The organism is Parasphingorhabdus sp. JC815 (assembly GCF_040717415.1).
Taxonomy (GTDB): domain Bacteria; phylum Pseudomonadota; class Alphaproteobacteria; order Sphingomonadales; family Sphingomonadaceae; genus Parasphingorhabdus.
Genome location: NZ_JBFEFM010000001.1, coordinates 803022 through 860692, shown reverse-complemented (window position 1 = coordinate 860692; position 57671 = coordinate 803022). Strand labels below are relative to the sequence as shown.

General features: G+C 49.6%; 48 protein-coding genes, 1 tRNA gene and 1 pseudogene (2 of these 50 cut by a window edge). 18 read left to right on the top strand and 32 right to left on the bottom strand.

Annotation, left to right across the window (positions count from 1 at the left end):
• On the top strand, positions 1-712 hold the final stretch of the coding sequence (gene ettA, locus AB1K62_RS04115) for an energy-dependent translational throttle protein EttA (RefSeq protein WP_367001472.1). It extends 968 nt beyond the left edge of the window; the window shows 712 of its 1680 coding nt (coding positions 969-1680); the start codon falls outside the window, past its left edge; it ends in the stop codon at positions 710-712.
• Between the two features lie 5 nt (positions 713-717).
• Here the strand turns inward: ettA and AB1K62_RS04110 are convergent, their stop codons facing one another.
• Both AB1K62_RS04110 and AB1K62_RS04105 read right to left on the bottom strand, forming a co-directional pair.
• The gene (locus tag AB1K62_RS04110) at positions 718-1488 is read right to left on the bottom strand and encodes an NYN domain-containing protein (protein ID WP_367001469.1); all 771 of its coding nucleotides are present in this window, start codon (positions 1486-1488) and stop codon (positions 718-720) included.
• Between the two features lie 9 nt (positions 1489-1497).
• Positions 1498-2139, bottom strand: coding sequence for a carbonic anhydrase (locus AB1K62_RS04105; protein ID WP_367001467.1), 642 nt, complete (start codon positions 2137-2139; stop codon positions 1498-1500).
• 64 nt (positions 2140-2203) lie between these two features.
• Between AB1K62_RS04105 and lipA the strand changes: the two genes are divergently transcribed.
• Entirely contained in the window at positions 2204-3154 is a 951-nt protein-coding gene (gene lipA / locus AB1K62_RS04100) for a lipoyl synthase (RefSeq protein WP_367001464.1), read from the top strand.
• Positions 3141-3629 carry a type II toxin-antitoxin system RatA family toxin gene (locus tag AB1K62_RS04095; protein ID WP_367001462.1) on the top strand — a complete coding sequence of 163 codons (489 nt, stop codon included), beginning with the start codon at positions 3141-3143 and terminating at the stop codon, positions 3627-3629. Before lipA ends, AB1K62_RS04095 begins: the two co-directional genes overlap by 14 nt.
• On the opposite strand, the gene AB1K62_RS04090 is transcribed toward AB1K62_RS04095, so the two are convergent.
• Both AB1K62_RS04090 and AB1K62_RS04085 read right to left on the bottom strand, forming a co-directional pair.
• Positions 3578-4093: a CinA family protein gene (locus tag AB1K62_RS04090; RefSeq protein ID WP_367001461.1), complete on the bottom strand. Its 516-nt coding sequence runs from the start codon at positions 4091-4093 to the stop codon at positions 3578-3580. The genes AB1K62_RS04095 and AB1K62_RS04090 overlap by 52 nt on opposite strands.
• Before the next feature lie 211 nt (positions 4094-4304).
• Positions 4305-5450, bottom strand: a complete 1146-nt coding sequence (locus tag AB1K62_RS04085) for a bifunctional 2-C-methyl-D-erythritol 4-phosphate cytidylyltransferase/2-C-methyl-D-erythritol 2,4-cyclodiphosphate synthase (RefSeq protein WP_367001460.1) — start codon at positions 5448-5450, stop codon at positions 4305-4307.
• Positions 5451-5550: 100 nt separating this feature from the next.
• Between AB1K62_RS04085 and dusB the strand changes: the two genes are divergently transcribed.
• The 7 genes from dusB to hflX all read left to right on the top strand — a co-directional run bounded on the left by dusB (position 5551) and on the right by hflX (position 14790).
• Positions 5551-6546 (top strand): tRNA dihydrouridine synthase DusB, encoded by a 996-nt coding sequence (gene dusB, locus AB1K62_RS04080; RefSeq protein ID WP_367001458.1) that lies wholly within the window; start codon positions 5551-5553, stop codon positions 6544-6546.
• The gene (locus tag AB1K62_RS04075; protein ID WP_367001456.1) at positions 6546-7616 is read left to right on the top strand and encodes an ATP-binding protein; all 1071 of its coding nucleotides are present in this window, start codon (positions 6546-6548) and stop codon (positions 7614-7616) included. Before dusB ends, AB1K62_RS04075 begins: the two co-directional genes overlap by 1 nt.
• A gap of 3 nt (positions 7617-7619) precedes the next feature.
• The gene (gene ntrC, locus AB1K62_RS04070) at positions 7620-9038 is read left to right on the top strand and encodes a nitrogen regulation protein NR(I) (protein WP_367001454.1); all 1419 of its coding nucleotides are present in this window, start codon (positions 7620-7622) and stop codon (positions 9036-9038) included.
• 167 nt (positions 9039-9205) lie between these two features.
• Positions 9206-11416, top strand: coding sequence for an ATP-binding protein (locus tag AB1K62_RS04065; RefSeq protein WP_367002058.1), 2211 nt, complete (start codon positions 9206-9208; stop codon positions 11414-11416).
• 55 nt (positions 11417-11471) lie between these two features.
• Positions 11472-12854 (top strand): sigma-54 dependent transcriptional regulator, encoded by a 1383-nt coding sequence (locus tag AB1K62_RS04060; RefSeq protein WP_367001452.1) that lies wholly within the window; start codon positions 11472-11474, stop codon positions 12852-12854.
• A 107-nt stretch (positions 12855-12961) separates the two neighbouring features.
• A complete protein-coding gene (gene hfq, locus AB1K62_RS04055; RefSeq protein WP_367002056.1) occupies positions 12962-13486 on the top strand; it encodes an RNA chaperone Hfq in 525 nt (174 codons plus the stop codon).
• 2 nt (positions 13487-13488) lie between these two features.
• The gene (gene hflX / locus AB1K62_RS04050; RefSeq protein ID WP_367001450.1) at positions 13489-14790 is read left to right on the top strand and encodes a GTPase HflX; all 1302 of its coding nucleotides are present in this window, start codon (positions 13489-13491) and stop codon (positions 14788-14790) included.
• 25 nt (positions 14791-14815) lie between these two features.
• On the opposite strand, the gene mazG is transcribed toward hflX, so the two are convergent.
• The 9 genes from mazG to AB1K62_RS04005 all read right to left on the bottom strand — a co-directional run bounded on the left by mazG (position 14816) and on the right by AB1K62_RS04005 (position 23727).
• On the bottom strand, positions 14816-15547 hold the full coding sequence (gene mazG, locus AB1K62_RS04045) for a nucleoside triphosphate pyrophosphohydrolase (RefSeq protein ID WP_367001448.1): 732 nt from the start codon (positions 15545-15547) through the stop codon (positions 14816-14818).
• 50 nt (positions 15548-15597) lie between these two features.
• A complete protein-coding gene (locus AB1K62_RS04040) occupies positions 15598-16218 on the bottom strand; it encodes a TIGR02281 family clan AA aspartic protease (RefSeq protein WP_367001446.1) in 621 nt (206 codons plus the stop codon).
• Between the two features lie 2 nt (positions 16219-16220).
• A complete protein-coding gene (locus AB1K62_RS04035; RefSeq protein WP_367001444.1) occupies positions 16221-16991 on the bottom strand; it encodes an MBL fold metallo-hydrolase in 771 nt (256 codons plus the stop codon).
• A 1-nt stretch (position 16992) separates the two neighbouring features.
• Positions 16993-17769 (bottom strand): TatD family hydrolase, encoded by a 777-nt coding sequence (locus AB1K62_RS04030; RefSeq protein ID WP_367001443.1) that lies wholly within the window; start codon positions 17767-17769, stop codon positions 16993-16995.
• 6 nt (positions 17770-17775) lie between these two features.
• Positions 17776-19350, bottom strand: coding sequence for a methionine--tRNA ligase (gene metG, locus AB1K62_RS04025; protein ID WP_367001441.1), 1575 nt, complete (start codon positions 19348-19350; stop codon positions 17776-17778).
• Between the two features lie 47 nt (positions 19351-19397).
• Positions 19398-20447 carry an AAA family ATPase gene (locus AB1K62_RS04020; RefSeq protein WP_367001440.1) on the bottom strand — a complete coding sequence of 350 codons (1050 nt, stop codon included), beginning with the start codon at positions 20445-20447 and terminating at the stop codon, positions 19398-19400.
• Positions 20448-20451: 4 nt separating this feature from the next.
• Positions 20452-21078 (bottom strand): dTMP kinase, encoded by a 627-nt coding sequence (gene tmk, locus AB1K62_RS04015; protein WP_367001439.1) that lies wholly within the window; start codon positions 21076-21078, stop codon positions 20452-20454.
• Positions 21075-22235 (bottom strand): D-alanyl-D-alanine carboxypeptidase family protein, encoded by a 1161-nt coding sequence (locus AB1K62_RS04010; RefSeq protein ID WP_367001438.1) that lies wholly within the window; start codon positions 22233-22235, stop codon positions 21075-21077. Before AB1K62_RS04010 ends, tmk begins: the two co-directional genes overlap by 4 nt.
• A 451-nt stretch (positions 22236-22686) precedes the next feature.
• The gene (locus tag AB1K62_RS04005; RefSeq protein ID WP_367001436.1) at positions 22687-23727 is read right to left on the bottom strand and encodes a lytic murein transglycosylase; all 1041 of its coding nucleotides are present in this window, start codon (positions 23725-23727) and stop codon (positions 22687-22689) included.
• A gap of 189 nt (positions 23728-23916) precedes the next feature.
• Between AB1K62_RS04005 and AB1K62_RS04000 the strand changes: the two genes are divergently transcribed.
• The 7 genes from AB1K62_RS04000 (at position 23917) to AB1K62_RS03970 (ending at position 34180) form a co-directional block, all read left to right on the top strand.
• Positions 23917-24006: transfer RNA gene (locus AB1K62_RS04000), tRNA-Ser, on the top strand.
• A 276-nt stretch (positions 24007-24282) separates the two neighbouring features.
• Complete coding sequence (locus tag AB1K62_RS03995) at positions 24283-26424, top strand: BamA/TamA family outer membrane protein (protein ID WP_367001434.1); 2142 nt, start codon at positions 24283-24285, stop codon at positions 26422-26424.
• Position 26425: 1 nt separating this feature from the next.
• The gene (locus AB1K62_RS03990) at positions 26426-30652 is read left to right on the top strand and encodes a translocation/assembly module TamB domain-containing protein (RefSeq protein WP_367001432.1); all 4227 of its coding nucleotides are present in this window, start codon (positions 26426-26428) and stop codon (positions 30650-30652) included.
• The gene (locus tag AB1K62_RS03985) at positions 30652-30876 is read left to right on the top strand and encodes a hypothetical protein (protein WP_367001431.1); all 225 of its coding nucleotides are present in this window, start codon (positions 30652-30654) and stop codon (positions 30874-30876) included. Before AB1K62_RS03990 ends, AB1K62_RS03985 begins: the two co-directional genes overlap by 1 nt.
• A complete protein-coding gene (locus AB1K62_RS03980) occupies positions 30873-31925 on the top strand; it encodes a YhjD/YihY/BrkB family envelope integrity protein (protein ID WP_367001429.1) in 1053 nt (350 codons plus the stop codon). The genes AB1K62_RS03985 and AB1K62_RS03980 overlap by 4 nt, the downstream gene beginning before the upstream one ends.
• Positions 31926-32035: 110 nt before the next feature.
• Positions 32036-33487 carry a phospholipase D-like domain-containing protein gene (locus tag AB1K62_RS03975; RefSeq protein ID WP_367001427.1) on the top strand — a complete coding sequence of 484 codons (1452 nt, stop codon included), beginning with the start codon at positions 32036-32038 and terminating at the stop codon, positions 33485-33487.
• Positions 33488-33598: 111 nt separating this feature from the next.
• Positions 33599-34180 carry a hypothetical protein gene (locus tag AB1K62_RS03970; protein WP_367001426.1) on the top strand — a complete coding sequence of 194 codons (582 nt, stop codon included), beginning with the start codon at positions 33599-33601 and terminating at the stop codon, positions 34178-34180.
• An 18-nt stretch (positions 34181-34198) separates the two neighbouring features.
• Here AB1K62_RS03970 and AB1K62_RS03965 read toward each other — a convergent pair whose 3' ends face one another.
• From AB1K62_RS03965 to AB1K62_RS03945, 5 genes are all read right to left on the bottom strand, one after another.
• The gene (locus tag AB1K62_RS03965; RefSeq protein ID WP_367001423.1) at positions 34199-34477 is read right to left on the bottom strand and encodes a hypothetical protein; all 279 of its coding nucleotides are present in this window, start codon (positions 34475-34477) and stop codon (positions 34199-34201) included.
• Between the two features lie 127 nt (positions 34478-34604).
• The gene (locus AB1K62_RS03960) at positions 34605-34868 is read right to left on the bottom strand and encodes a hypothetical protein (RefSeq protein WP_367001421.1); all 264 of its coding nucleotides are present in this window, start codon (positions 34866-34868) and stop codon (positions 34605-34607) included.
• A gap of 227 nt (positions 34869-35095) precedes the next feature.
• The gene (locus AB1K62_RS03955) at positions 35096-35437 is read right to left on the bottom strand and encodes a hypothetical protein (RefSeq protein WP_367001419.1); all 342 of its coding nucleotides are present in this window, start codon (positions 35435-35437) and stop codon (positions 35096-35098) included.
• A gap of 95 nt (positions 35438-35532) precedes the next feature.
• Positions 35533-36945 carry a dihydrolipoyl dehydrogenase gene (gene lpdA / locus AB1K62_RS03950; protein ID WP_367001418.1) on the bottom strand — a complete coding sequence of 471 codons (1413 nt, stop codon included), beginning with the start codon at positions 36943-36945 and terminating at the stop codon, positions 35533-35535.
• 61 nt (positions 36946-37006) lie between these two features.
• Entirely contained in the window at positions 37007-38329 is a 1323-nt protein-coding gene (locus AB1K62_RS03945) for a pyruvate dehydrogenase complex dihydrolipoamide acetyltransferase (RefSeq protein WP_367001415.1), read from the bottom strand.
• Positions 38330-38478: 149 nt separating this feature from the next.
• Between AB1K62_RS03945 and AB1K62_RS03940 the strand changes: the two genes are divergently transcribed.
• The gene (locus tag AB1K62_RS03940; protein WP_367001413.1) at positions 38479-38934 is read left to right on the top strand and encodes a universal stress protein; all 456 of its coding nucleotides are present in this window, start codon (positions 38479-38481) and stop codon (positions 38932-38934) included.
• 19 nt (positions 38935-38953) lie between these two features.
• Here the strand turns inward: AB1K62_RS03940 and AB1K62_RS03935 are convergent, their stop codons facing one another.
• The 14 genes and pseudogenes from AB1K62_RS03935 to pgi form a co-directional block, all read right to left on the bottom strand.
• Positions 38954-41320 (bottom strand): VacB/RNase II family 3'-5' exoribonuclease, encoded by a 2367-nt coding sequence (locus AB1K62_RS03935; RefSeq protein ID WP_367001412.1) that lies wholly within the window; start codon positions 41318-41320, stop codon positions 38954-38956.
• Positions 41320-42855: a proline--tRNA ligase gene (gene proS, locus AB1K62_RS03930; protein ID WP_367001410.1), complete on the bottom strand. Its 1536-nt coding sequence runs from the start codon at positions 42853-42855 to the stop codon at positions 41320-41322. Before proS ends, AB1K62_RS03935 begins: the two co-directional genes overlap by 1 nt.
• A gap of 59 nt (positions 42856-42914) precedes the next feature.
• Positions 42915-43538 (bottom strand): polyhydroxyalkanoate synthesis repressor PhaR, encoded by a 624-nt coding sequence (phaR, locus tag AB1K62_RS03925; protein ID WP_367001409.1) that lies wholly within the window; start codon positions 43536-43538, stop codon positions 42915-42917.
• A 198-nt stretch (positions 43539-43736) separates the two neighbouring features.
• Entirely contained in the window at positions 43737-44780 is a 1044-nt protein-coding gene (gene alr / locus AB1K62_RS03920) for an alanine racemase (RefSeq protein ID WP_367001408.1), read from the bottom strand.
• A gap of 30 nt (positions 44781-44810) precedes the next feature.
• Positions 44811-46441 (bottom strand): annotated as a pseudogene (locus AB1K62_RS03915) (MFS transporter).
• Between the two features lie 72 nt (positions 46442-46513).
• Complete coding sequence (locus tag AB1K62_RS03910; protein ID WP_367001406.1) at positions 46514-48484, bottom strand: acetyl/propionyl/methylcrotonyl-CoA carboxylase subunit alpha; 1971 nt, start codon at positions 48482-48484, stop codon at positions 46514-46516.
• A 2-nt stretch (positions 48485-48486) separates the two neighbouring features.
• On the bottom strand, positions 48487-49551 hold the full coding sequence (bioB, locus tag AB1K62_RS03905) for a biotin synthase BioB (protein ID WP_367001403.1): 1065 nt from the start codon (positions 49549-49551) through the stop codon (positions 48487-48489).
• The gene (scpA, locus tag AB1K62_RS03900) at positions 49548-51698 is read right to left on the bottom strand and encodes a methylmalonyl-CoA mutase (RefSeq protein WP_367001402.1); all 2151 of its coding nucleotides are present in this window, start codon (positions 51696-51698) and stop codon (positions 49548-49550) included. Before scpA ends, bioB begins: the two co-directional genes overlap by 4 nt.
• Positions 51698-52483 (bottom strand): enoyl-CoA hydratase-related protein, encoded by a 786-nt coding sequence (locus AB1K62_RS03895; RefSeq protein ID WP_367001401.1) that lies wholly within the window; start codon positions 52481-52483, stop codon positions 51698-51700. The genes scpA and AB1K62_RS03895 overlap by 1 nt, the downstream gene beginning before the upstream one ends.
• 99 nt (positions 52484-52582) lie before the next feature.
• Positions 52583-53017 carry a methylmalonyl-CoA epimerase gene (gene mce / locus AB1K62_RS03890; protein WP_367001399.1) on the bottom strand — a complete coding sequence of 145 codons (435 nt, stop codon included), beginning with the start codon at positions 53015-53017 and terminating at the stop codon, positions 52583-52585.
• A 46-nt stretch (positions 53018-53063) separates the two neighbouring features.
• Positions 53064-54008, bottom strand: coding sequence for a DUF808 domain-containing protein (locus AB1K62_RS03885; RefSeq protein ID WP_367001398.1), 945 nt, complete (start codon positions 54006-54008; stop codon positions 53064-53066).
• A gap of 10 nt (positions 54009-54018) precedes the next feature.
• Positions 54019-55545, bottom strand: coding sequence for an acyl-CoA carboxylase subunit beta (locus AB1K62_RS03880; RefSeq protein WP_367001397.1), 1527 nt, complete (start codon positions 55543-55545; stop codon positions 54019-54021).
• Between the two features lie 208 nt (positions 55546-55753).
• Positions 55754-57100, bottom strand: coding sequence for a glutathione-disulfide reductase (gor, locus tag AB1K62_RS03875; protein WP_367001396.1), 1347 nt, complete (start codon positions 57098-57100; stop codon positions 55754-55756).
• A 17-nt stretch (positions 57101-57117) separates the two neighbouring features.
• On the bottom strand, positions 57118-57671 hold the 3' end of the coding sequence (gene pgi / locus AB1K62_RS03870; RefSeq protein WP_367001395.1) for a glucose-6-phosphate isomerase. The gene runs 940 nt beyond the window's last position; the window shows 554 of its 1494 coding nt (coding positions 941-1494); its start codon lies off the right edge, out of view; its stop codon occupies positions 57118-57120.

Below are 57671 nucleotides of genomic sequence, written 5' to 3'. Positions count from 1 at the left end.
CGGTTCTAAAGTGATTGAGGCCAAGGGACTGACCAAAGCCTATGGCGATAAACTATTGTTCGAAAATCTTGATTTCTCACTTCCGCCCGGCGGCATCGTCGGGATAATCGGTGCCAACGGCGCGGGTAAAACGACGCTTTTCCGGATTATCACTGGGCAGGAAACGCCGGATAGTGGTACGCTGGAATTGGGTGATACCGTGCAACTGGGGTATGTCGACCAGAGTCGCGATACGCTTGACCCTAATAAGAACATCTGGGAAGAAATTTCCGGCGGCCATGACTTTTTTACCTTCGGGAAAAATGAAGTTCAAACACGCGCCTACGTCGGCGCGTTTAACTTCAAAGGCGTCGATCAGCAAAAGAAAGTCGGGCAGCTATCGGGCGGTGAACGCAACCGGGTTCACATGGCGAAAATGCTCAAAGAAGGCGGCAACGTGCTTCTACTCGACGAACCGACGAACGACCTTGATGTAGAAACCCTTCGCGCGCTTGAAGATGCGCTGGAAAGCTTTGCTGGCTGTGCTGTGGTTATTTCGCATGACCGTTTCTTTCTTGACCGTCTGGCGACGCATATTCTGGCGTTTGAGGGCGATAGCCACGTGGAATGGTTTGAAGGCAACTTTGAAGCCTATGAAGAGGACAAACGCCGGAGACTGGGCGATGCCGCAGACCGGCCTACACGCGTAGCCTATAAAAAACTGACGCGGTAATATGTTTACCGCAACCTTTTAACGTATAACTGGCCTTTATCATCACGTTTTGTCTGAAAGTTCGGAACTTCTTCGAACATATCAGACAAACGTGAAAAGCCATAGTTGCGGACATCAAAGCTGGATCGGTTACCGGCAATTTTGCCGACTTCGGAGAGGCTGGCATAACCCTCGGCATCGCGTTTGCTGGCCTGATAAGCGTCGATCAATAATTTGAGCAGTTCTTCTTCGACTGCGGGGTTATGATCGTCATTCTTGCTTGCGCTATTGTCGTTATTTTTATCCGACTTTTGACTTGCCTGAGAACCATTTTTGCCCTGTCCCCGTTTATCGGCTTTGATCAGCGCATCGACGTCGATAAACCGGCTGCATGCCTGTTTGAAACCGTCTGGTGTTTTGGCACTGCCAAAACCGTAAACAGGAATACCTTCCTGACGGATACGCATGGCGAGCGGCATGAAATCGCTATCGCTCGACATGATACCAAAGCCGGTAACATTTCCGCGAAACACCAGATCCATCGCATCGATCGTCATTTTCATGTCGGTGGCATTTTTGCCTTTGGTAATGTCAAATTGCTGCTGTGGCTCAATCCCGTATTTGTGCAGAATATCGACCCAGCCTTTTAGCGCTTGCTTGCGCCAATTGCCGTAGGCACGGCGGATATTGACTATGCCAAGTTCGGCCAGTGCCGTAAGGACCGGATCAATTCCGGCATGGCTGGCATTGTCGGCATCAATTAAAAGCGCGATATTGTCATTATAGGCTTTGGGCATAGTCGGCAATTATTCTACCACACAGAATGTATCGCTTTTTTCATCCAGAACATGCAATGTGCCCTCGGCAATAGCAAACCAGGTTCCGATCAGCCTCAGCGATTTCTGGGCCTCTTTTTCCTTGATACAGGGGAAGGTACGCAAATTGGCGAGACTGGTTCTGACACCTTCATGCTCCATCGCCAGTCGGGCAGCCGGGGTGTTCAAATCGCTGTGATTAGCAGCGACCTTTTCCCGGGCGTCATCAAGCATGGTGATCCATTCTGCGATAAAACCACCTTTACCGGGGGGCATGCCTTTCATTCCTTCCGAAAGAGCAGCCGCACAACCTCCGCAGCTACCATGCCCCATAATCACAATTTCATCTACATTGAGAACCTGAACTGCAAATTCCAATGCTGACGATACACCATGCTGGCCGGGGGTAGTTTCAAATGGCGGAACCAAGGCCGCAACATTACGGACAACAAAAGTCTCGCCCGGGTTAGTATCAAAAATACGAGTCGGATCCACACGGCTGTCGCTACAGGCAATAATCATTACCTTGGGATCTTGACCTTCTTTTAGCTCTTTCCAGCGCTCTCTCTGTATTTCCCAATGTTTTTTGCGAAAACGGTGATAGCCATAAATTAAGTCTGGAAAATTTGTCATATTTCGCTCCATACCATCAACTTAAAGGGTGGCAAGAGTGGATTTCATGTCCTATCTGTGAGGGATGAATGAAATTACTAAAATCTCACCTCCTGCTGATCAGCCCTCTCAAAAGCCTGTCCGTCAACGCAAACCCGATTGGATTCGCGTAAAAGCACCTATGGGAAAAGGGTTTGAGGAAACCCGCAAATTAATGCGCGAGCATAAGCTCAACACCGTGTGTGAAGAGGCTGCATGCCCGAATATTGGTGAATGTTGGACAAAGAAACACGCCACCGTGATGATTTTGGGCGATGTTTGCACACGTGCCTGTGCTTTTTGTAACGTAAAAACCGGCATGCCGATGCCGGTTGACGCTTTGGAGCCACAGCATACGGCCGATGCTGCTGCCAAGCTGGGCCTGGAGCATATTGTTATTACCTCGGTGGACCGCGATGATTTGCCCGACGGTGGTGCAAGCCAATTTGTTAAAGTTATAGAAGCATTGCGCCGGACAACTCCCGATACGACAATTGAAATTTTGACTCCGGACTTCCGTAACAAGTCGGAAGCGGCGGTTGAAGCCATTGTCACCGCACGGCCAGATGTCTACAACCACAATCTGGAAACCGTTCCCCGGCTATATCCCAACATCCGGCCCGGTGCGCGCTATTATGCATCTCTCCGGATGCTTGAGCAGGTGAAACGGTTAGATCCTTCCATTTTCACTAAATCCGGCATTATGCTGGGCCTCAGCGAACAGCGGCTTGAGGTGCATCAGGTCATGGACGACATGCGCTCTGCCGATATAGATTTTCTGACTATGGGCCAATATTTGCAGCCTACGCCCAAGCATGTGAAAGTGGACGAATTCATCAAGCCACAGGCGTTTGATGCTTATGCTTCCATTGCGCGGGCCAAGGGTTTTCTGATGGTCGCGTCTAGCCCGCTTACGCGGTCCAGCTATCACGCTGGCGATGATTTTGCCAAAATGCGCCAAGCTCGTGAGGAAAAAATAGCACGTGCCGGCGCATAGGGAAACACGCGAATTACCTCATAGTGCTGACCAGATGTATGCGCTGGTGGCGGATGTCGGGCGCTATGAAGAATTTTTACCGTGGGTCGCGGGCACGCGCATCCGCTCTGACAGCGATACCGAAATGGTTGCCGACATGATTGTCGGGTTCAAGGGCTTACGCGAACAATTTACCTCTCGCGTAATCAAAAACCCTGAAAAACGAACGATCATGGTGGATTATCTGGATGGGCCGTTGAAGCAGCTCCATAACGAATGGATATTCCGCGAACGTGAGGGCGGTGGCAGCTATGTTGATTTTTATGTCGAATTTACATTTAAAAACCGGGTGTTTGAAAAAATCGCTGGACAGATGTTTGCAAAAGCTTTGCATAAAATGACCAGTGCTTTTGTTGATCGCGCGGATGATATTTACGGCACAAATTATTCAGACGTATCGGGGAGCAAAAGCTCTAAAGCGACGAACGCAGCTTGAAGCCGGATTTCTGCGCGGCTTTTGTCAGCACCAAAATTATAGCTATCTGCCACGACATCATCGGCACTTTTGCCTTGTTCAGCTTTGGCAAAAACAACGGTTCCTACCGGCTTATTTTCTGATCCGCCCCCCGGACCTGCTATGCCGGTAATTGCCACAGCCACATCACAGCCCGATTTTTCAAGCGCCCCTTGTGCCATGTCCCAGGCGACAGCGATTGATACTGCGCCAAATGTGTCGAGTATATCTTCACTGACATTGAGCAGATTATGCTTGGCTTCATCGGAATAGGTATTAAATCCGCAATCGAAAACGTCGCTGCTTCCGGGTATCTCCGTTAATGCCGCAGCGACCAGACCACCTGTGCAGCTCTCTGCAATGGCTATACGGCGACCGGCTTTGCGATTTGCATCAATGACTTTTTGGGCCAGCTTGACGATTTTTTCGGGCAATATGTTTTGCATATCGCTGCGCTAGCCTATTCCACAGGGGCTTTGCAAATATTGAAGGGACTATTGTTGTTTTCTTTTTTCCATTCTGGGCCAATTGCGCGAGCATAACGGTCAGCGCTGTCTAATTTGAGGCTGCCATCGCAACTATCAAGAGGAAAATGCGGCCATTTTTATATAGGCAGGCACTTCTATTTTGGCAGGAAAACCTTGCCAACTATTGTTTTTACCGCATTGAAATTGTCGCAATAGCCTGAGCCGCAATGCCTTCCTCACGGCCAGTAAAGCCCAGACGCTCGGTGGTCGTAGCCTTGATATTGACCTGATCAACCGAGATGTTCAGCATTTCTGCGATATTATGTCGTATCGCTGCGCGATGGGGTTTGATTTTCGGGACTTCGCAGATCACGGTCATATCGACATTATGTATATGACCACCTTTCTGATTGATGATTGAGGAGGCAAAGGAGACGAATTTATCGGAGGCAGCCCCGCGCCACCGGGGGTCCGAGGGCGGAAAGTGATCACCGATGTCGCCTGCGCCTGCCGCGCCCAACAAGGCGTCAGTCAAAGCATGAAGCAGCACGTCGGCATCACTGTGTCCGGCAAGGCCCTTTTCATGATCTATTTTTATGCCGCCGAGCCAAAGCTCTTCACCGGTAGAGAATCGATGGACATCAAAGCCAATTCCGGTCCGGGTCTGTTTCATCATATTGTCCGTTGTTTGGGCAAAATCCGTTGCCATTGTGTATTTTTTCAGAGCCTCATCGCCTTCCACAACCGCGACCTGATGCCCGGCAGCCTTAACAATCTGGGCATCATCGCTTGCATCATTGCCCGATCCCCATAGCGCGTGGGCTTGGACTAGTGAGTCAAAATCGAACGCCTGCGGTGTTTGCACACGCCACAAACTGTCGCGATCAATTGTCTCACCAGCATATCCGTTTGCTAGATTTATTGTTGTATCAATTGTTGGCAATACCGGAATAGCAGCGACGCTATGCGAGAGGGCAGAGATTAGTTTGTCGATCATGGCATGCGATAAAAATGGCCGGGCTGCATCGTGGATAAGTATATTTTTTGCGCCGCTTGCCGCGATAGCGGACAGGCCGTTTCTGACACTATCACGCCGCGTCGGGCCACCGATCACAATTTCATATCCGGACAAGCCTGCCAGCGCATGCTCTAAAAGTTGTTCTTGACCGGATCCGATTACAATCCACAATTTCTCAATATCGGGATGCTCTAGGAAGCTGGTGGCACTACGTCGCACCATTGGCTGTCCTTTGACCGGCGCAAATTGTTTTGGTATCGCCAGCCCCGATCTTTCGCCCTGACCTGCAGCGACGATAAGGGCATGGTTGCCTGACATAGATGAAGCAGAATCATTCATTCCCGCTGATCTAGACCAGTCCTTTCTTGCCTGCCAGCCGCTTTGACGATAAAGGCTGCTTAAATTTTAGGCATATATTATGACATTGAACCCCATCTCGATTGATAAAATCACAATTAACAGCCCGGTTCTGCTGGCGCCAATGACTGGTGTTACCGACCTGCCGTTTCGCAAACTGGTGCGCCGCTTTGGTTCCGGTCTGAATGTGACTGAAATGATTGCCAGTCAGGCGATGATACGGGAAACACGCCAGTCGTTACAGAAATGTGCGTGGGATCCTATCGAAGAACCGGTTTCGATGCAGCTTGCAGGATGTTGCCCGGATGCCATGGCAGAAGCGGCAAAACTCAATGAAGATCGCGGCGCACAGATCATTGACATTAATATGGGCTGTCCGGTTAAAAAGGTTGTAAATGGTGATGCAGGCTCTGCGTTGATGCGCGATTTGCCACTGGCCGCGTCATTGATTGAAGCGACCGTAAAAGCCGTAGATGTACCCGTGACTGTAAAAATGCGGATGGGTTGGGATCATAACAGTTTGAATGCACCGGAACTGGCACATATTGCAGAAGATCTTGGAGCCAAGATGATCACTGTGCACGGCCGGACGCGTTGCCAGATGTACAAAGGAAGTGCCGATTGGTCATATGTGAAACAGGTTAAGGAGGCCGTCTCGGTTCCGGTCATCGTTAACGGGGATATTTGCACCATCGACGACTGTGAGCAAGCCTTGGCGCAAAGCGGTGCGGATGGCCTGATGATTGGTCGCGGCGCTTATGGCAAGCCATGGCTGCTGGGGCAGGTCATGCACTGGTTTGAACATGGAAAAATATTGCCTGACCCGGATATTCAGGAACAATATGCGGTTCTGGAAGAGCATTATCGTGCGATGCTGGATCTATATGGTGAAGATATTGGCGTTAAAGTCGCGCGCAAACATATTGGTTGGTATACCAAAGGATTGCCCGGATCAGCAGATTTCCGCAATCAGGCTAATAAAGAAATGAACGCGACAAAAGTATTGGCAATGTTGCAGGATTTTTATGCGCCGTGGCTAGATAAAGCCGCTGCCTGATGACCGTCTTGCCGACGGCAGAACAGATATTTTCCGGCCTTCCGGATGCTTTGTTGATAATTGATGCAGATCATAAAATTGTCAAGGTAAACCCGGTCGCCGAGGACTTTTTCGGGCGAAGTGCAAAAAACCTTATCGACGAAAAAGTTACCAGCCAAATCCAGTTTGCTGATCAGCGTTTGGAAAGCGCACTGGTTGATAAACATGCTAATATCGCTGCCCGCTGGGTTCCGGTTTTTTTAAGAGGCCGTGCCGCAGGGCTAGTAAATGTTGATATCCGGGGCTTAGCTGCCGACCATCGCTGGCGGATTGTTTCAATAGCGCCGCTACCGGCGGATGGGCCGATCATTGAACACAGGCAATTGGAACAAGATCAGTTTTCGGTTCGCGCTCCGGAAGTATTGGGACATGAAATAAAAAACCCGTTAGCTGCTATTAGTGGGGCGGCGCAGCTGCTTGAGCGATCATTGGATGAGGCGCAAAAACTATTGACTCACATGATTAAGGGAGAGGTTGAGCGTATCGCCAAATTGCTGGACCGGATGCAAAGCCTTTCAACCAAACAGCCAAGCAAAGTCGAAGCAGCTAACGTCCATTCGCTGATAGACCATGCCAGAGAATCCATTGAAGCTGCACAACATGCGGATTTGAAAATTCATGGCCAATTTGATCCGTCATTACCCGACGTTTTGGTAGATCCTGATGCTATGATGCAGATTTTGACCAATTTACTATCCAATGCGGTAGACGCTACGAAGCATTTGGAGCATCCGGAAATCCAGGTCATTACACGCTATAGTTTTGGTGCAGCTATATCTGTCCATCACTCTGATCAGATGGTGCGTTTGCCGGTTGAAATCATTATCAGAGATAACGGGCCGGGCATTCCTACAGAGCTTGAACAGGATATTTTTTCTCCTTTTGTCTCGACAAAACCGGATGGGCAGGGGCTTGGTCTGGCGCTGGTCCGGAAACTGATCGGTGATATGAACGGGCGAATAAAATATGAGCGCTCTGACGATGATCACACGCAATTCATTTTATATTTACCGATAGCGGCACGAGGATAGTCAATGGCGAAGCAAACCATATTATTGGTAGAAGATGACCTCTCCGTTAGCCATATTATAGTAACCGCCCTGAAAGCGGATGGCATGGCGGTGGATAGCTGTAAAACCGTTGCGGACCGCGATTCCCTGCTTGCCAGCGGCAAATATGATTTGTTGATAACCGATGTTGGGCTGGGCGAAGAAGATGGCCTTGCGACATTGAAAGCAGTCAAGGCCCATGATCCTGATCTCCCAATCATAGTAATCTCAGCGCAAAATACCTTGAACACAGCGGTTCGCGCTTCGGAAACCGGAGCATTTGAATATTTCCCCAAACCTTTCGATCTGGATGAACTGATGGAGGCTGTGCGGCAGGCGATTAAGCCGCGCGGCGAGGGGGTGGCGGACTTCGACGCGGAAGAAGATAACCTTCCGCTGGTTGGCCGCAGTCCGGCGATGCAGGAAGTTTACCGGATGATTGCGCGGTTACTGCGTAATGATCTGTCTGTCCTGATTTTGGGAGAATCCGGCACAGGTAAAGAGCTGGTTGCCGAAGCAATCCACAATCTGGGTCATCGCAAATCCGGTCCGTTTATCGCCGTCAATATGGCAGCCATACCAACAGAGCTTATTGAAGCGGAGCTTTTCGGTCATGAAAAAGGGGCTTTTACAGGTGCAGTGAGTAGCGCTGCGGGTAAGTTTGAGCAAGCACAGGGCGGAACCTTGTTCCTTGACGAAATTGGCGACATGCCGATGCATGCACAAACTCGGTTATTGCGCGCTTTGCAATCGGGTGAAATTAACCGTGTCGGGGGCAGGGAGACAATCAAATTGGACCTGCGGATTGTAGCGGCTACCAATCAGAATATCGCCCGCCTGATCGAACAGGGTAAGTTTCGCGAGGATCTTTATTACCGGATAAATGTTGTTCCCATTGAATTGCCGCCACTACGCGATCGGGCCAGTGACATTCCGGCATTGGCAAATCATTTTCTTAATTTGGCAGCTACGGAAGGATTGCCAAAAAAGGTGCTGACAGAGGAGGGATTGGAAATGCTTTCCCGTCATGGTTGGCGCGGGAATATCAGGGAGCTTAAAAACCTGATCTATCGCCTTGTTGTGACGGCGCGTGAAGAAACTTTGTCGGAAACGGCAATAAAACAGATTCTACAGAACCCGCACGATGACGTGATTGATCAAAATGGTGAGACAGATTTTGCGACCCACGTAAAGTCCATGGTCGGGAAGCTGCTAATCAATGCAAAAGATGATAATAGGCTTTATATCAGGGCATTGGAGGAATTCGAACGCCCCATGCTGGAAGAGGTGCTCCGTCGAGCGAGTGGTAACCAGATAAGGGCCGCTACGATGCTGGGGATAAACCGAAATACCTTGCGAAAAAAGCTAACAGAATATGCCATAGATCCTGCTCATTCACGATAAATTGAACGAGACTTACGCTATATCGTGACATAATTGTGTCATTAGTGCTTTTACTACAACGAAACCGTTGTATGAAGGGCACAATGAGTGCGCCTCAGCCTTCTTCAGAAAAACGGAAACCTGCGTGGTTGCGCCGGTTATCTTTGCTCGCCGAAGACGAGAAGGTAATGAAGCGGGTCGAGTGGGCTACGATTGCACTATTCCTGGCGACAGCAAGCGGCAGTTATTTTCTGTTAAGTTCCCAGTCCAGTCGGACCGATTTTATCTCGCCCCCGCTTACGGCAGCATTACTGGTTATCAATCTTATACCGGCAATCGCCCTGCTCGTATTGCTAGGTCGCCGTATTGCCAAAGGCAGGGCGGAAAAAAGTGCGGTCGGAACCAGTGGACGGTTGCATGTCAGGCTGGTCGCCCTGTTTTCCTTGGTTGCAAGTATTCCGATGCTGCTTGTGGTAATTGTTGCTTCGCTGCTTTTTCAATATGGCGTGGAATTCTGGTTCTCTGATCGCGCGAGAGGGATGCTGGAAAATGCGAATAGTCTGGCGCGTGGATATTATGACCAGAACCGCCGGGATGTTGGCGAAGAAACAATCACCATGGCCAGCGACCTCAGAAGCTTTCTAAGTCAAAAGGGGATCGATCATCCCGAATTTGCTGAAAATTATTCCTTTCAGGTGCTTACACGCAAACTGAATGAATCAGCTATCATACAATATGGTGAAGACGGCGTTGCCCGCACCGCTGCGGCAGTAAATCCGGGTAACAGTGACCAGGACCAGAAAATTACCAAAGAAGTGCTAAATGCACTCATGGACGGGCAGGGCTATGTGGTTATCGCAAAGCCGAACAAGATTGAAGCGGTCACAGCGCTTGATCTGGATTCCCGTGTTTTTCTCTATACTGCACGCGATTCTGACATGTTGGCGCTCAGCCAATGGGAGCGGGCGCAGTCGGTTCTAGAAGATTATGACGATCTGTTTACCCGGTCACGCAGCTTGCAATTGCAATTTAATATTGCGCTATTTGTTGTTTCTCTCTTGATCGTCGGTCTTGCCCTATGGATTGCGCTGGCTGTCGCTGACAGGATGGTCAGACCAGTCAGCGAGTTGGTCGATGCAGCAAAACGGATTACAGAAGGGGATCTGGCAACGCGTGTTCCTACGCCATTTGAAAAGGACGAAATTGGTACTTTGGGCAGAGCGTTTAATCGCATGACGGAACGTCTGGAAACCCAGACAACCGCTTTGCTTACCGCCAACGAGCAACTGGGTAACAGGCGCGCATTTATTGAAACGGTTCTGGAATCGGTAACTGCCGGGATAGTCAGCCTGAATGAGGCAGGGCAAGTGAGCTTGATAAACTCCCGTGCACAGGCGTTGCTCGCGAAGGAAAGCCAGGATCTACTCGACAAACACATATCCGATATTGCGCCAGAATTTTCTACGTTAATCGCAGATGGCACCGAAAATGCCATTATCCAGTTTTCATCCGGCAATGAACTTCGCACGCTTGAGGTGCAGATCGTTGGCGGCAAGTCGGGCCATGTCATAACTTTTGAAGACATTACGCAGCAGCTTCTGGATCAACGCCGAGCCGCATGGTCCGATGTAGCGCGCAGAATTGCTCATGAAATAAAAAACCCCCTGACACCCATTCAGTTAGCGGCTGAACGCCTTCAGCGCCGTTTCGGCAAGAATATCGACGAGGGCGCGTCAATTTTTGCCCAGCTAACGGACACGATAGTCCGGCAAGTTGGGGATCTACGTAATATTGTTGATGAGTTTTCCTCTTTTGCGCGCATGCCAAAGCCGGTTTTCCGTGAGGAAAACCTGATAGATATTGTGAAGCAGGCTGTGTTTCTTCAGGAAGTGGCCCATCCGGGAATAACATTCCGTTTTGATACGGATGATCCAGAGGTTTCTCTGGTCTGTGACCGCCGTCAATTGGGTCAGGCGCTTACCAATATCGTAAAAAATGCTATTGAAGCTATTGAGCAGAAAGCTTCCGAGAACGAAAATTTCACGATTGAAAATGGTGAAATACACATGCGCGTGTGCAGGACGGGGGACGAGATTGAGATACAATTAGAAGATAATGGCATTGGACTGCCTGCTGATCGGGAACGGATTGTCGAACCTTATATGACAACCAGAGAAAAGGGCACGGGCCTGGGCCTCGCGATTGTGAAGAAAATTGTTGAGGAGCATTTTGGCGCTATCGTGTTTTCTGACCGTTCTGCTGACAACAGGGGAGAGGGAACACGCGTAACCATATGTTTAAACCCGACAAAACTCACTAGGCTGGGGGACAGCTATCAAGTCCAGAATATAGAGTCCGAAACACGCGATGCGGGTGCCAATCCGCGGTTACAGGCATAAGTTATGACGATCGTTCACAAACTGATAAATCATCCCGGATGTAAAGGTTGAAAAAATGGCGCTAGATATTCTGATTGTTGATGATGAACCCGATATTCGGGAGCTTATTTCCGGTGTTCTGGAAGATGATGGTTATGAAACCAGAATGGCAGGCGATAGTGATGCAGCGCTGGCAGCGGTTAAGGAACGCAAGCCCTCGTTGGTATTGCTGGATGTGTGGTTGAGAGGCTCTCGTCTCGATGGCTTGGAACTGTTGACTGAAATCAAGAATATTGATCCCAAATTGCCGGTTATCGTGATTTCCGGTCATGGCAATATTGACACCGCTGTCGCAGCTATTTCCCAAGGCGCGATTGATTTTATCGAAAAACCGTTCGAGGCGGAGCATCTTATGCATCTCGTAGAACGAGCGACCGAGACAGAAAGCCTGCGCCGGGAGAACGAGATTTTAAAGGCCCGGGTCGGCATAGCCGATGAACTGATCGGAAATAGCTCCGCGATAAATATGGTCCGGGCGACGTTAAAGCGGGTTGCCGGTACCGGCAGCCGCTTGCTGATTTCCGGTCCTGCAGGGGTCGGCAAAGAAGTCGCCGCGCGTTTGATGCATAGCTGGAGTACGCGGGCGAAAGCGCCGTTTGTTACAATAAGTGCGGCCCGATTATCACCCGAAAGCGTCGAAGAAGAACTGTTCGGAACAGAGATTAACGGCGCTGTTGGAAAAATTGGCTTGCTGGAGGAAGCCCATGGCGGGACTCTATTCATTGATGAAGTGGCAGATATGCCGCTTGATACCCAAGGGAAAATTCTGCGCGTGCTGACCGAGCAGAGCTTTGTCCGCTTGGGCGGTACCCAGCGCGTAAAGGTGGATGTTCGGGTTGTCTCTGCAACCTCCCGGAATCTTGATGAGGAAATTGCGGAAAAACGTTTTCGTGAAGACCTGTTTTACCGGCTGAATGTTGTGCCGGTGGAGTTGCCGCCATTGCATCAACGTCGCGAAGATATTCCCGTCCTGGTCGAGCATTATTCTGCTCGTTTTGCGGCTGATCAACGATTAAACGCGCCGGAAATCTCGGCTGAAGCCATGGCTGCGTTACAGGCCTGTGATTGGCCGGGTAATGTTCGCCAATTGCGTAATGTTATCGAGAGAACAATCATTTTAGCGCCAAAGGATGGTTTCTCCAAAATAGAAATGGATATGCTTCCTCCCGAAATATTGGGTAATGATGACGATCTGGATCAAGGAGTAGCGTCGTTGATGGGATCGCCATTACGCGAAGCTCGCGAAAGTTTTGAAAGGGAATATCTGAGGGTTCAGATACGCAGATTTTCTGGAAATATATCAAAAACGGCTAATTTTATCGGTATGGAGCGTTCCGCTTTGCATCGAAAACTTAAAATATTGGGTCTTGCTGCCAAGAAAAAGCCAAACGACGAATAGTATCGTTTCTGTTTGAGGTTGTAGCTTTCGCATCAAATCCATATATGCAAAAGGCGGCTCCCCCATTATATTAATGGCCGCCCATTAAACAGTAAGGCAGATCTAATCTGCGGCTTTTACGCCGCCAAAAACGGAAGTCAAAAATGACCGATAAATCAAATAACTTACAAGACCTCTTCTTAAACTCTCTCCGCAAATCCAAAACCCCCGTGACCGTGTTTCTTGTCAAAGGTGTTAAGTTACAAGGCATTGTGACTTGGTTTGACAATTTCTCGATATTATTGCGCCGTGATGGTCAGTCACAGCTTGTCTACAAACATAGTATTTCTACTATCATGCCGTCCCAAAGCCTTGAAATGGAACCATTTCATAGTTTGATGGACCGGGTTAAACTGAAAAAAGGCATCTTGCAGGAAGTGTTCCTGATGGCTGTGCGGGATGGCAATGAGCCGGTGACGATGTTTTTGGTTAATGGTGTGATGCTACAGGGCGAGGTTGCAGCCTATGACCTGTTCTGTATCTTGTTGGAACGGGAAGGGCTGACGCAATTGGTGTACAAACATGCCATTTCGACCATCCAACCCAATGAAGCAATTAATCTGGCCGACTATAGTGATGTGGACGAAGACTAGCATTGATCCCATTTGAGAAAATAGAGCTGGATGGCACTGATGATAAGGCGGTAATTATTCACCCCGACATGGGGGGGCTTAGCCAAAATGCTCTGGAGTATCGTCTGGAAGAAGCGGTTGGTCTTGCTTTGGCTATCGGGCTGAAGACGACCTCTGCACGCTATTTTACTGTTCGAGTGCCCAAAGCTGGCACATTATTTGGTTCAGGACAGGTCGATCAGATTAAAACGATATTGGCGCAGGATGACGCCAATATTTTGATCGTTGATGGCACATTGACCGCTATCCAGCAACGCAATCTGGAAGAAACATTAGAGGTCAAAGTCATTGACCGAACCGGCCTGATACTTGAGATTTTTGGCGCTAGAGCAGCAACCGCCGAAGGACGGTTGCAGGTAGAACTTGCTCATCTGGATTATCAAGCTGGCCGATTGGTGCGTAGCTGGACCCACCTGGAACGCCAGCGTGGCGGTTTTGGTTTCCTTGGCGGGCCGGGTGAAACACAGATTGAATCCGACCGTCGGATGATCCGTGACCGTATGGCAAAGTTGCGTAAGGACCTTAGCCACCTTCGCAAAACCAGAACGCTGCATCGCGCACGGCGTCAAAAAGCTCCATGGCCTGTTATTGCTTTGGTTGGCTATACAAATGCTGGAAAATCTACGCTTTTCAACCGTTTGACCGGTGCCGATGTTTTTGCAGAAGACCTTTTGTTCGCAACGCTTGATCCCACTATGCGGCAATTTCCCTTACCGGGATATGATAAAGCCATAATTTCGGACACGGTTGGTTTCGTATCCGATCTGCCGACCCAATTGGTTGCAGCGTTTCGCGCCACTCTGGAAGAAGTGACAGCCGCTGATGTTATCATCCATGTCAGGGATATAGCGCACCCGTCCAGTGATGGACAAGCGCGTGATGTCGAACAGATTCTAATGGAATTAGGCGTGGATGTGGAAGCCGAAGATGGAGAAGGAGCTCTTATCATCGAAGCGTGGAACAAGATTGATCTGGTCAACCCCGATGACCCGGACAGCACCATATTATCACAACATATACCCGCCAATGTTTGTCTGATCTCCGCAGCAACCGGGCAGGGGCTTGATGCACTGGCAGAGATGATTACTGAAAGCCTGTCACGACATCATGAAATCGAGACGGTTACGCTGTCGGTATCGGATGGTAAGCGACTGGCATGGCTACATGAAAACGGGCGTATTCTGGAATCAAAGCAAACGAACAATGATATAATAATGGACGTGCAAATGTCTCATCGCAATTGGGGCCGGTTTCACGCGTTATAAGCCGCTAAGCCGTTTGACGCGGCGATCAACCGGCAAGTTTGGCTTTTTGCCATTCCGCTTCCAGTTCATCAAGTGTCATTTCTTTCATATTACTCGTAAGATTATCTTCTATCTTATTGAATCGATTTGTGAACTTATGCGTTGCATCGGCCAATGCCTTTTCTGCATCAACGCCGTAGTGACGCGACAGATTGACGGCTGAAAACAAAAGATCGCCTATTTCTTCATGAATATGTTCAGGGGTATCCGCCCGTTCCACTTCCTCTAATTCTTCGAGTAATTTCGCTTTAACCGGCGCTTTATCGGGCCAGTCAAACCCGACCCGCGCTGCGCGCTTTTGTATCTTTTGCGCGCGGAGTAGCGCGGGAAGGGCCAGTGCCACTCCATCCAAAGCGCTGGATTTACCTGTTTCGGCTCGCTCCTGTGCTTTTATCTGTTCCCAATCAGGGGAATCTCCATCGCCAAAGATATGCGGATGCCGCCGCATCATCTTGTCGCATATCGCTTCAACTACGTCGCCAAATCGAAATTGTCCCTGATCGGCAGCAATCTGGCTGTGAAAAACAACCTGTAGCAAAAGATCGCCAAGTTCGTCTTTTAGCGCATCAATATCCTCACGCTGGATGGCATCGGCAACTTCATAGGCTTCCTCAATTGTGTAAGGGGCGATGGTTTCAAAGCTTTGAGCTGTATCCCATTCACAGCCTGTCTCTGGATCGCGCAGTCGTCGCATGATTTCTAGTAGGGGCTCTATCATAAGATAAATACACTCATACAGATAAGGTTGATAATATATATTATGTTAAATTATTGAGCATTGGCCGAATTGGGTGGCTCAAGGATCATCTCCATTCCCTCCACTCGCCAGCTTTTCATGCCCGACAAAAAGTTCATCCCCAAAACATTCGATCCACCAAAAGCTTCTGCTACAACAACTGGAAAGTCCAGAGCCTTCATCGGGCCAACCTGTAATGACTGAATGGTCCCACGCTGAGCTTCTACCGTTCCGTTAGCCGTATTCAGATAAACCGGAAAACCGCCTGTATCTATCTCGACATTTGTGGCTTGGGCTGTTTTTAAAGTCATTGCTGTAGTTGTCGCACCGCTATCAATCAGGAACCGGACCGGTGTTCCATTGACCATCGCATCAGCCCAAAAATGACCATCCAATGACTGGCGTAATCGTAGGGTTTGTCCAACAATTTGCTGATTATTGCTGCCGGTCAATTCACCAGTGACCTTATTCCAAACACCGGTCAGTTCTTTCTGATAAGAAAAGATAACGATAAAAATCGCAAATATAGCAACCCAGCTCAACGCGGTTCGGACAAGCTGTCCGAAACCGATGCGATATGAAAACAGCGCGCTGATGACCAGGACCAAAGCGCCAATCGCAAAAACAAGATTTAGATTCTGATCCTCGGTCACATTTAGATGTCTATCACAAATCCATCATAAGCGGGTCGGATATTTTCTGGCAGGATCGAGCAAAGCTGCTCATAATCCATGGACTTGTCCATATGCGTAAGTAGGCTATGATCGGGATTAACCGTCTCGATTAAATCCAGTGTCATTTTTAAATGTGCATGAGTGGGATGTGGATCTTCTCGCAATGCATCCACCACAAATATGTTACAGTTCTGGTAGTTAAGAAGCATTGCCTCTGTCACCTCACCGAAATCGGTTGCATAGCATATCGACTTTCCAGCGTGTTCAAAACGCAAGCCAGCTGACGTAATGACGCCATGGGGTTGATCAACGGTCTTGACCAGAATATCACCGATTAACTGCTCGTCCTCCAAGGTGCGAGCCTCACAGATTGAGGGATAATATCTATTTCCTTCAAACGCATAAGAAAAACGCCGCTTCAGGCTTTCTAATGCAAAAGGCCGAGCATAAGACGGTATAGTTTCACCCTTTTTGTGAAAAACCTGCCGCAAGTCATCGATACCGTGACAATGGTCCGCATGGTCATGTGTCCAGATAACATTATCAATCATATCAATATTACAAGCCAGAAACTGGGCCCGTAAATCCGGAGACGTATCAACCAAGATAGACGTTGTTGCGCTTTCTACGATGATAGACACCCTGCTCCGCCGGTTTTTTGGCTCATTAGGGTCGCAATCACCCCAGTCATTGCCAATCCGCGGTACTCCGGATGATGTACCGCAACCAAGAATGGTAAGTTTTAGTGCCAAATCAGATACGAGCTTTATTGAATAGATGATAAAAGTTCTGTGCGGTTGTCTCGCTAAGTTCAGTATAGCTCTCGCCGCGCAACTCAGCAAGAAATCTAGCTGTATCCGCTACAAAGGCCGGCTCCCCTGTCTTTCCGCGATGCGGGACGGGGGCTAAAAACGGAGCATCGGTTTCGATCAATAATCGATCCAAAGGCAGTTTTGCCGCTGTTGCTTGCAAGTCTTTCGCATTTTTAAATGTAACAATGCCAGAAATAGAAATATAAAGACCTAAATCCAGTGCTTTACGAGCGAAATCTTCGCTTGCAGTGAAACAGTGAATAACACCGGTAAAAGCGCCCTTCTCCATTTCTTCCATCATAATAGCTGCGGTATCTTCTTCCGCATCACGTGTATGCACAATGATAGGTAGACCGGTTTCCCGCGCTGCGTGTATATGGGTACGAAAGCTTTGCTTTTGGCGTTCCCGGTCACTGTGATCATAATAATAATCAAGACCAGTTTCCCCAATCGCAATCACCCGCTCATGCTGTGCTTCATCAACCAGTTTTGCAAGATCAATATCCGGATGTGCATCGGCTTCATGGGGATGAATGCCGATACTCGACCAGACATCGCTTTCACGCTCTGCGGTTGCGACAATATCGCGCCATTCGCTCTCACGGGTTGAAATATTGAGCATCGCGGTGACACCGCTTTTGCGTGCGCGGTCAAGAACTGCGCCCTGCTCTTCGACCAGACCCTTATAATTGAGATGGCAGTGACTATCGACAAGCATGGTTATTCATTCTGCTCCTTCGTCCTGTGGCATATCCAGACGCGGGAATATACCGCTTGGTGCCGGAAGAGACAAACCGGAGATAATCGCATGATCAAGATGTTCAAAATCACGTTTGTCATGATCCTGCGCTAACAGGTCGAGCATTTTATCGCAGCTTTCCGGAATGACCCACCTAAGCATAATCGCCAATTGGCGGATAGATTCAGCAGTATAATAAAGCACCCTATCTGCGCGCGCGGGATCGGTTTTCCGCAACGCCCACGGTGCCTGATCGGCAAAATACTGGTTGGTCGCGCTAAGACGCTCGCGTAGCATATCAATTGCAGTATGAATGGGATACTCACCATTTGCCATGGCTGATGACACATTTGTGAAACAGTCTTTTAAATCACTCATAAGCTGTTCCTCTGCTTCGGTTTTTAATCCTGCTTCGGGGACTTTGCCGTCGCAGTTCTTGGCTATCATTGATAGGCTCCGCTGCGCCAGATTACCAAAATTATTGGCTAGATCCGCATTGGTTTTAGTTACAATCATTTCTGCTGAATAGCTGCCGTCTTTGCCGAAGATGACCTCTGACAACAGAAAATAGCGTAGTTGATCCACGCCAAAGGCCTCAGCCAAGGCGATAGGATCGACGACATTGCCAAGTGATTTTGACATTTTCAATCCGCGGTTGAGCAGAAATCCGTGGCCGAACACCTGTTTGGGAAGCGGTAAATTTGCGCTCATCAAAAAAGCGGGCCAATAGACGGTATGGAATCGCACAATATCTTTTCCGATAATGTGCGTTACATTACTATCATTACTCCAGTACTTTGGGTAACATTCTGTATTTCTTGGATAACCTAGGCCAGTTAGATAGTTTGTTAACGCATCGATCCAAACATACATGACATGATTTTCATTGCCCGGTACTTTTACGCCCCAGTCAAAACTGGTGCGGGATATGGACAGATCCTTAAGTCCGCCTTCAACGAACTTTATCATCTCGTTCCGGCGGCTATCCGGCTTCAGGAACTCCGGATTTTCTCTATAGAGTTTCAGCAACGCATCCTGATATTTCGATAGGCGAAAAAACCAGCTCTCTTCGACAGTCCACTCAACCGGGGTTCCTTGCGGAGAGAGCTTTTCCTTAGCGCCGCCTTCACCTTCGGCTTCGATCAATTCGCTTTCGTCATAATAGGCTTCATCGCGAACAGAATACCAGCCCTCATATTTGTCGAGATAGAGATCATCATTGTCTGCCATCGCCTGCCAGATAGCTTGGCTTGCAATATGATGCTCGGCTTCAGTGGTACGTATAAAACGATCATAAGATATATTAAGTTTATCACACATCACAATGAATTGATTTGCCATTTCATCAGCAAGCTCTTGTGGTGTAATTCCTTTGGCGCTTGCAGTTTGCGCCATTTTCAAGCCATGTTCGTCGGTCCCGGTCTGAAACCGCACATCGTCACCTGATAGCCGATGAAATCGTGCGATTGCATCTGTTGCTATTGCTTCATAAGCATGGCCGATGTGTGGTGGGCCGTTAGGATAGCTGATTGCTGTAGTGATATAAAATGGTTTGGACATGAATAGCTTTCTTGATTCCAGGCTGAACCGCCGTTTACCGCTTCTCTTTATGCGTGCTCATCCGGTTGGGCAAGTGATGCCATCAGACTGCCAAGACGAAATATAACTGCCTGACTATCAAGCGCCTTGGGTAATGCCATGGCGGCAAGCTCGCTGGCTTCATGCCAGTGGCTTATGGAATCCATATGTTGTTTGCCGCTGGAGTTGCGAGCAAGCATTTTGATGTGCTGGGCCATCAGACTGGGGGCCCGGGCCAAAAATGCCTGATAGCTCGGCATTGCTGCCTTCAAAGAGAGTTTGCGCGCAAGCTCGCTTTTGATTTTATTATTTCTGTCACCGGTTCGCATAATATCCTGGGCAAGTTTTTCCAGTTCAGCCAGCCCGGCATCAACATATTGCAAAGCCCGGCCAGGAGACCCCTCCCCCGCCGCAATGAGAGCCTGAAGATTATCTTCATCAAGTGTAGGCGCAGCGTGAGAAATTATTTCCCGCATCTGATCAACATTCAAAGGATCAAACCGTAAAATCTGGCATCGGGAGCGTATTGTAGGTAATAATCGTTCCGGTGCATGGCTGACCAGCAGAAAGACCGTGTTCCTTGGTGGTTCTTCAAGGTTTTTCAGTAACGCATTCGCACCGCTGCGCTCAAGATCGTCAATAGAATCGATCACCACCACGCGGTAGTTGGAAATGGATGGTTGCGAAGAAAAAAGTGGCTGCAAGCTACGAATTTGCGAAATGGTTATATTTCGCTTCAATTCATGTTCTTCAAGCGTATCTACGCCCTCTTCCTGCGCCTTTTTTTCTTCCTTGTCCGTTTTTCCTCCGCGTTGCACAAGTCTGTAATCAGGATGGGAACGCGCAGCCAGTAGTTTTGCGGTTTGACTTTGCTCATTCAATTCGAAACTGGTGTGAATAGAAGGTCCGGCATTTATACTGTTATGTACATCCAATAGAAAATGCGCTGCCTGCTTAGCAAAGCCTGCCTTACCAATACCTTTTGGTCCAGCTAAAAGCCAAGCATGATGAAGCGTATTTTTATCAAAGGATCGTTTAAAAATACGCAGTGCTTTTTCATGTCCCAAAAATGACGTCATGATGTCAGTCTATCAAATCGGTTAAGTTTTGAAGCAATTTTGCTGTAACATCTGCGGGTGATTGTGAAGCATCAATTAACTTGACCCGATCCGGTTCTTCATTCGCATATTGCCGGAATTTAGCCATAACCGCGCGATGGTAGCTACTGTCACGTCCACCTATCCTGTCGCTATTCCCGCAATCCCGCATAGCAGCCCGGCGTGATGCGAATTCTTCCGGAAGATCCAGAACGAAGGTGCGCCGTGGCATAAGGTTTCCACTACCCACATGATGTAGTGCCATTATATCCTTATCGCTCAGACTCCCGCTAACAGTTTGATAGGCGCGGCTGCTGTCGATAAAACGGTCACTGATGACCCATTTGCCGCTCTTGAGCGCGGGCTTGATAAGAGTTTCACAATGCTCGGAGCGCGCTGCTGCAAATAATAGCGCCTCTGTGCGTATGTTTAATTTTTCTTCATGCCCGCTAAGCAGCAGGTCACGGATAACTTCAGCAGTGGGAGTGCCGCCCGGTTCACGGGTCAGACAAACATCTATTCCCTTGGCTTGCAAAGCTACGGACAAAGCCTTTGCTTGAGTCGATTTTCCGGCCCCTTCCCCGCCTTCAAGGCTGATGAAATATCCGGTCACGCCATACCAAGCAATGATTTCAGTGCTGCCCAGATACGGTTAAAGAATCCTGCTTCCTCCACGGTCTCTCCGGCAATCAAGGGCATGACCTGTGAGCCTGCATCTCCGGTCGTAACAATCAATGTCGCTACTTGCTGTCCTTGCTTGATCGGGGCCTTGATCGGGCCATTATAGCGCACCTTCATGGTGATGTTTCCGTCAGACCCTTTTGGCAAGGTGGCAGAGAGATTTTTTGGTGCGACAAGATCAACCGATGAGGAATCTCCCAATTGGACTTCTGCGGTTTGAACTTTAGCGCCTTTGTCAAATAAAGGTTTTGCTTCCCAAGCATTGAACCCCCAGTTCATAAATTTCACTGCTTCATTGCTTCGCGCACCATAGCTGTTTAATCCGGCAATCACGGAAACAATTCGGCGTCCTTTTTGTTCTGCGGAACCTGTAAAGCCATAGCCAGCTTCTTCAGTATGACCGGTTTTCAGACCATCTGCACCTTGAATTTTGCCAATAAGCGGGTTGCGATTAGGCTGGGTAATGGGCTCACCGCTATTGGTTTTTCCCCAAGTGAATTCGGGTAACCCAAAGTAATCGTCATAAAGCTTTGGGAAGTCAGCTGCCAGACGTGCACCTAAGATCCCAAGATCACGTGCAGTGACCATGGTTATGCCTTCATCCGGCCAACCCGTGCTATTACCAAAACGGCTGTTTTTCATTCCGATCCGCTTGGCCGTTTTAGTCATTAATGTGGCAAAATTTTCTTCTGTTCCAGCTATGGCTTCGGCCAAAACCACGCTGGCATCATTGCCGGATAGTGTAATAATACCATGAAGTAGCTCACTCACTGTAGGCTCATCATTGACGCCAAGAAACATCGTCGAACCTTGATTAGTCCATTTTTGCCACGTCGCTCTTTGGATTTTGACCTTCTGATCGAGCTTGAGTTTGCCTTTTTGGATTTGGTCAAAGGCAACATACGCCGTCATCATTTTGGCCATGGAAGCCGGTGGAATGGGCTTGTCAGCATTTTTTTCAAACAATATCGCACCGGATGATACGTCAGTCATATAAGCGATAGGCGCTTCGGTTTCATATTTGGGCGCCGCTAAGACGGCAGTAGAAATGGCGATAAGTGGCAATGAAGCCAAAAAAATCTTGTTCATTAAATTCCCGGTTCCAAATCAAAAATATAAATAGCGCCCTTATCTTTGACATCTATGTGCCAGCGCAGGAGTCTCCGCTCACTATAGCGCTGCTTTATCGCCTGTGCCAGTCCGGCTTAGGTATCAATTTACCAAATTTTATGATTAATGCCGACACGAACTGCCGCTATAGCTTACCGAATAACAATAAGCTGCTTTACCGCTCCATAGTATAGATCAATTAAGTGATTATGTGAAAACGGACCATGATCATTAATCCCGGACCAATTTTGTCAAAAGGTGACATATCGTGGTGTATAGGTTTGCCACGAAAAGCATAAGGTTCACCGATTTTTACCGGATGTTCAGAAACAGAATCGGGTGTTGCCGTTGCGGCAGTGGATTTACGGGAATAATATCAATAGTATCACAACCACTTAATGGTTCAGCAATCGCTCCTAAGCCAAATAACCTAGCGACGAATTTCATCAGCCAATAATCCTACGGACAACCCATAGAAATTGGAACAGTTATAATCGAGTATCACGCGGTAATTGCCAGTTAATAAGTAAGCGGTCTGGCCCGGACCGTCAGGTTCCAGCAATGTAGCTAAAGTGTCGTCTTTCAAACGACGACCTGTAATAGGGGCAATGCCCAGTGCGCGCCACTCGGCCATGCTTTTCCACTGGCTATGGCGTTCGTGGACTCTAGGGCATCGGACGGCCACGGTCTTGTTCTTGATGGCCTCTCGGTTCAGCGATGCCGGAACGCGAACGGCAATGCCCCATGGATCGCCTCGTCGCCAGCCGGCATTCACAAAATAATTAGCGATTGAGGCGACTGCATCTGCTTCACTATTCCAGATATCGGCATAGCCATCACCGCTACCATCTTTGGCCAAACGAAGATAAACAGAAGGCAAAAATTGCGGCCTACCCATTGCTCCGGCCCAGCTGCCTTTCATGGCAGATTGCGGTACACCATTATCGATCATTTTAAGGACCGCTATAAATTCCGCTTCAAACAACGACCGTCGGCGGCCTTCGTATGCCAGCGTTGCTAAAGCTCTAGGAATGTCAAAATTGCCGGTAAATGTGCCATAGTTGGTTTCGTGACCGTAGATGGCCATGATTATATGTCCCGGAACGCCGGTTTCGCGCTCAACATTTACCAATGTCGAGATAAGCTGACGATATTTTGCCTGGCCGCCCTGTATTCGGGCAGCATCGACATGCCGGCGTTTATATGGAGCGAATGGAGGGATAGCGCTATTGGGAGATCCGCCGGGCTGGGACTGGTCAAGTTCAATGACGCGTGGATTGTAGGTCAGGCTAGGCAATACACGGTCCAGTGTTCGCTGGCTGACCCCCTGCTGCAAAGCCTTTTGCCCAACATCCCGGAGGTAATTATCAAAAGTTTTCGTGGACTGGGCAACAGCGATGCTGCTGCTTTGCGAGTATGGCAGGCAGAAAAAAGCAAGAGCGCTAATGGCAATGGCGGTAATGGCACGCATGGAAAACTTCCTTTCTTCAATATCTTGTCGCATAAACTGGTGCATAGGGGAAACCCAAATTATCGCATGGAAACACCATTTGGCCGGATAAGCCTCTATTTACCCATTTTTTTGGAACGAGCAGCGCTATTAGAATAATTATTCTTTGCTCTTTTAAATCGAGGACGCTAGGAGGCTTTCGGCTAGAGCGGACAGGTGGCAGAGTGGTCGAATGCACCGGTCTTGAAAACCGGCGAGGGTGCAAGCTCTCCGTGGGTTCGAATCCCACCCTGTCCGCCAGCCAGATCATCCCTAACATAGTGTCTTTCTTTGTAGAGATTTCCGTGCAATGCCGTATAGTTGCAGCGGTACTTAGCTAAGGAACCTTTTCCATTTTCGCGCATTATCTCATAGTTATCCTGGGAGGTTTATCTTGTCTGCGTGTGTTAAATGGAAAACATAATTAAGTTCAAAACGGTTTGTATAAATCGTTCCCGTCCCGATTCCATTAGTGTTTTGCCGGTAAATGGTCTTAAGTTTATCTCCCTCGCTGTTGCTTTAGCAGCTAATTCTGCCGTGTGCGCTAATACGCAGAAGGCGCCGGAAGAAGTGCAAGCCGATCAGGCCGAAGACGCGCCGATCATAGATGATGAAGAGTTTGACAGGACAATACCCCCTATTGATCCTGCGCTGGACAGCGATGTGCCAATGGGTAGTGTTAAGGAATGGGAAGCAGAGCAGGAGCGTCTTGAGGAGGCGGCGAGGAAAAGGGATGTCAAGGAGGGCGTAGCCTCTCTTCCGGCGCTGCAGGATCGCGATTCTTCTGAATTGCTTGCCGATCCGCCCGTTGAGGACCCGGAGATCGATGACCCGCTGACACCGATTGACCGTTTTGATGTCGAACCATTTGATGAAAGTCGCTATACCGAAGAAGCGGCATCTGGTGATGTAAGCAGCTTGCGATATACCTACACGATTGAGGGACTGGACGCACTTAACGGTGATAGCGATATTATGCCGGTTGATCGTGGGTATATTCGGGCTCGATTTAAGGAGTTATCTGTACTTGAAGATGGCAACGGCAAAGCAACAAACGGTGCAATGGTCTCCGCGCGCTTGCAAGAAGACCAATTGCTATTGGTCAACATTCTTCATGGTCAGGGATATTTTGATGCAACTGTAGATGGTACAGTTGATTTACCGGAGTCAGAAGACGCGCGAGTCAAAGTTATATTAGCCGTCAATCCCGGCCCTCGTTATCAATTCGGCTCAATCCAGTTCGATGCACCATCGGTAATCCCCGCAGGTCTCATTGCAAATAGTTTCGCGCCGAAAACCGGTGAGCCAATCGTGGCAGAACGGGTGTTGGCGGCAGAAGCAAATATTGCGGTGCAATTACCACAGGAAGGCTATCCTTTCGCCGAGACCGGGCAACGTGACATCTTGCTTGATCCGGAATTGCGGAGCGGCGACTATACATTGCCGGTTACTCCCGGCCCGCGGAGCAGCTTTGGAGATATATTGACTTCAGGCACCACCGCCTTTGATGCGGAGCATATTGCTGTTCTGGCGCGTTTTGAAAAAGGGGATTTATACGATAGCCGGAAAGTCGATGATCTTCGCAAGGCGCTGGTGGCAACCGGGTTATTTTCTCTAGTTTCCGTTAAGCCGAAGCAGACGGGTGAAACCGCGCCGGATGCTACCGAATATGCGTCTATCATGGTCAATCAAGAGGCTGGTCCCCCTCGCACGATTGCTGGTGAAGCCGGATATGGAACCGGTCAGGGTATAAGAGTTGAGGGCAAATGGATACATCGTAATCTGTTCCCGCCTGAGGGGGCGCTTATTGCTAGCGGGTTAGCGGGTACACGGGAACAAGGTGCATCCTTAACCTTTCGTAGATCAAACGCCGGCCGCCGCGACCGCACTGTCGAATTAGGATTATCCGCCTTGCACAGTAATTTCGAAGCGTTTGAAGCATTTACCGGCGGCCTGGGTGGGCGCATTTCTTATCAAAGCACTCCGATCTGGCAGAAAAAGCTGAGTTATAGCTATGGTTTTGAAATATTTGGAACCAACGAAAGAGATTTTAATTTTGACACGGGAACCCGTCAGCGCAGGACATATTATGTTGCTGCCCTGCCCGGCCAAGTGACTTTCGATCAGTCTAACGATCTGCTTAACCCGACCGAGGGGTATCGTATTACTGCCAAACTGTCACCAGAAGCCTCTTTGGGTAGCGGAACACAGGTTTATGGGCGCGGATTGCTGGAAGCGACCGGCTATTATCCGGCTGGGGATAGCCTTGTTCTGGCCGGAAGGGCGCGGATTGGTTCAATATTTGGCGCAGAGCGTAAACGTATCGCTCCGTCACGGCGTTATTACGCCGGAGGCGGTGGTTCTGTGCGGGGATTTGGCTATCAGGAGCTTGGACCCAAGGATCCGGAAGACCGGCCAATTGGCGGGCGCAGTCTGGTGGAGGCATCGGCAGAAGTGCGATACCGGTTTGGCGACTATGGCATAGTGGGATTTGTCGATGCAGGACAGGTTTATACCAGTTCCACACCAAAATTCGATGACTGGCGTTTTGGTGTAGGTATTGGCGGACGGTTTTATACCAATTTCGGCCCGTTGAGGCTTGATGTTGCGACGCCGATAAATCGCCAACCGGGAGAATCGCGCATATCGGTCTATGTGTCGATTGGACAGGCATTCTGATATGGCTGAAGAAGAGAAAATTGATGTTGCCCAAAATGATCGGCTCTCATGGAGTTGGCCTAAACGCATAAGTGCAGCAATTGGCGGGCTGTTTGTTTTCGCGTTTCTGCTGCTTGCAGGCGTATATTTTTGGGCAGATTCTCAAAGCGGTAAACGGTTTATCATCGACCAGATTGAGGCAACGGAATTTGAAAATGGCTTGAAGATTAACGTCGGCGCGATTGAAGGTTCGATCCATGACGAGATGCAATTACATAATCTTGTCATAGGCGATCCCGAAGGCGTGTTCCTATCGGCAAAACAAGTTGATGTAGATTGGCGGCCATTGGCTTTCATCGGTAGCCATATAGATATTCGCGCTCTGAATATTCCTGAGGCACGCTTGCATAGACTACCGGAATTTAGAGAGACTCCGCCGTCGAATGAACCTCTACTTCCAGATCTTGATATTGATATAGGCAAGTTTGATCTAGGTCGTCTGATCATTGATCCGCCGGTAACGGGGCAAAGACATATTGTCGCCTTTGGCGGGGATGTCCATATAGCTGATCGCCGGGCGGTTGTGAATGCAAATGGCCGTGCGCTAACGGCTGAGAATGTCGCTGGCGGGGATAGGTTTGCGCTTGATCTGGATGCAACACCCGAACAAAACCGGCTGAATATTGCGTTAGAGCTTAATGCGCCGGAAAACGGGTTGGTTGCAGCGCTTAGCGGTATCGCAAAACCTATCCAATTGTCGATAAAAGGCAAAGGCGACTGGAATAAATGGGATGGTTCATTAAGCGGAACGAGCGGAAACGAAAAACTATCAGATGTCGCACTCACCGCTCGTAATGGGACTTTTACGGCTAATGGAATGATGCGGCCCGGCTTATTATTAGCCGGAGCTTCGCAAAATCTGCTTGAGCCGGTCACAAATATTGACGTCAAGGCGGCTGCTGAAGAACGCCGTTTCCAGATTGACGGCAACATTTCCAATGATAATTTTGTGTTGAGAGCGGACGGATTAGTCGATTTAGGTGAAAGCCGCATACGTGATCTGGTTATGGAATTTCGTTTGCTTCAACCCGGCACTCTTGCGGAAAATCTGAACGGTGCAGGAATTGTAGCGAGTGCAACGCTTAATGGGGAATTTGTCGCACCGGAATTGGCTTATGTCGTAAATGCTGCGCGAATTGGTTTTGATGAAACCACAGTGATTGGTTTGCGAGCCAACGGTAGTGCACAAATGGATGATGAGGGCTGGATCATTCCGCTAGAAGCGCGTGCTCAACGTATTGGCGGTCTAAACGCTGCGGCAGGAGAATTGCTTACGAATGTCCGGCTGAACGGTGATCTGGCATTTGCCAATGGACGGTTATTGTCGGATAATATGAAAATCCGTTCCGACCGAATTGATGCGACGGCTATTTTGCTCGCGGACATGAATAGCGGCCTTTACTCAGGCGCATTGAAAGGCCGTGTAAATGGTTATCGGGTTGACAGTGTCGGTGTTTTCAATCTTCAGACCGATGTAGATCTGGAAACTGCTCAAAATGGCGGATTTCGTCTTGCCGGGCGAGTTCAGGCGCGATCCAGTAGAATTTTTAACGATGGCGTCCGTGACTTTCTGGGTGGTAATTCGCTAATCGTTGCGAATGTAAGTTACGGAAGCGATGGAGTGGCACGGGTTGATAGCTTGAATGTTGCGGCACCTGCGTTCCGGCTGACCAGCGGGAGTGGGCGCTATACAGCAGATGGCGGCATTGATTTTACTGCCCGCGGTGTTTCCAACCAATATGGGCCACTGGGCGTGGATATATCAGGTAGCCTTGCCCGACCTGTGGCAAAAATTGCCGCGTCGCGACCGGGACTTGGTGTCGGATTGCGCGATGTTGTCGCAACGGTGCGTGGTAACGGCAATGATTATGCAGTTATCGCAGATGGTGAAAGCGACTATGGCAGCTTTGACGCCAATGTCGATATACTCATGGGACGCGGGCCGCTCACTATTGCGGTGAATGACGGCACCAGCTTTGCCGGGATAGGACTGACCGGTCGTATCCGTCAAACTACTGCTGGCCCATTTTCTGGGCAACTAGCCGCCAATGGGTCCGGAATTAATGGCAATGTTGCGCTGTCATCAACCGATGGTAAGCAACGCGCGCTGATAGATGCGACTGCACAGGATGCCGCCCTGCCCGGCCCTGCCAATCTGACCATTGGCCGAGCCATTATTGATGCCGATATTATTTTATATGACCGCCCGCAACTTGTCGCGGATATACAGCTCGCCAATACATATGTGAATGAGCTTCAGATCGCTTCGGCACGGGCAAAGATCGACTATCGCGGCAGTAAAGGATCGGCCAAGATCATGGCAGAAGGGCGTAGCGGCTTTCCGTTCCGCTTTGCCGCCAATTCCGTGTTGCAGCCCGACCTGTGGCGCGTGGCGATTGATGGCAGGGCAAATGGCATAGATTTCAAAACCGAAAAGCCCGCGCGGATCATTCCCGGAAAAAATGGCTATATGTTGCGTCCGACTACAATTAATCTTTCGAACGGTAGCATACAGCTGGCCGGGGATTATGGCGAAGTGATAAATATTCAAAGCCGCCTTAAAAACGTCGACCTGGCTCTGATAAATCCAATGGTGCCAGGCCTTGGGCTAGGCGGTCGCGCGACTGGCAGCCTTGATTTCGAACAAAGTTCGCCCAGCGCCTTCCCGCATGCTGATGCCCGGCTGCGGATTGATGATTTTACACGAACCAGCCTGGCGGCCCGCTCGCAGCCGGTGGATATTTATACGGTCGGTCGGCTGCTACCTGACGGCGGGAATGCTCGTGTTATTATCCGCAGGCGCGGCGCGGCCATTGGCCGGATGCACGTCAATCTTAGACCGCTTGCTCCGGGTGCAGGATCATGGACAACCCGCCTGCTAGCGGCGCCGCTTAGCGGAGGATTGCGTTATAATGGGCCGGCGGAAACATTATTCTCGCTGGCAGCTTTACCGGACCAGAATCTGAAAGGAGCTATTGGCGTCGCGGCTGATTTTTCTGGCAGGGTCAAGCATCCTGAGCTTAGCGGAGTAGTGCGCGCGAACAAACTGACTTATGTGAACCAGCAATATGGAACGCGGCTGACCAACATGCAGCTCCGTGGACGGTTTACCAACGACAGGCTGGAGGTTGAAAAACTTACCGCAACAGCAGGCGATGGCACAGTCAGTGGAAGCGGATTTGTTTCTTTAAGTTCGAAACAAGGCTTCCCGGTACAGCTTGCTCTTGATCTTGATAATGCACAGCTTGCCAAAGGCTCTGATCTCGCCGCAGCTGCTACGGGACAATTGCAGGTAGTAAATAGTCCCAATCAACCAGGCACTATTTCTGGGACATTACGTTTGCCGGAAACACGCTATAAAATTGTGCGCCAAGGAGCTGCGGAAGTTGCAACTTTAACGGGTATAAGGCGCAAACCAGCGCGGGGTCGTGAACGGATAACTGGTGATGCAGAGCCAATTTCCGGCGTTCCACAGAATTGGCGTCTGGATATTGATATTGCTGCCGATAATCAGATTTTTGTTAGCGGCATGGGACTGGATTCTGAATGGGCCGCCAATATTCATGTTGGCGGCACAACCGGCAATCCTCGAATAGAGGGTGGTATCAATCTGGTACGTGGTAATCTTGGCTTTGCGGGACGCTCTTTTGAATTGCAGGAAGGCCGGATTCGTTTCGATGGCGGCGCTATGACTAATCCGGCGGTCAGGTTGATCGCATCGGGTGAGGCAGATGATGTGAATATCAATATCACGGTCAGCGGTACGGGAGAAAATCCCGACATCGTTTTCTCATCCACGCCCAGCTTGCCGCAAGATGAAATTATGTCGCGCATCCTGTTTGGAAATTCCATCGGCCAGCTATCAGCGGTGCAAGCAGTCCAGCTTGCCGCCTCACTAAATAGTTTAAGCGGCAGCGGTGGCGGACTGAACCCGCTTGGTGTCCTTCAACAATCGGCTGGTATTGACCGATTGCGTATATTGGGCGCAGATGAAGAAACAGGACGCGGGACATCGCTTGCTGCCGGTCAGTATATTTCCAATGATGTCTATGTGGAAATAATCACCGATGCGCGCGGCCATACCGCTACACAGATTGAGATCAGCCTTACTAAAGCGCTTTCGGTGCTAAGCCAGGTTGGCAGCTTTGGTGGTTCCAATGTTAACGTGCAATATCGCAAGGATTACTAATGCGCGCTGGATTAATCTTACTTTCTCTATCTATGCTGACTGCCGGTTGTCAGAGGGAACCGGACTTTAATGAGCGCTTTGAAGAACATAGCCGAGCGATTGAACAACAGGCGCGGTCGATAGAAATAACCGTAGATAAACGGATAAAATCTGCTGAAGAAGCCGAGGCTGTGCTGGATAATGTCGGTGAATTTGAAGCATTGACGGGTAATCCAGCCCAATGAGTGACGAGTTTATTCCAGAAAAAACACCGAAAGATGTTCCCGGGTCATCAGCTCACACGCCTCTTCATATTCCGATGCAAGGATGGTGGGCGATTATCAAGCGCGTATATGTGATGAATGATTTTCATAACTTGCCCCTGCTCGCCGCAGGTGTTGCATTTTTTGCGTTTCTTGCATTCGTGCCACTAATTGCCGTTACCGTGCTGTTATATGGTCTTATCGGCGATACACAGGCGGTCACGGAAAGTCTTAATCTGCTTTCGGGCTTTACGCCTCCTGAGGTTTTGGCAATTTTGCGAGCGCAGTTGCTTCAGATCGTAAATACGAACAAGACAGCGCAAGGTGTCGGCCTGGTCGTTGCACTTCTTCTGTCGACTTTTGGTGCGATGCGGGCGGCCAGCGCGATAATGAAAGCATTGAACATCATTTATGAAGAACATGAATCACGCAATATATTCGTAACAACTGCCGTGGCTGCGGGCATAACCCTTGGTATGGTTGGCGTGGCATTGATCGGTGTGAGTGCTATTTCCGTTTTCAGCTATATCCGCAATTTTCTATCGACCTATTTGGGCGATTCGACGTTGATGCTGATACAGATATTAACCTGGCTCGTTGCTGGCGTCCTCGTAAGTTTTACTTTCGCGATATTTTACCGCTTTGCTCCGGACCGGCGTGCGGCAAAGTGGCGTTGGTTGTCTTTAGGATCTGTTGTATCTACATTTTTATGGGTCGCGGTCACACTCGGCTTCGGATATTATGTATCGAACGTTGGCAATTATAACGCCACTTATGGTTCATTAACGGCCGTGGTTATTTTCCTCATGTGGTTGTTTTTATCCTCTTATGCGGTTCTAATCGGTGCAGAAATTAACGCAGAGACAGAACGGCAAACATTTCAGGATTCAACTATTGGTATGGATCGTCCATTAGGTAAACGGGGAGCCGTGATGGCTGATGCGGTTGTTCTTGATACAGCAAGCAAAAAGGTCCTTGAAAAACGCCAGCGCCGGCGTGCGGATCGTTTGGCCCGCAAATTATCTGGCTGAGTTTATGTTATTTTTGGCTGCTGGCGTAAAAAGATAGAAACCGGAATATAGGTTAAGCGTTATATTTATGGGATATTTGCAGAACTATTAATCACCGAAGTGGAATGGCCGTGGTAGGTAGCACAGATATATTTGACAATAACCGCAATTGCTGGGCTATCGAAAAGGCGGATAAGGCTTCTGTCATCATTGATGCGGAGCATTATTTTCGCCACCTGCGACAGGCGATGAAGAACGCACAGCGCAGGATTATTTTGATCGGTTGGGATTTTGATTCGCGCGTTGAAATGCATGATACGGAGCAAACCGTAGAGGGACCCCTTGAAATCGGACATTATGTCGATTGGCTTGTCAAACGAAACCCTGAGCTACAAATATTCATTCTGCGATGGGATACCGGCGCGATAAAATCACTATTTCGTGGAAGAACGCTTTTGACGCTGGCTCGCTGGCGTTTTCATCCGCGCATTCATTTGAAGCTGGACAGTAAGCATCCGGTTGGTGCTGCCCAGCACCAAAAGCTGGCTATTATTGATGAGGATACAGCTTTTTGCGGTGGAATTGATATCACTGATAATCGTTGGGACACACGGGCGCACAATGAAGTACAGCCCCTTCGTGCGCCGCCTAGTAATACAGATGCCGGCCCATGGCATGATTTAACAATGGCGGTACAAGGGCCGGCTGCGAAAAAGCTGGCGGAATTTGCGGTTAATCGTTGGAAGGTAGCTGGCGGTACCAAGATGATTGAAACGATATCCGCTGATTGTTGGCCAGCCAAGTTGAAGCCTGCATTCCAAAATGTCGATATCGCAATTGCCCGAACACAGCCCGAGACTGATAATCAACCTGCAATCACGGAGATTGAGCAGCTTTATATCGACTTGATCGCCAGTGCAGAGAAATTTGTCTACGCCGAAAGCCAATATTTCGCCTCGCAAAAAATTGCCGCTGCGATAGCCGAGCGTTTGAGAGAGAAAAATGGACCGGAAATTGTTATCCTGAACCCCGTTAGATCGGAGGGCTGGCTTGAACCGGAAGTAATGGACACAAAACGCGCCCGCTTGGTCAAGGCGCTAATGGATATAGATCATGAAGGACGTTTCCGTATATTTCATGTACTGAATGAAGCGGGAAGCGGAATTTATATCCACGCGAAAATTTTAATTGTTGATGACCGGGTCATCCGGGTGGGATCGTCTAATATTAACAACCGGTCGCTGGGTTTTGATACGGAAGTCGATCTGGCAATTGATGCAGGAAATACAAAAAAAACCGCAGTGCATGAGCAAATAGCAAGGATACGTAATGACTTGCTAGCGGAACATCTGAGAGTGGATATTAGCGAAATTGAGGCAATGTTCTTGAAAACAGGTTCATTGATCGAAACAATCGAGCAATGCCGATCAGAGGGCACGACAATGCGTGATTATCAGTTGCCTGATCTTGGAGATGTTGAAGAATGGCTAGCCGATCATAGCGTGCTGGACCCCACCGACGCGGATGATAATTTTGCCGGATTTCGACATCGGCGCCTACGCTGGAAATTTCTGGGCCAGTGAGTTTTGCAAATAGTGGAACCAACGGCGGGCTAAATCGTTCCTTATTATAGAAGTAATTATAGGCGGACCCTTATCTTCGACAGGGATATAATTCCGGTAAGGAGAAATATTATGACCACTCAACGATTATCGATCATAAAAAATATCGGTTTGCTGACCGGTGGCGCACTTATGACGGCAGCTTTGGTGGGCTGTGCCACTCCCACTCCATATCAACCAGCCAGCTCCAGCAGCAGATCAGCGACAGGCTATTCAAATCAGCAAATTACTGCGGATCGTTTTCGCGTAAGTTTTTCCGGAAACAGCCTGACCTCAAGGGAAACAGTCGAGGATTATCTGCTTTACCGCGCTGCTGAACTTACGCGGGAGCAAGGCTATGACGGATTTATACTGATGCAGCGTGACACCGAACGCCGTGTCAATACCCGTGTGGATCGGTTTGGACCCTCGCCTTATTCTTATTGGGGCCCATCATGGCGCTATTATCGCGGTGGACGCGGTTGGAGTTATTGGGATCCTTATTTTGCGGACCCCTTTTGGGACCGTTCTGTCGATGTGCGGACGGTGCAACGTTATGAAGCGTTCGCAGAAATTAAAATGTTCCGAGGCACGCGCCCGAATGACGACAAGGCATTTGATGCACAAGATGTTTTAAGAACTTTGGGTTCAAGGATAGAGCGCCCTCAAACATAGGGATATGAACTGAAGGGATTATCCCTTCAGTTCATGTAAGGCCTTATCCAACAGCCGTGTTTCATTAGCTAGATCGGCTTCTTCTTCCGCAGACAACGGATCGGCCTGTCCCATTCCTTCGGCTTGAGCCTCCAAGCGGGAATCAACGTCGCCTTTCCAGGATTTCAACAGCTTGACCTTTTGTTCTTTGTCCAGATTCTGGTCATTGAGAACATTCGCCGGGGTCTTATATGTTTGCCGCGGATTATCTGCTTCACGATCAAGTGGCTGATCGGCATTGGGAGAATTGTCAGTCATAGATTTATCCTTCATCTTATCCTTCATCTTATCCTTCATCTTATCCTTAAGGATATTACGCTGTGCGCCTGATATCGTTCCTTAAGAACTCAGGATTCCGGATTTTCTTTTCATCAGGATAATTTGGTCAATCGGGTTTGGACCGGCGGTCCGGTATGCGCCACAGATAACGGTATATTCCAAAAATATTGATGATCAACAACACGACATTTTGAACCGCAAGCGGATTATTTCCATCGGCCACGGATGCCGTGATCCATATCAGCGAAGATATCGTGAAAATTATAAAGCCGATTCCGGTTACTTTTGCACCAGCATTTAAGGCCACCAATATTGCCGCGACCATGCCAGAAATACTCGCGGCCCATCGCAATATTTCAATTACTGCCATATTGGTTACCGCCTGTAACAATATTGTGACATAATTTCTGCTCAAATAAAGAAATATGGGGAACGATTTTTGTTAATGGGGGTTATTGAAGTGTGGCGGCGGTTCAACTTTGCCCCCCTCCCGATGAAGTTGATCGCCGTCGCAACCCAAATTAGGATATTATGCTGATATTATCTCAGTAATATTATAGCGATTTTCGGTGCCAGTTGTCGAATAATGGCAGCTTATCATTGCTTAACCGGCCTAGTGTTGGAACTTAGGTATCCTGCGTAAGCATCTGTAAAAGAAGTTAATACACCATCCGCTTCTTCCGTGGCGTAGTCTGTTGCTTCTTGTTCGGTACTGCCAAACTCCAGCTCGTCTTTTTTAATCGCTGCTATCATTGCATTGCGTTTATCCATACAGGTTGTCTGAGCGGCTTTTATATATGTACCGCGTGCGGTTTTCTGATCTAGATGGTTAGTTGTAAAATCAATCAGACAATTGGAATAATCCACTCGGCTCGTTTCCGTATCGGCTATACCGGCGGTAGCGGCACTTAAGAGGGCGACACTATATATTAGAAACATAATTACCTCCTAACAACTATGTTGTAATATAACATGTCTTTATGATTTATACTATAAATTATGAATCAGCCGTTTGCATTTAGACACCCTGCCCTTCACATATGCAAAACCCGCTCATAGGCGTCGAGCACGCTTTCGTGCATCATTTCGCTCAATGTCGGATGCGGGAACACGGTGTTCATTAACTCTGTCTCGGTGGTTTCCAGTGTTTTCCCAACGGTATAGCCCTGGATCAACTCGGTCACTTCAGCTCCGATCATATGAGCGCCCAGTAATTCTCCGGTCTTCGCATCAAACACTGTTTTAACAAAACCTTCGGTTTCGCCCAGTGCAATTGCTTTGCCATTGCCGATAAACGGGAAATTACCAGTTTTGACATCATGACCTGCCTCTTTCGCTTTCGCTTCGGTCAGACCGACACTGGCAATCTGTGGATGGCAATAGGTGCAACCGGGAATATTGTTCGGGTCCATTGCATGGGGACGATCACCTTTACCCATATCAGCGGCAATGGCTTCTACTGCGATCACGCCTTCGTGACTGGCTTTGTGCGCCAGCCATGGTCCGCCGGTGACATCCCCGATGGCATAAATGCCTTCGACATTGGTGCGGCACATATCGTCTGTTTTGATATGAAATCGGTCATCGGGTTCGATACCAAGTTCGTCCAGACCGATTGTCTCGACATTGGGTTGAATACCCACGGCAACTATCACATGGCTGAAATCATGGCTTTGGGCCTTGCCATTGCTATCCTCAATCTCTGCCTTAACGCCTTTGTCTGATGTTTCGATGTTTTTCACACCGGCTCCGGTCATGATAGTCATTCCCTGTTTTTTCAGGGACTTCTCAAGGAACTTTGAGATTTCTTCATCTTCGACGGGCACAATCCGGTCCATCATCTCAACCACAGTAACATCTGCGCCCATGTCATTATAAAAGCTCGCAAATTCAATGCCGATAGCACCGGAACCGATAACCAGCAGCTTCTTTGGCATTTCCGGCGGAGTCATAGCGTGGCGGTAAGTCCAGATGCGTTTCCCGTCAGCTTTGGCAAAGGGCAAGTCCCGCGCCCGTGCGCCAGTAGCAATGATTATATTCTTGGCTGAAATTTCTTCTTCACCCTTCTCACCCTTTACCGCGACTTTGCCCTTTTCGACAATCTTGCCGTCGCCCATGATGACGTCGATCTTGTTCTTTTTCATCAGATGGGTGACACCCTGATTAAGCTGTTTCGCAACCCCGCGAGAGCGTTTGACGACGGCATCAATGTCGGCGCTGATATTCTCCGCAGCCAGTCCATAATCGGCTGCCCGTTTCATATTGTGAAACACTTCGGCAGAACGAAGTAAAGCCTTGGTAGGGATACAACCCCAGTTGAGACAGATACCGCCTAGATTTTCGCGCTCCACAATTGCGGTCTTAAGGCCAAGCTGCGACGCGCGAATGGCTGCTACATAGCCGCCGGGGCCGGAACCGAGAACAATGAGATCGTAAGTATTTGCCATGTTATTCCTTTGTATTTCCTCTTCTCCCTCCAGTGAGAGAGTAGGATCAGTTCGTTATATATTAAGCCAGCATCCCTAGCGGGTTCTCTACGGTTTCCTTGAACGCTTTCATAAATGCCGCTCCGGTAGCACCGTCAATCGCGCGGTGGTCAAAACTTCCCGTGGCGGTCATAATTGTGGCAATCTGAACGCTGTCGTCGATGACTACAGGTTTCTTGATACCCGCGCTGATTGCCAGAATCATTCCATGAGGCGGATTGATAACCGCGTCAAAGCTGGTCACGCCGAACATGCCCATGTTGGACAGGCTTGCCGTGCCGCCCTGATATTCGTGCATTTTGAGTTTGCCGGATTTTGCCCGCTCGGCAAGATCCTGCATCTCGGTGGCAATAGTGCTGAGTGATTTTGTGTCGGCACCTGTAATGATCGGTGTGATCAGACCGCCGGGTATGCTTACGGCAACGGCGATGTCAGCGCGCTCATAGCGGATCATGGCATCGTCAGTATAGCTGACGTTGCTGTCTGGAGCCTGCATCAATGCGACCGCTTGCGCCTTGATCATCATATCATTGACCGACAGTTTGATCCCGCGTGCCTCAAGTGAGGCGTTAAGTTCGCTGCGTAGTTTCAAGAGCTTGTCGATATTGACATCAATGCTGACCCGGTAATGCGGAATGGATTGTTTGGCTTCGGTCAGGCGGCGCGCGATTGTTTTACGCATGCCGGACAATTTTTCGGACTTGTGCGGTACGGTGAATTCATCGGTTGTTGGCTTCGCGGCGGCTTTTTCTGATGGGGCGGGAGTAGCAGATTCGCTTTTGACTGGCGCAGTTCCGGCTTTTGCTGAATCAATATCTGCCTTGATAATCCGACCGCCAGGGCCAGAACCTTTGAGGGCGGATAGGTCCACGCCCTTTTGCTCGGCAAGACGGCGAGCCAGTGGACTTGCTTTTATACGTTCTCCATCTTTGCTTGCTGACGCAGGCTCGGGAGCATCTTCCTGCTTTAATTCAGGTTTGTCTTTGGACTCCGGTTCCGCTTTTGCTTCTTTGGCTGGTTGCTTTTTGGATGTGCTGCCTTCGTTTTCTTTGGTCCCGCTATCCGTGGCCACACTATCCTTGGCTGCGGTATCTACATCTTCGCCTTCTTCGGCAATAATCGCGATCACGTCACCAACTTTAACATTGTCGGTTCCTTCGGCCACGACGATCTTGGCGATCGTGCCTTCATCAATGGCTTCAAATTCCATTGTCGCTTTGTCAGTCTCTATCTCTGCGAGTAAATCACCGGAGGATATTTTATCCCCCTCTTTTACAAGCCATTTGGCCAGCGTCCCTTCTTCCATCGTGGGTGATAAAGCGGGCATTTGAAGGTTGATCGACATGGAGAGAAAACCCTTATTCTATATGATTATTGCAGGCGCTTATGCGAAAATGGCAATAAAGCGCAAGCTGTGTAAATCTTGCATATCACAAGCTTTTGCCGCAAGCATGATTTTAATAGTACATATCGGTGATCGGTTGGGGATTTTTCATGCGTACTTATCTGGTAGTCATTGACGAGACCGAGGAGGCTAGCATCGCGCTGCGCTTTGCGTCACGTCGCGCTATGAAAACCAATGGTGCCCTGCACATATTGGCGCTGGTCAAAAGAGAAGAATTCGTCGCATGGGGCGGTGTACAGGCCACATTGGACGAAGAAGCAAAAAACCGCGCAGAGGCTCTGGTATCCAGCGCTGCGGGTACTTTGTTTGAAGAAACCGGTATCAGGCCATCTATCACCGTCAGAGAAGGCAAAGGACCAAAAGAAGTCCGTAAATTAATGGATCAGGTTGATGGCCTGGCCGCGCTTGTGCTTGCTGCTTCAGCCACCGGAGCACCCGGCCCTTTGGTCACCCAGTTTGCGGCCACAGAAGTCGGTAGGCTTCCCTGTCCGGTAATGGTTGTGCCAGGTTCTCTCAGCAAAGAAGAAATCGACCGGCTAAGTTAGAGGGTACCAGCCGAATCAGTCATTTGCTGCGATGGGGAATGTTTGCGGGGCGTCCCCGTTTTCCCTTGCGATGGGATTTTTTCTTCGACTTTGTTTCTGTGCCAACCGATTTTTTCCCGGATGATTTTTTATTATAGGGCCGTTTTGCGCCGCGACGCGGTTCATAGCGTCCTGATATATGATTGGCACCTTCGGCAAGCTCGAACAACAGGCTTCCGGTAGCGGGATTGGCCTCTATCAACCGTAGGTCGATTTTTTGGCCGATAGTATAGGTTACACCGCTATCAAGCCCTTCAAGCTGTTGTTTCTGCTCGTCATAGTCAAACCGCTCAACACCCAATGTGCGAACAGGGACAAGCCCGTCCCCGCCCAGCTCCTCAACCGTTGCGAAAAAGCCAAAATTCTGGACGCCGGTGATGCGACATTTCAAAACCTGACCGACATGTGCGGATAGATGGGCAGAAATATAACGATCAACCGTTTCGCGTTCGGCCATCATCGCGCGTCGTTCAAGCTGACTTATTTTTTCTGCGATTATGTCCAGTCTTGACGCCATGTCTTCGCTCAAACCGCTTCGCGCCGGAATATTTGCGTTTTCCGGCTTGGGCTGTTCCAATTTGCACGCACTGACCAAAGCGCGGTGAACGATCAGGTCGGCATAGCGGCGGATCGGACTGGTAAAATGGGCGTAGCTTGCCAATGACAAGCCAAAATGCCCCATATTTGTGGCACCATAATAAGCCTGTGTCTGGCTCCGTAGAATTTGCTCCATGACAAGCGGTAAAATATCCGCTTCACCAACCTGTTCGATCAATCGGTTGAAAACAGCAGGCTTAATAACCTGTCCCATCGCAAAGCTGACATCAAAGCTTTTCAAATAATCTTTTAGTGCGATCAGCTTTTCCCGTGAAGGCACTTCATGAACGCGGTAAATGAGTGGCGATTTTTTGGATTCCAAAACTTTGGCCGCGGCGACATTGGCCGCAATCATATAATCCTCGACCAGTCGATGGGCATCAAGCCGCTCCCGCTCTGCAATTTCAGCGATACGTCCCTGATCATCCAATACCACGCGCTTTTCCGGCAAATCCAGATTAAGCGGTTCGCGCGCGCCGCGCGCTTTGAACAACAGTCTCCAGCAGGCCCAAAGTGGCTCAAGAGCCGGAACTTTCATCGGATGGTCCAAATTACCATCTATTGCAGCCTGTGCGTCTTCATAAGCGATATTGCCGCTTAGTCGGACAATGGCTCGTGTAAAGCGCGACGAAATCACTATGCCCTTGGCATTGATTTTCAAATGGCAGGCCAAGGCAGCGCGATCGCTATTCTGTTTTAACGAACAGACATCAGTGGACAGGGCTTCGGGTAGCATGGGCACAACCCGGTCGGGAAAATACACGCTATTCCCGCGTTTATAAGCCTCTTTATCAACCTTGGACCCCGTCCGGACATAGAAGGATACATCGGCAATCGCGACTATCGCATTATACCCGCCAGCATTCTCCGGATCATCATCCGGTGCGGCCCAGATAGCATCATCATGGTCTCGCGCATCTGCGGGATCGATTGCAATGATCGGTAGATGGGTCAAATCTTCCCGGTCATCTTTGCTAAGAGGCATTTTGGCCAATGTTTCCGCTTCATCCAGCGCATCGGACGGAAATTCACGCGGTATTTCGTATTTGTGAATGGCGATCAAACTGAATGATTTGGGGGCGAAAGGATCTCCCAAAACCTCTTTCACCTGCGCCGTAATATGTGAACCGCGACCCACCGGCTCAGCCAGAACCAGATTGCCGACATCTGCTTCACCCAGATCCGATATGGCGGTGCTGCGCCGGATTTTTCGATCAACGGGCTTTAACCAGAACCGGTCCCGTTCGTCTTTTTCGACAATGCCCATCAACATTTCGCTGCTTTGGGCAAGTTTTTTCATCATGAAGGCAATATGCCCCTGCCCACGGGCTTCGGTGCGGGCCAAAATGCGATCGCCAACCGCCAATGCAGCGCGGCGAACCCGTTCCTTTATCCGTAAACGCGGCGCGGGCGCATTATCCGCGTCCCAGCGTTCAGGCATGCCGATGGCCTCATTGCCATCAATTTCAACGATTTTCAGGACGGTGACTTTTGGAATACCGCCCATTTTATGGAAAGCCCGACCCGGCGTGCTGTCGATCAAGCCTTCATCAGCCATATCTTTCAATAGCGCTTTAAGCGCAATTTTATCCGATCCACGTAGCTGGAAAGCCTTTGCAATTTCGCGTTTACCCGCAGGTTGGTCCGACTGTTCGATAAACTCCAATATCTGTTTACGTGTCGGAATCTGCCCCTGTTTTTTGAGCGGTTGCTTTTTTGGCGGTCTATGTGGCTTGGACGATTTGGCCATCAATAAGCTTTGCCGACAAGTATCCGCTCGACTGCCGGTTTTCCGGTAAATATACAATTGCCATCGACCGCAGCAGCCTCTTGCGGGACGTTGCGGAAAGTCAGTTTCAGTTTTTTCAAACGCTGTTCAATCATCTCCAGCTCCTCTCCGGTGGCGCGGCACCATTGGACTTCCAGCCAGCCAGGATATTTCTTATTGTCTTTATAGAATTTCTCTACTTCGGCAAAGTCGCTTATGCCACGTGTGATATTAGCATCCATGCGCTGTTTTGCTTCGCTGTGCAATTTGGACTGGATGTCAACCAACATGTCTGGCACCTGCTGCGCGAAATCATCTTTCCCCATAATATGAGAATCCAGCTTGCCGTTGTCCTTGTAAAGAGCATCCCGGCGCAGCATTGAAATATTGCCTTCCTTCACATCTCTAGGACCGATTTCCAATATTAGCGGAGCGCCCTTTTTAACCCAGTTCCAGCGCTTGTTTGATGCCTTGATGCCGCTCTTGTCCAGCTTTACGCGCACGTTTTCGTCAAAAGCGCAAAGGCCCGCGAGTTGTTTTGTCAGCGCCGTGCAGAAGTCCAGAACTTCCTCATCTTCCGGCTTGTCGCGCAGCATCGGTATAATGACGATTTGATAAGGCGCGATGAGCGGAGGCACGCGTAACCCGTCATCATCGCCATGCGTCATGATAACGCCGCCGATCAGGCGGGTGGAGACACCCCAACTAGTTGTATAAGCGTATTGGAACTGGCCCTCTTTGTCCTGAAAACGAATATTCTGCGCTTTGGAGAAAGTCTGCCCTAGGAAATGGGATGTGCCAGCTTGCAACGCCTTGCCATCCTGCATCATTGCTTCAATCGAATAGGTCGCATCTGCACCGGGAAAACGCTCATTCTCTGGCTTTTCACCCGCCACTACGGGCATAGCCAGAACATCCTCGGAAAAGCTGCGATACATTTCCAGAATATCAAGCGTTTCAACCATCGCTTCATCACGGGTGGCGTGGGCTGTATGGCCTTCCTGCCACAAAAATTCGCTGGTACGCAGGAACATCCGTGTTCGCATTTCCCAGCGCACGACATTAGCCCACTGATTCATCATGACCGGTAAATCACGCCAGCTCTGAATCCAGCGGGAAAATGCCGTGCCGATAACGGTTTCCGATGTTGGCCGGACCACCAATGGCTCTTCCAGCTTTGCGTCGGGATCTACGACAAGTCCGTTCTTATCATCTTTCATCAACCGATGATGGGTAACAACAGCCATCTCTTTGGCAAAGCCGTCCACATGCTCTGCTTCTTTGGAGAAATAGCTTAGCGGGATGAATAACGGGAAATAGCAATTTTCATGGCCAGATGCCTTGATCCGCTGATCCAGCAAAAATTGTACCCGTTCCCAGATACCATAGCCCCATGGTCGCATAATCATGCTACCGCGCACCCCGGATTCTTCGGCTAGATCAGCCTCGGCAATGAGCTGTTGATACCAGGCTGAAAAGTCAGCTTCTCGGGTTACGGATAAAGCGTTTTTCTTCACGTATTATGTTCCTGTCGGAAAGAATTATCGGATTTCAAGGGAGGCTTTTCGGCGCAAAGTCAATCGTCAAGCTTGTCTATTTTTGATTGTATATCGGCAAGCTGCTTTTTGAGCTCCCTGATTTCAATATCTTTGGCTGATATTTCTTCGTCATGTGCCTTGTCATCAGGCGTTTCTTTTCCGCTTAGACCCAATGGGTTGAGCGCTTTTTCAACGACGCTGCCTATTGGACTGGATTTCAGGGCATTTTCAATCGTTTCCTGAAACTGTTTTTGATTTTTAACTGCCATCTGGCCCAGAGGATTTTTATTTAACGCCCCCTCAACCGCTTCTTGAAACTGCTTCTGATTCTTGCGGAAATTGTCCATGGATGCCTCAAGATAAGACGGCATAAGCGACTGCATACTATTGCCATACATGGAAATTAACTGACGCAGGAAATTAACAGGCAGCATATTTTGGCCGCTGCTTTCTTCATCCACAATAATCTGCGTGAGAACATTATGGGTAATGTCATCACCAGATTTGGCATCAATGACGATAAAGTCCACATCGCTCCGCGTCATTTCAGCTAGAAAATCAAGCGTTATATAATTTGATGTTTGTGTGTTGTAGAGTCGTCGATTGGCATATTTTTTTATAATGATCGGTCCATCCGTATCATTTTTATTTGTCTTGGCCATATTGCCTCCTGCAAACATAACCGCATGATTATTTAATTTTTTTTGCGATATGTTTTCTAATGTTCCCGTTATGCCTGGACATTAGACAAAATTGTGCACCGCCGCAACTCATGCTGCGACAATGGTCTTTTATATTGGTGAACCGATGTAATGCAGGTGATTCCATTATGTGCAACTGCGATATGGCATCCGCACATTTTACAGCCAATGACGGGCAAAACGATTGCCGAGTCCGGTTATCAATTCATATTGTGAAAGCCCGGAATGCATTGATGCAAGCGGAAGGTCATATTGCGCGGTTACCCAGTCGGATTCTTTAAGCTGTGGAGCAGCAGTCAGATCAACCGCAATCAAATCCATTGATACCTGACCCAGAACGGGCAGCTCTTGCTGCTCGTAGGTAAATACGCCCTGATTAGAAAAACCGCGTAAATATCCGTCAGCATAGCCCATCGCTATTATCGCAACCGGATGATCCCGCTCGGCAATATATCTGGCGTTATAGCCCAGCTTGTCACCTTGTTTCAACGTGCGAACCTGTAATATCTGGGCTTCGGGAAAGACCACCTGTTTGATGACGCCGGCAAGTTCGCTGCGTTGTCGTCCCCCGTAAAGGGACAGACCGGGGCGAGTGCAATCAAAATGATATTCAGACCCCAACAGTATGCCTGCGCTGTTACACAGGCTGATGCGCTTTCCTGATATACGTTTCAGAGTGCTTGAAAACTCGTTTAACTGATCCCGATTTTGCGGACCATCCTCGTCTGCAGAGGCAAGATGGCTCATCACAAGGTCAATATCCATCGCGGCCCAATCCACCATCGCCAGGTCGCCCGCATTGATTCCCAGCCGGTTCATCCCGCTGTTCAGCATGACATCGCAGGGCCGACCGGTTGGTATCCAGCGCTGTGTCTGTTCAATGCTGTTAAGGACCGGCTTCGCCGGAGATGTGCTGGCAAATGCCATGTCTTGCGCCCGGACACCGCTTAGCACCGAAAGGCGCGTGCCGGGTTCAATATAAGCGTTTAGTTCCTGTGCTTCCTGCCAATTGGCAACAAAAAAGTCATGACATCCAGCCGACTGCAGACGCTTGAAAACATCTATTGCACCCAGACCATAAGCATTGGCCTTTATGGCTGCTCCGGCATTGGCACGGCCACTTAATTCGTCCAGTTTCTGCCAGTTATTGACCAGCGCCTGACTATCCAGACGTAATCTTGCTGTTGGTGCAGGATCAAACATATTGCCACTCATCATGCAGCGATAGTCAGTTTATTCCGCTTCGTCGAGAGCCGCTTCCGGATCATTTGGCAATCCCCACCATGCAACCACCAGAGCCATAAGGACGATGCCCCAAGTATACCACAGCCCGGAGTAAGCTGCGCCGGTTTTGGCGATAATGAAACTTGCGATAAAGGGAAGAAAACCACCAAAATAACCTGTGCCAAAATGATAAGGTATCGACATAGAGCTATAGCGGATCTTAGCTGGAAACATCTCGGACAATAAAGCGGCAACCGGGCCGTATGTCATGCCCGCGAGCATCGAAAGACCCATTGAGGCTACGATAATCATAATAATATTGAAGGCCGGCGGGGTTATAGTGCCCAGTGGATAGCCTGATTTAGCAAGGGCTGTTCTCAGCAATTCTCCACGTTGGCCACTATCTGTCCATGAATATTCGGTCAAATCCTGTTTAACATCACCGATTTTCAGGCTTAGCTCATTCGCGGATACTAAGGTATAAGACACATGGTTTGCGGTCAGGTCAGACAGCAATTTACCGCAATTGCTCGCCTGGGTCTCTGCAAAAGGATTGAAATCGCATTGCGGACCGCTGACGGTGATTGGCGCGGCTGTTGATGCTTTGTCCAGCTCGGGATTTGCGAAGCTGCCGATCATCCAGAAAAGCGGGAATAGCATAAGCAGGGTGAGTATATAGCCAAAGATAATTGGTTTTTTTCGTCCAATCCGGTCCGATAATCGGCCAAATATAATGAAGAATATCAAGCCGAAGAAAGCCGCTATACCGACTAGAATCTCAGCCATTGTGCTTTCAATCCGCATCGGTCCTTTCAGAAACGCGAGGCCGGAGAACATTGCCGTATACCAGATAATCCCGCGGCGATACCGAATAGCGCGACAAAAATTCGTTTCTTGTTTCCGGGATAGGTAAAACTTTCGACAAAAGGATTTTTTGCCGTTTCACCCGCTTCTTTCATAGCGGCAAATACCGGACTTTCAGAAAGCTTCAAACGCATCCACAAAGATATACCCAGCAGAATGATCGACAGGATAAATGGTACACGCCAGCCCCAATCAATCCATAGCTCGTCGCTCATCAACGCTTTGCTGGACAAAACCACGATCAGGCTGAGCACAAAGCCACCCGCCACGCTGGCCTGAATAAAACTGGTATAGAAGCCGCGTTTTTCTTTAGGTGCATGTTCGGCAACATAAATGGCCGCGCCGCCATATTCGCCGCCAAGCGCCAATCCTTGAAGGACACGAAGTAAAATCACAATGATGGGAGCGGCAATGCCGATCGACGCAGCAGAGGGCGTAAGTCCAACCCCCGCAGTGGCAATACCCATCAGTGTGACGGTAACCAGAAATGTATATTTCCGGCCCAGCTTGTCACCGAGATAACCGAACAAAATAGCGCCCAGAGGACGAAAACCAAATCCTACGGCAAATCCGGCCCAAACCATCAGGATTTGCAATGTTTCATTGCCGCTCGGGAAGAATGCCTGACCAATAATCGCCGCCAGTGTCCCGTATATAAAAAAATCATACCATTCGAACACCGTGCCTGCGGAAGATGCCGCGATGACCAGTCGTATTTCTTTCTTGGTCGGCTCACGCATCGGGGCCGTGCCGGACAATGTGGCAACCTCACTCATTGCTTTCCCTCCCCTAAAGCAAACGGCCAGTCCGGCTGCACGCTATATTGGCTCTATGTTATTGGTTCTATATTATTCCAGCTCCAATATTACGGCATCAACAGCCAAGCTGTCTCCTTGCACAGCAGATACGGATTTCACAATCCCGTTTTTCTCTGCCCGCAGAATATTTTCCATCTTCATGGCTTCTACAACGGCCAGCGGTTGCCCTTCTTCGACCTTGTCACCCTCTTTCACATGAAGCGCAACAAGCAATCCCGGCATTGGGCAAAGCAGATATTTGGATAGATCCGGCGGGATCTTCTCGATCATATGCACGCTATGTTTTGCAATATGGCTAGGCAATACCTGAACCTTGTGCGTGGCGCCGTGGGTGTTGAGCGCAAAGCCATTAGCCGTTTTGGCGATTTTCACCGATAGCGGTTCATCACCAATATTGGCCAGTATCAGACTATCACCGGGAGCATAGGCCAAAGACAGATCCACATCCTGATCATCTACGATGATGCCATCTTCGGATACATAAACCTGCTGGATGCTGTCACCAATTTTGACTTGCCAGTCCGAGGGTGCTTCCAGACGCTGGCCCAGTTGATTATCAACGCGTCGTGCACGATCAGCATGGGCGGTCGCAGCAAATGCTGCAATGGCCGCAAGATTGCGGAGCAGCTCTTGTGAAGCGGGTGCGCCCTGAAAACCGTCGGGATATTCCTCGGCTATGAAATTGGTCGTGATGTTTCCAGCACGAAACCGCTCATGCTGCATCAGCGCCGAAAGAAAGTCGATATTATGGCCCGGTCCCTTAATCTCAAAGCGGTTCAGGGCATCAATCTGCCGGTCAATCGCCTCAATGCGCGTTTCACCATAAGTGATCAGCTTGGCAATCATCGGATCATAAAAGATCGAAACCTCGCCGCCTTCGGTAACGCCATCGTCTACGCGGATACCCTCTTCGGCTTCAGGCGGGTTATATTTAACCAAGCGGCCCGTTGACGGCAGGAAATTCCGGTAAGGATCTTCGGCATATACGCGGTTTTCGACTGCCCAGCCCGTCAAGGTTACTTCTTCCTGTGTCAAAGGCAATTTTTCGCCATAGGCAACACGGATCATCTGTTCGACCAGATCCAGACCTGTGATATATTCGGTCACAGGATGTTCGACTTGAAGCCGGGTGTTCATTTCAAGGAAATAGAAACTCTTGTCCGCACCAACGATCAGCTCGACAGTGCCCGCACTGTGATAGCCAACGGCCTTTGACAGGGCGACAGCCTGTTCGCCCATTTTTTTTCGCATTTCTTCATCCACAAAGGGGGACGGCGCTTCTTCGACAACCTTTTGATGGCGCCGCTGGATCGAACATTCGCGCTCACCGAGATAAATGACATTGCCATGCTTGTCGCCCAATATCTGGATTTCGATATGGCGGGGCTGTTCGATGAATTTCTCGATAAATACGCGGTCATCACCGAAACTTGCCAGACCTTCGCGTTTGGTTGCTTCAAAGCCCTCGCGCACATCCTGTTCCGACCAGGCAAGGCGCATACCTTTGCCGCCGCCGCCAGCGCTGGCTTTCATCATTACGGGATAGCCGATTTCCGTGGCGATACGGACAGCATGTTCGGTATCATCAATTTCACCAATATGACCGGGAACCACACTGACACCGGCTTTTTCAGCCAGTTTTTTGGACTCGATCTTGTCACCCATCGCCGCAATGGCATTGGGCGGTGGTCCGATAAATGCGATATTATTCTTGGCTAATTCTTCTGGAAAGCTGGTGCGTTCGGAAAGAAAACCATAGCCGGGGTGCACAGCTTCCGCGCCGGTTTCTTTACATGCTGCGATAATCTTGTCTGCGATCAGATAGGATTCTGCCGCTGGCGAAGGGCCAATATGTACGGCTTCATCAGCCATTTGAACATGGGGTGCCCGGGCATCGGCATCAGAATAAACCGCGACTGTTTTTATACCCATTTTTTGCGCGCTACGAATGATCCGGCAAGCAATTTCACCGCGATTAGCGATCAGAATTTTTTTAAACATGTTTACTCGGCTGCCTCTAATTGGTCTTTTAATTGATTTTCGAGTTGATCGTTTCTGGGGGGCTCAGCGGCCATCGGTGTCAGGCCCAGTTTTTCAAACATCGCCTGATCCGCGTCTTCACCCGCATTTCCTGTGGTCAACAATTTATCGCCTGTGAAAATGCTGTTAGCACCGGCCATAAAACAAAGCGCCTGTGTGCTTTCCGACATGGATTCCCGTCCGGCAGACAGGCGCACCATAGATGCTGGCATGGTAATACGCGCCACTGCAATCGTACGGACAAATTCAATATCATCAATTTTTGCAAGTGGTGTATCGGCAAGCATGTCACCAAGCACTGTGCCTTTTACCGGCACCAAGGCGTTAACGGGCACACTTTCAGGATGCTTGGGCAATGTGGCCAGTGCATGAATAAAGCCAACCCGGTCTTCGCGGGTTTCACCCATGCCGACAATCCCGCCGGAGCAGACGTTAATCCCGCTGCTGCGAACATTTTCAAGTGTTTCCAGGCGATCGTCAAATGTCCGGGTCGTGATGACCTTTTCATAATGCTCGGGCGAAGTATCTATATTGTGATTGTAATAATCCAATCCCGCTTCCGATAGCATTTCGGACTGTTCCTTGGTCAGCATGCCCAGCGTCATGCAGGTTTCCATGCCCATCTGGCGCACACCTTTAACCATTTCGATGATTGCGGGCATGTCCCGGTCTTTGGGATTGCGCCATGCCGCGCCCATGCAAAAGCGGGACGATCCCTGATCCTTTGCTTGTGCTGCTGTTTGAAGGACCGAGCGCACATCAAGGAGCTTTTCGGCTTTCAACCCACTTTCTGCGTGGACGGATTGGTTGCAATAGCCGCAATCCTCCGGACAGCCGCCAGTCTTGATTGACAGCAACGTCGAAAGCTGGACCTGCCCCGGTGTGTGATGCTGACGATGGATTGTGGCAGCTTGAAATAATAGCTCGTCAAAGGGCAGATTAAATAAATCCGCTATCTCTTCACGGGACCAATCTTGACGGACTTCATATTCATTCGCGGGTGCACCGGGTGTTTCATTCAAACTCATTCGGTGATTTCCTCGTTTTTGGGCGGCATATTATGGCCAAGCTGGCGCAAGATATCGGCGGCACATTCCACAATATTGCTTCCGGGTCCATAGATTCCGACCACTCCTGATTTGCGAAGAAATTCATAATCTTGTGGAGGAATAACCCCGCCAGCAAAAACCTTGATATCGCTGCGTCCTGCATCTTTCAGCAACTGGATCAATTCGGGAATCAGGGTTTTGTGCCCGGCAGCAAGGCTGGATGCACCAACAGCATCAACATTTTCCGACAAAGCCAGATCGCGCGTTTCAGCCGGTGTCTGGAACAGCGGCCCTGACACAACTTCAAAACCCATATCGGTAAATGCGCTTGATACGACATTGGCGCCGCGGTCGTGCCCGTCCTGCCCCATTTTAGCGACCAATATTTTGGGCTTGCGGCCAAGACGCTGAGATACGGAATCGACACCGTCAACTACCAGCGCATATTGCGGATCGCCTTCATAAGCTGCCCCGTAAATTCCCTTTACCGGGGTAGGTAGCGTTTCATAGCGACCAAAGGCATCTTCCATCGCATCGGAAATTTCACCAAGCGAAGCCCGTTTGCGCGCAGCATCTACGGCCAAAGCAAGCATGTTGCCATTGCCCTTTGCTCCTTCGGTGATGGCTTTCAAAGCGGCCTGACAAGCATCTTCATCCCGCTCTTTCCGCATTTTGTCCAGCCGGGCAATCTGGCCCTGCCGCACTTTTGCGTTATCAATGTCGAGCGTTTCAAGAGGATCTTCGTCTTCGCGGACATATTTATTCACGCCGACAATTACGTCTTCACCCCGGTCAACCCGTGCCTGACGCCCTGCGGCAGCTTCTTCGATCATGCCCTTGGGCCAGCCATCGGCTACGGCCTTGGCCATTCCGCCTTCGGAATCGACGCGTTCGATAATTTCCCAAGCCTTTTCGACCAATTCGTCGGTTAATGCTTCGATATAATAGCTGCCGCCCAGGGGGTCGACGACTTTTGTTATGCCTGCTTCTTCTTGCAAAACAATCTGTGTATTACGGGCGATGCGTGCGGAAAAATCCGTCGGCAAAGCAATAGCTTCATCCAGCGCGTTAGTATGGAGCGATTGGGTTCCGCCTAATGTGGCGGCCATGGCTTCAATCGTTGTGCGGATAACGTTATTATACGGATCCTGCTCGGTCAAAGACACACCCGAAGTCTGGCAATGGGTACGCAGCATTTTCGAGCGCTCGGATTTCGCCCCGAGGTTAGTCATAACGCGATGCCATAATGTGCGGGCCGCACGCAATTTGGCAACTTCCATGAAAAAGTTCATGCCAATGCCGAAGAAGAAGCTCAATCGTCCGGCAAAGGCATCAATATCAAGCCCTGTCGCCATGGCCTGTTTTGCATATTCGCGGCCATCGGCAATCGTAAAGGCCAATTCCTGCACAGCCGTCGCACCGGCTTCATGCATGTGATAGCCGCTGATCGAAATGCTGTTGAATTTCGGCATATGTTCCGACGTATAACCGATAATGTCGGAAATGATCCGCATGGATGGTGCGGGGGGATAGATATAGGTGTTTCGCACCATGAATTCTTTGAGAATATCATTCTGGATCGTGCCGGACAGTTGGTCCTGCGAAACGCCCTGCTCTTCCGCTGCAACGATATAAAAGGCCAGGCAGGGGATAACCGCACCGTTCATCGTCATGGAAACCGACATGCTATCGAGCGGAATCCCGTCGAACAGGATTTTCATATCCTCGATACTGTCAATCGCCACACCGGCTTTGCCGACATCACCGACAACGCGGGGGTGGTCACTGTCATACCCGCGGTGGGTGGCCAGATCGAATGCAACCGACAGGCCTTTCTGACCCGCTGCAAGATTCCGGCGATAGAAGGCGTTGGATTCCTCGGCTGTGGAAAAACCCGCATATTGCCGGATTGTCCAAGGACGTCCGGCATACATGCTGGCTTTCACTCCGCGCGTAAAAGGACCAAAGCCGGGAAGTCCCGGATCAATCCCTTTTTCGCTGGTATCAGCCGCCGTATACAGCGGTTTCACAGAAATACCTTCCGGTGTTTCCCATGTCAGGTCGCGCCCTTTGACCTCTTTATCAGCAAGCGCATTCCAATCTTCTATCGTCGGTTTATCAGTCATTATTCGCCCTTAAACTCGGCTTTCCGTTTCTTGAGGAAGGCTATCGCACCTTCGCGTGCATCATTGCTGTCGCCGGCAATCCGCTGTCCTTCTGCTTCGCCTAAGAGGGCCGAAGCATAGTCGCTTTCCAGTGCTGCTGCCAGATTACGGCGCATTACACCCAGAGCGACCGTTGGTCCACCCGCAAGCCGCATAGCCAGTGCGCGTGCTTCATCCATCAATGTAGCGTCATCAACGCATTTGTAGATCAGTCCCCAGTCAGCAGCTTTCTCACCGGAGATTTTCTCACCAAGCATCATCATTTCGGTGGCTCTGGCTTTGCCGACCAGACGCGCTAACATCCAGCTTGCCCCGCCGTCGGGCACCAGACCGATATTGACGAAAGCCTGAAGAAAATAGCCGGATTTTCCCGCAATGGCAAAATCACTCGCCAATGCAATAGAACAGCCGACACCGGCTGCTGCACCATTTACCGCGGTAACGGTCGGAATATCAAGCTTGGCAAGTTTTAGCATCAGCGGGTTATAATGCTGGTTAAGCGCGGCGTAGGACCCCTGCCCGCCTGACAGCGCACTCGCATCGCCCTTGGCCTGAAGGTCAGCACCTGCACAAAATGCACGACCTTCGCCGGTAATGAGAACCGCGCGCGCATCCCCCAGATGATCCAAAGCTAGATTTACATCATCGGCCATGTCCAACGAACACGCGTTAAGCCGGTCGGGCCGGTTGAGTGTAATTGTTGCTACCTGATCGGTAATGTCTAACTTGATATTCTCGAATTTCATTCGTTGCTACTCCGTTCATCCTCAGCCTGTCGAGATTTGGTTACTCGGCTCATACTCCGACAGATGCAGCATGAGCGATTGTTACGTTAAATAATGCGGTCAATGACCCTTGGGCGTTTCCATAATTTCGGTTAACATCCCGCCCATATCCTTGGGATGCACAAAAAAGATAAGTGTTCCGTGCGCGCCGATACGTGGTTCACCCAATACGCGCTTTCCCATCGCTTCAAACTCTGCTTTCGCTTCGTGGATATCGGGCACTTCAAAACAAACATGATGCTGTCCACCCAAGGGGTTTTTGGCCAGAAATCCATGGATCGGACTATCATCGCCCAGCGGCTCGATCAGTTCGATCTGCGTGCCCTCTGCACCAGCTGCACCGGGCGTATCGACAAAACAGACTTTTACGCCCTGCGCTGGCAAATCAAATGGATCGTGGATTTTCGTCGCTCCCATGACATCCCGCCAGTGTGTAATGCTGTCAGCTATGGAAGGGGTAACAACACCGATATGATTAAACCTGCCTAGTTTCATTGATCTGCTTTCCTATAGTTCCGATAGTGCCACTGGTTACTACGCCTCAATGCGCTGCACCATGTGGCATGAATTTATGGACAAGCGGCACGAGGACTGAGCCGATAACTATGCCCAAAACTCCGCACAATATTGCAAAAAAAGTCCAGTCCAAAAAGCCTGCCATCGATTCCGGCCCTATGGCCGCGATAGGCGCGGAAATAATCTCGATCAGATGTTCTGGGCCGTGCCATCCCAATTTTGCGACACTATGAACGAGCAAGCCTCCACCGACCCATGCCATGGCGAGAGTTCCGACAATTGATAGCGCAGAAAGCAGCTTGGGCATAAACGAGACCAGACCACGGCCAAAGGATTCAATAAGTCCGTCATTTTCCTTTGCGAGATGCAAGCCGATATCATCCATTTTGACGATTAGCGCAACCGTGCCATAAACCGCGACTGTGATAACAATGCCGATCAGGGCAAGTATTATAACCTGCTGCCACCAGACTTCCCCGGTGACTTCCGACAAGGCGATCGCCATAATCTCCGCTGACAGAATAAGGTCCGTGCGAATAGCTCCGGACACCATTTTGTCTTCACGCCCCTCACCATTATTGATGACAGGAGTGTCCTGTTTGGTCGTTTCATCAATGCGGAAGAGTTCTAGCACCTTTTCCGCGGCCTCGTAACACAGGAACAAACCGCCAAAAATCAATATGACAGGGATCAGAAAGGGTGCAAACTGGCCCAGCAAAACCGCAGCAGGGAGCAAAAATATCAGCTTGTTCCTGACCGAACCCGTGGCAATTTTTCCAATTATGGGTAGCTCGCGTGCAGGGCTGAATCCCGTGACATAACGTGGTGTCACTGCCGCATCGTCAATCACGACTCCAGCCGTTTTTGCTCCGGCGCGTGAAGCCGCAGCGCCAATATCGTCAACCGATGCGGCTGCGACTTTGGCAATCGCCGCCACGTCGTCCAAAAGAGCTACTAATCCAGTTGGCATTTTCTAAGTTCTACAACGGAATATTGTCATGCTTTTTCCACGGGTTTTCGAGCTGCTTGTTCCGCAGTTTCCGTAAACCCAAAGATACCCGCCGACGCGTTGCGTGCGGCATGATTACTTCGTCGATAAAGCCTTTTTGCGCCGCGACAAACGGATTGGCAAAACGGTCTTCATATTCCTTGGTCTGGATTGCAATCTCTTCCTCTGTCCGCCCACGGAAGATAATTTCCACCGCTCCTTTTGCGCCCATCACTGCAATTTCAGCGGTAGGCCATGCATAGTTCAGATCGCCGCGTAAGTGCTTGGATGCCATAACGTCATAAGCGCCGCCATAGGCTTTGCGGGTGATGATCGTAATTTTTGGAACGGTAGCTTCGGCATAGGCAAAGAGCAGCTTTGCGCCATGTTTGATAATGCCGTTATGTTCCTGTGACGTGCCGGGCAGAAATCCGGGAACATCGACCAGCGTCACAATCGGAATATTAAATGCATCACAATAGCGCACAAATCGCGCAGCTTTTTTGGAAGCGTTGATATCCAGACAACCCGCCAGAACCATGGGCTGGTTGGCCACAACCCCTATGGTCTGCCCTTCAATCCGTCCAAAACCACAAATAATATTGGCTGCATGAGCGGGCTGAATTTCAAAAAAATCGCCTTCATCAACCATTTTACGAATGACTTCGTGCATATCATAAGGTTGATTGGCATTGGCCGGAATCAAAGTATCAAGGCTATCCTCAAGACGGTCCCATGGATCAGCAGTTGGCCGTTCCGGTACTTCTTCACGGTTGCTAAGCGGCATATAGTCAATAAAATCACGCGCCGCTAACAACGCTTCAATGTCATTTTCGTAAGCCACATCGGCAACGCTGGTTTTGGTGGTATGGGTAACTGCGCCGCCCAGCTCTTCTTGCGTTACAATTTCGTTCGTCACGGTTTTGACCACATCCGGGCCGGTTACAAACATATAGCTACTATCCTTCACCATGAAGATGAAGTCCGTCATCGCCGGTGAATAGACCGCGCCGCCAGCACAAGGTCCCATGATAAGGCTAAGCTGCGGAATAACGCCGCTGGCCAGAACATTGCGCTGGAAAACATCCGCATAGCCGCCAAGCGAGGCCACACCCTCTTGAATCCGTGCGCCGCCGCTGTCGTTAATGCCGATAACAGGTGCGCCGACCTTCATTGCATTGTCCAGTATTTTGCAGATTTTTTCTGCATGACGCTCGGAAAGCGAACCACCGAAAACGGTAAAGTCCTGACTAAATACGAAAACCAGACGGCCATTGATCGTGCCGGAGCCGGTGACAACACCGTCACCAGGTATATGGGTTTCCGCCATTCCAAAATCGACACAGTTATGCTCGACATAGGTGTCTATCTCTTCGAACGATCCTTCGTCGAGTAATACTTCAATCCGCTCACGCGCTGTGAGCTTGCCTTTGGCATGCTGCGCGTCGATCCGCTTTTGTCCGCCGCCGAGATGAGCCTCTGCACGTTTGGCTTCAAGTTGCTCGATAATCGTCTGCATGTATCCCCCATGGGTGATTGGATATTGGTTAGGTTTCGAAGTCCTTTGCCAATGGAGCGGAGAAAGTGCAATCGTCAATAAAAATTAATTGCCTGATTAAGTTTATTTTGAAACCACTCCACAACTAACCTAAGTCGTAGCGTCACCGCTCCGCGATGTTATTCGAAGTCTATCCCGTCCGGACTTATGCGCCCGGACGGGATGAACCCTATTTCAACAGCACCAGTTCTTCCGCCATGCTGGGATGCAGGGCAATGGTATCATCAAACGCCTGTTTCGTCAGTCCGGCTTTAACCGCAACCGCAGCAGCTTGAAGAATCTCAGGAGCATCCGGACCAATCATATGCAAGCCCAGTATTTTCTCGCTAGTCACTTCGACGATCATTTTATAGAGGCTGCGCTCCGGTCGATCGGCAAATACATTACGCATTGCGCGAAAATCGGACGAATAGATTTTGACATCGCCATATTTTTTCCGTGCTTCGCTTTCGGTTAAACCAACCGAAGCAATCGGGGGTTGAGAGAATACAGCCGAGGGAATACAGTCATAATCTACTGTTTTAGGTGTGTCATTGAACACAGTTTCGGCAAATGCCTGCCCTTCACGGATTGCCACTGGCGTTAATTGCACCCGGTCCGTGACATCGCCAACCGCATAGATGCTATCAACATTGGTCCGGCTATATTCGTCCACCTTGATCGCGCCATAATCATTTGTTTCAACGCCAGCATTTTCAAGCCCAAGACCGTCGGTTTTCGGTCGACGGCCCGTGGCGGCAAGAACAACATCGGCACGGACAGGATTATCGCCGTTCATATAAACATCCAAAGCGCCATCGTCGCGTTTTTCAATCTTGTCGAAAGTGCAATTGAGTTTGATATTTATGCCCTTTGCCGTGGAAATCTGGATCAACCGATCTCTCAGGCTTTCGTCATAGCCGCGTAATATGACATCTGAACGATTAACGAGAGTAACATTACTGCCCAAGCCATTAAATATACCGGCAAATTCATTGGCTATATAGCCGCCGCCAGAAACAATGACTGTCTCCGGTAGATTTTCCAGATGGAACATATCGTTGGAAGTCAGCATATGTTCACTGCCAGGAAATTCGGCAACCGCCGGCCATGCGCCAACTGCAACCAATATATATTTTGCAGTGACTGTCTTTCCACTAGCCAGCTTTATTTCATGCGGGCCGACAATTTCAGCGCGCTCCAGTATAATTTCAACATCGTGGCTGTTCAGCGTATCTGTGTAAGCATTGTTTAGCCGGTCAACATCAGACAAAATATGATCGCGCAGCTTGATCCAGTCAAACTTCGGGTTTTCCCAAGTCCAGCCAAAATTCTTTCCGTCTTCCAGTTCTTCAGAGAAATGGGAGCCATAAACCAACAGTTTTTTGGGCACACAACCACGGATAACACAGGTTCCGCCAACACGATATTCTTCGGCAATTGCGACTTTCGCGCCATAGGAAGACGATACCCGTGCAGCTCTTACTCCGCCCGATCCAGCTCCAATGACAAACAGGTCATAATCATATTTCGACATGTATATTCCTCAATCACTCAGGCATGAAACGCCCGGTTTTTTAAAAGTTCGGTTGAAGGGTCCATTTCGGCTCCTCCCCCTTGCAACAGCGCGGTGGCCGTTTCTTTGCCCAACTCCACGCCAAATTGGTCAAAAGGGTTGATGCCCAAAAGCATCGCGTTGACGAAAGTCCGGTGCTCGTAAAAAGCGAGAAGCGCGCCCAGCTTCCGTCCGTCAAGATCATCTAATAATATAGTGACTGACGGTTTGTCTCCCGGATAATTTCGATTACCGTCATCGGATGGCTGACCTGTCATCAGCGCAGCCGCTTGGGCAAAGCAATTTAGTAAAAGGCCCCGGTGATGATCTTCACCCAATGAGTGTCCCGGTTCGATCACGGCGAGAAATTCAACCGGCATTATCCGGGTTCCCTGATGCAGAAGCTGAAACACAGCGTGTTGGGCATCGGTCCCGGTTCCGCCCCATATAACCGGGCTACTGTGCCGGTTTAACGGCTTTCCGTCCACCAGAACCGATTTGCCGTTACTTTCCATTTCCAGTTGTTGCACATATTTGGGCAATAAGCGCAGCC

Coding starts and splice junctions, on each gene's coding strand:
- AB1K62_RS03965 (WP_367001423.1), bottom strand. CDS start 34,477: ATGACTGACAATTCTCCCAATGCCGATCAGCCACTTGATCGTGAAGCA.
- lipA (WP_367001464.1), top strand. CDS start 2,204: ATGAATGAAATTACTAAAATCTCACCTCCTGCTGATCAGCCCTCTCAA.
- AB1K62_RS03985 (WP_367001431.1), top strand. CDS start 30,652: ATGCGCGCTGGATTAATCTTACTTTCTCTATCTATGCTGACTGCCGGT.
- AB1K62_RS03880 (WP_367001397.1), bottom strand. CDS start 55,545: ATGCAGACGATTATCGAGCAACTTGAAGCCAAACGTGCAGAGGCTCAT.
- AB1K62_RS03955 (WP_367001419.1), bottom strand. CDS start 35,437: ATGTTTCTAATATATAGTGTCGCCCTCTTAAGTGCCGCTACCGCCGGT.
- AB1K62_RS04075 (WP_367001456.1), top strand. CDS start 6,546: ATGACCGTCTTGCCGACGGCAGAACAGATATTTTCCGGCCTTCCGGAT.
- AB1K62_RS04090 (WP_367001461.1), bottom strand. CDS start 4,093: ATGCAAAACATATTGCCCGAAAAAATCGTCAAGCTGGCCCAAAAAGTC.
- alr (WP_367001408.1), bottom strand. CDS start 44,780: ATGTTTGATCCTGCACCAACAGCAAGATTACGTCTGGATAGTCAGGCG.
- mce (WP_367001399.1), bottom strand. CDS start 53,017: ATGAAACTAGGCAGGTTTAATCATATCGGTGTTGTTACCCCTTCCATA.
- AB1K62_RS04030 (WP_367001443.1), bottom strand. CDS start 17,769: ATGCTTGTCGATAGTCACTGCCATCTCAATTATAAGGGTCTGGTCGAA.
- bioB (WP_367001403.1), bottom strand. CDS start 49,551: ATGAGTTTGAATGAAACACCCGGTGCACCCGCGAATGAATATGAAGTC.
- scpA (WP_367001402.1), bottom strand. CDS start 51,698: ATGACTGATAAACCGACGATAGAAGATTGGAATGCGCTTGCTGATAAA.
- AB1K62_RS04010 (WP_367001438.1), bottom strand. CDS start 22,235: ATGAACAAGATTTTTTTGGCTTCATTGCCACTTATCGCCATTTCTACT.
- AB1K62_RS03885 (WP_367001398.1), bottom strand. CDS start 54,008: ATGCCAACTGGATTAGTAGCTCTTTTGGACGACGTGGCGGCGATTGCC.
- ntrC (WP_367001454.1), top strand. CDS start 7,620: ATGGCGAAGCAAACCATATTATTGGTAGAAGATGACCTCTCCGTTAGC.
- AB1K62_RS03990 (WP_367001432.1), top strand. CDS start 26,426: ATGGCTGAAGAAGAGAAAATTGATGTTGCCCAAAATGATCGGCTCTCA.
- AB1K62_RS03960 (WP_367001421.1), bottom strand. CDS start 34,868: ATGGCAGTAATTGAAATATTGCGATGGGCCGCGAGTATTTCTGGCATG.
- AB1K62_RS03970 (WP_367001426.1), top strand. CDS start 33,599: ATGACCACTCAACGATTATCGATCATAAAAAATATCGGTTTGCTGACC.
- AB1K62_RS04060 (WP_367001452.1), top strand. CDS start 11,472: ATGGCGCTAGATATTCTGATTGTTGATGATGAACCCGATATTCGGGAG.
- AB1K62_RS04005 (WP_367001436.1), bottom strand. CDS start 23,727: ATGCGTGCCATTACCGCCATTGCCATTAGCGCTCTTGCTTTTTTCTGC.
- AB1K62_RS03945 (WP_367001415.1), bottom strand. CDS start 38,329: ATGTCGATCAACCTTCAAATGCCCGCTTTATCACCCACGATGGAAGAA.
- metG (WP_367001441.1), bottom strand. CDS start 19,350: ATGTCCAAACCATTTTATATCACTACAGCAATCAGCTATCCTAACGGC.
- AB1K62_RS04110 (WP_367001469.1), bottom strand. CDS start 1,488: ATGCCCAAAGCCTATAATGACAATATCGCGCTTTTAATTGATGCCGAC.
- phaR (WP_367001409.1), bottom strand. CDS start 43,538: ATGGCCAAGACAAATAAAAATGATACGGATGGACCGATCATTATAAAA.
- AB1K62_RS04085 (WP_367001460.1), bottom strand. CDS start 5,450: ATGTCAGGCAACCATGCCCTTATCGTCGCTGCAGGTCAGGGCGAAAGA.
- AB1K62_RS03940 (WP_367001413.1), top strand. CDS start 38,479: ATGCGTACTTATCTGGTAGTCATTGACGAGACCGAGGAGGCTAGCATC.
- gor (WP_367001396.1), bottom strand. CDS start 57,100: ATGTCGAAATATGATTATGACCTGTTTGTCATTGGAGCTGGATCGGGC.
- AB1K62_RS04065 (WP_367002058.1), top strand. CDS start 9,206: ATGAAGCGGGTCGAGTGGGCTACGATTGCACTATTCCTGGCGACAGCA.
- AB1K62_RS03935 (WP_367001412.1), bottom strand. CDS start 41,320: ATGGCCAAATCGTCCAAGCCACATAGACCGCCAAAAAAGCAACCGCTC.
- AB1K62_RS03895 (WP_367001401.1), bottom strand. CDS start 52,483: ATGAAATTCGAGAATATCAAGTTAGACATTACCGATCAGGTAGCAACA.
- AB1K62_RS03980 (WP_367001429.1), top strand. CDS start 30,873: ATGAGTGACGAGTTTATTCCAGAAAAAACACCGAAAGATGTTCCCGGG.
- dusB (WP_367001458.1), top strand. CDS start 5,551: ATGACATTGAACCCCATCTCGATTGATAAAATCACAATTAACAGCCCG.
- AB1K62_RS04020 (WP_367001440.1), bottom strand. CDS start 20,447: ATGACGTCATTTTTGGGACATGAAAAAGCACTGCGTATTTTTAAACGA.
- mazG (WP_367001448.1), bottom strand. CDS start 15,547: ATGATAGAGCCCCTACTAGAAATCATGCGACGACTGCGCGATCCAGAG.
- AB1K62_RS03910 (WP_367001406.1), bottom strand. CDS start 48,484: ATGTTTAAAAAAATTCTGATCGCTAATCGCGGTGAAATTGCTTGCCGG.
- lpdA (WP_367001418.1), bottom strand. CDS start 36,945: ATGGCAAATACTTACGATCTCATTGTTCTCGGTTCCGGCCCCGGCGGC.
- AB1K62_RS04105 (WP_367001467.1), bottom strand. CDS start 2,139: ATGACAAATTTTCCAGACTTAATTTATGGCTATCACCGTTTTCGCAAA.